Below are 55,636 nucleotides of genomic sequence, written 5' to 3'. Positions count from 1 at the left end.
CGCGCGTCCGGGGCGGGTGACCGGGTTCCTCGGACCGAACGGGGCCGGCAAGTCCACGACCCTGCGCGTGCTGCTCGGCCTGGCCAGAAGCGACGGTGGCCTGGCCACCATCCACGGCCGCCGTTACGCCGGCCTGCGCCATCCATTGCGGACGGTCGGCGCCCTGCTCGACGAGGCGGGCCCGCTGCCCGAACGCCGCGCCGTCGACCACCTGCGGTCGCTGGCCCTGTCCAACGGCATCCCGCGGCGCCGGGTCCGCGAGGTGCTCGAGCTCGCCGGCCTCGCCGCATCCGCCCGGCGGCGGACCGGCCGCTACTCCCTCGGCATGCGCCGCCGGCTCGGCATCGCGGCCGCCCTGCTCGGCGACCCCGAGGTGCTGATCCTCGACGAGCCCGCGAACGGCCTCGACCCGGACGGCATCCGCTGGGTGCGGCGCCTCGCGCGGGAGTCGGCCGCCGAGGGCCGTACGGTCCTGCTGTCGAGCCACGCCATGGCCGACGTGGCCGAGACCGCCGACGACGTCGTGATCATCCATCGTGGACGGATCGCGGCCGACGGTCCATTGGGGATGGTGACGGCGGGCACGGTACCCTCGAGGCCGCCTTCTTCGCACTGACCGGCGAGGCCCGGTGAACAGGCTGCGCGCGGAGTTCCTCAAGCTGCGCGCCTCCCGCACCGCGTGGATCGCGACCGGCGTCCTGCTCGCGCTGCACGTACTGGTGCAGTGGCAGGCGCTCGGCCTGACCCGCGACGCGGTGGACGCGATCGCGCCCGACGGCACCATCGAGGTGTTCATCGGCGAGCGGCAGCCGGCGGCCCGCGCGATCCTCGACCTCACGGCGGGCTCGTCGCTGCAGATGTGCCTGTTCCTGCCCGTGCTGGGCGCGATCCTCGGCGGCCACGAGGCCCGCCGCCTCGGCGCGGCGCTGCTGGCCGTGCCGCGGCGGACCGTGCTGTTCGCGGCCAAAACGGTGGCCGCCGCGGCCTGGCTGCTGTGCACCGGTGCGCTGGTGTCGCTCGGGTCGCTGCTGTTCACCTGGCTGGCGATCCGCGGGTGGAACCCGGGCCTGCTGCGGACGACCGTGGTCCCGCAGCTCCAGTTCGTCGGCTACGCGCTGCTGTACTCGCTCCTCGGCTACGCTTTCGCCCTCGCCGGCCGCGGCGTCCTGGCCGGCCTGCTCGGCATCGTCGCCGTCACCGCCGCGACGATGACCCAGGCCGCGCCGCACTGGCTCGACGCGCTGCTCCCCCTCAGCGCCGGGCGCAACCTGCTGCTGGACCCGCACGTCGACGGCTCGCTGAGCTCCGGCCCGGCCGTGGCCGTGCTCGTCACGGTCGGGTGGGCCGTGCTGACACTCACCGCCGCCGGGCTGGTGCTGCACCGCCGGGACGTGCCGTGACGGCGGAGTTCTACAAGCTCGCGACGCTGCCGGTGACATGGGTGCTGCTCGCCGCGTACGCCGCACTGGAGCTGAAGTCCGCGCCCCTGCTGGCCGCGCACGCGATGGCGACGATCGCCGCGGTGGCGGGCGGGCGCGACAACGTGGCGGCGAGCCTGTGCGCGGTACCGTCGCGGCATCGGCTCATCGCCTTCAAGGTGCTGACCGTGGCGCTGTTGAGCGCGGCGCTGTCGCTGTCGGCCCGGTGCCTGCTGCTCAGCCTGTTCGCGCTGGGCCTGGCCCTGCTGACCCGGGGAGTGGTCTGGCCACTTGCCTTCTTAGCGGGTGTACCGATCCTGCTCACACCCATACTGCGGGCGGTCATACCCAGGGTTGAGCCGTACCTGCCGCACGAGGCCACGACGCCCGTGCTGGCCGGGTGGGCCGCGACCGCCCTCGCCGCCGCGTGGCTGACCCTCGTGCGGCGCGACGCCTGACGCATTCTCAGCGGCACGCTCATGCGCGCACGGCGAGAGGTCTGGCCGATCAGTGCGGCCAGTCCTCGTCGTCGTCGACCGGGTCCGGGCTGCGGCGCCACTCCTCGTGTTCCAGCCACGCCGCCCGCTCCTCGTCCTCGGTGCCGGGGCGCCACTCCTTGCCGTCGCGGACCAGCACCGGTGGGTAGGCGCGGCCCTCCAGCCAAAGGGTGAGCCACTCGGTCACGGTCAGGCCCTGCGGCATCGTTCACGGACGTATGCTGCCACGCCCGGCACGGCCGGCCGGCCCGGTACTACAGGCCGATCACGTCGATGTAGTCGAGCTTGTTGTTGCTGCCGCCCGCGGCGTTGGTAACGGTCAGGCGGCCGTCGGCGACCGTAACGGTCGTGGTGCCCTCGACGAAGTGGTCGGCGGCGGTCGGGGTGCCGCTGATTGTCAGCGCGCCCTCGAACGCGATGCGGTACGTGCTGTCCGTGAATCCGGGATCGCCGGCGGCAATGTGCACGAGGTACCGGCCGTTCGGCACGGCGATCTCCCACGTGTTCGCCGACGTCGGATGCTGGGCGTGGATCAGGGTCCGGTAGCGCAGGTCGGGCGCCCCCGCCTCGGGACGGAGCCGGGTGTATGCGGCGTCGTCGGCGCTCCAGCCGTAGATGGCGCCGCCCGTGCGGGCCGCGTAGACGGCGCCGGTGTCGGCGGTGTAGCCGGTCGGGGTGGTCGACGAGGCCGGCTGGAAGTTCACGTTGGCGTGGAACCGCGGGACCAGCAGGAACGCGTGGGACCTGCCGCCCAGCACGCCGCGGCCCACGATCTCGCCGCGGTCGTTGATGCCGTTGGCCTGCTGCAGCTGCCATCCGGTGCCGGCCGGGATCAGGGTGTCGAGCGCGGCGATGGTGCCGCCGGGCTGCCACACCCAGGCCTTGGGCGCGGCGCACGGCTGGCACATCGGGTCGGCGGTCCCGACCACCTGGCCGGCGGCGTTGACGGCGTTGCCCGTGCTGTACGCGATGCCGTCGACCGTGCCGATGTCCGTGCCGATCGGCGCGCCGTGCTCAATCACGTCGCGGGCGTTCCAGAACACGGCGTGCGAAAGGCCGTCACCGATCGGGGCGGAGCCGGTGACCTGGTCGCGAACGTTGATGGCGTTCACGGTGACGACGTCGCCGTCGAAGTACCGCAGACCGGGCATCTTGAACCGTGCACCATTGTCCCAGATGACATACCCCGGGTTGGCGGTGATGTGGCCGCGCGCGTTGATGCCGGTGGCGGCGTACAGCGCGTCGGGCGGGTCGGCCAGGTACCGGGAGCTGCCGCCGGGCTCGTAGATCGTGGCCAGCGGCGAGCCCTCGGAGCCGGCGGGGCGCTGGCCGCCGGCGATCCGGCCGTGCCGCTCGATGGCGTTGGCGGCGCCGAGCCGGTTCGTCACGGGGCCGCCGAGGTCGGTGATCGCACCGGACGCGCTCCACCTGACCGGGTAGCCGTAGCCACCGGACGAGCGGTCGGCGGTGCCGGCGACCTGTCCGGCGTCGTTTATCGCGTTGGCGACGCTGCTCGCGCCGCCGGGCAGGGTGCCGAGATCGGTCATGACGCCGCCGGCCCAGCGGAACGCGTGGCGGCCCGTCGGGGTGTCGCGGTAGCCGACGACCACGCCCGCGTTGTTGATCCCGTTCGCGCCGCTGTCGGGCGAGCCGAGGTCGACGATCGTGTAGCGGGACGGGGTGGCGGCCGCGACGACCTGCGGAACGGCCACGGCGGCGGCCACCCCGAACACGGTCACGGCGGCGGCGCGGCTGATCAAAAGTCGCACGATGGCCTCTTCCCGGGGCGGCGAGAGAGCGCTTTCATGACCCGGGTCGAGCGTAGGGCAACAACGACGAATGTCAATGCCGAACGGGGCTGGAATTGCGGACTGAAGCTGGCCGCATTACACCGTAGCGTCGCTCGCATGATTCTCGTTGTCGGTGCCACCGCATTCTTCGGCCGCCAGGCGGTCGAGACCCTCGCCGCGCGTCACATCCCCGTCCGCGCCCTCACCCGCGACCCGTCGAACGCCGCGCTGCCCGGCGGCGTCGAGGTGGTACAGGCGGACCTGACTGATCCCGAAAGCCTGCCGGCCGCCGTCGACGGCGTCACCGCCGTGCTGCTCGTGCTGCCGTTCGGGCTCGACCCGGCCCCGCTGCTCGCGCTCGTGCCCGGGCGGCGGATCGTGGTGCTGTCGTCGTCCGCGGTCGACGAGAGCACCGACGTGATCGCGAACTACCACCGCGAGCTCGAGGCGGCCGTGGCCGCGGCGACCGACGACTGGACGGCGCTGCGGATCCTGTTCCCGGCCATCAACTCGCTGACCTTCGCCCAGCAGCTCGCCCACGGGGATGTCATCCGCGTGCCGTACCCGGACTCGAGCACGGCCGCCGTGCACGAGCACGACGTCGCCGAGGCCGCGGTGACCGCCCTGACGCAGGACGGCCACCGCGGGAAGGCCTACGACGTGACCGGGCCGGCCGCGCTGACCCAGGCCGACCAGGTGGCCGTGCTCGGCACGGCGCTCGGCCGGGAACTGCACGTCGAGGGCGTCGACCCCGCCGCGGTCCTCGAACAGCTCGCGCAGTTCATGGACCGCGGCTTCGCCGACGCGCTCCTGAGCACGATGGAGCGCGCCACCAGGGCCCCGGCCCCGGTCACGTCCACAGTGGAGGACCTGACCGGGCACCCGGCCCGCCCCTACGCCGAGTGGGTGCGGGACCGCCTCGACGCCTTCCGGTGATCAGCGGCAGAACGGGGCGGCGCCCATCGCCGAGCGGACGCCGCCCACCAGCAGCTGCTGGAACTGCACGGCACCCGGGAACGCGCTACCGTCGCTGAAGTCGAGCGCGTCATGGCCGAGGGTGGTCAGCCAGGCGCGGCCGCCGTCGTAGTACTGGCACCAGGCGACCGGATGTTCGGCGCCGTGCCCGGGGTGGCCCATCGAGCCGGTGACGCCCTGGGCCAGGCTGTGCTCGTCGACCGTCAGCAGCACCCGCACCCGGCTGGGCGCCGGCACGAGGTTGTACCACTCGTCCTTGAACGACCACGTGGACGGCAGCCCGGCGGTGGAGACGTCACGGCGGTCCACCGTGCGGACCGTGCCGGACTGGGCCGGGCCGTGGTCGTAGTAGTTCGCGCCGCCGAGCAGACCCTCGTACCACGGCCAGTTGTACTCCGTGCCGAACGCGTTGTGCACGCCGACGAAACCACCCCCGCCGCGGATGTACTGCCGCAGCGAGGTCTGCGCTGCGTCGTCGAGCGTGTCCCGCGACGTGCTGTAGAAGATCACCGCGTTGTAGCGGAACAGCTGGTTCGGGGAGGCGAGCTGGGCGACGTCCTCGGTCCAGTCGACGGCGAAGCCGTTCTGCTGACCCAGTGCGACGACACCGTTCTGCACGACGTTCGCGGCGGTCAGCGGCGGGTTGAGCCCGGCGGCCAGGGCGGGGCCGAGGTTGGCGTGGCGCGGGCCGGCCGTGCGTGTGAACAGCAGCACCCGGTAGCCCTTGGCCGGGTCGAAGTTGCCCCAGTCGTGGTAGCAGCGCTCGTCCGGGCCGCGGCACACCCCGTAGTCCGGGCTGCCCAGCTCGCGGGCCCCGGTGTCGCGGTCCTTGGGTTGCTGGGCCGCGCTGGGCAGCACGGCGACGAGTCCGATCACAGTGGTCGCGGCCGCGACGAGCGCGGCGAGCAGAGCGGGACGTTTCAGATGCATGCCGGGCACTCCTTAAGGTCCATCAGGCGGACTTCTTGTACCGACATAAGGTCGGCTCAATATAGGTCGGCACCTCTTGGCGCACAAGGTTGCGACGGCTATGGTCTTCCCATAGATCGGATCGCATGGACCGCCTAGCGGACCGGAATGGAGCCGTCATGCCGAACCCGAAGAGCCGCCGCCCGTGGACCCCGCCCAAGGTCGAATGCCTCGAGACCCGGCCGGAGGTCTCGGCCTACTCGGGCGCGGGCGACCCGTGGCACCGTCAGCCCCGCTGAGCCGGGCGGCGTTCGCCGAGGCCCTGCGGGGCCTCGGCGCACACTACTGGGACCGGCACCCGTTCCATGTGCGCCTGCACGAGGGGCACGGCACACCGCACGACATCGGCCTCTGGGTTGTCAACCGGTGGTACTACCAGCGCACCCTCGCCCAGAAGAACGCCGCGATCGTCGCCGGCTGCCCGCTGCCGGAGGTCCGCCGGGCCTGGCTGCCCCGGGTCACGTTCCACGACGGCACCCACGACGGGGAGGGCGGGCTCGCCGACTGGCTCGTGCTCGCCGAGGCCGTCGGGCTGTCCCGCGACGAGGTCGTCGACGAGCGGCACGTGCTGCGGGGGGTCCGCTTCGCCGTCGACGCGTACCTGCACTTCTGCCGCACCCGCCCGTGGACCGAGGGCATCGCCGCGGCCCTCACCGAGCTGTTCTCGCCGGAGCACATGGCCGACCGGATGCGGGCCTGGCAGCGGCACTACGACTGGATCAAGCCCGACGGCCTCGCCTACTTCGAGACGCGGATCCCGGTCGCCCGGGCCGACAGCGCCGACACCCTCGAGCTGGTGCTCACCCACTGCACGAGCGCCGAGCAGCAGGCCGCCGCCCTGGCGGCGCTGCGCTTCAAGTGCGACGTGCTCGGCGCGATGCTCGACGCGATCGACTACGCGGCGGCCCGGTCATGAGCGCCCCGAGCCTGCGCCCCGGCACCAGACTGATCTTCGACGAGGTCCGGCAGACCCATGCACTGTTGTACCCGGAGGGCGTACTGCTGCTCGACGAGGTCGCCGCGGACGTGGTACGCGCGTGCGACGGACGGCGGGACCTGGCGTCCATCGTGGAGGTGCTCAGCCTCGAGTATGACGGTGTGCAGGTGTCCGATGTGGAGCGCCTGATCGCCCGGGTCACCGGGACGGCCGGCGTGGACCGTGCCGGCGCGGCTTTGTCGCCCGCGCCGGCGAATCCGATCGGGATGGTCGCGGAGCTGACGTACCGGTGCCCGCTGCAGTGTGCGTACTGCTCGAATCCGGTGGAGCTCAGCGCGTACCACCGGGAAATGACGGCCGACGAGTGGCTCGGCGTGCTGAGCCAGGCCCGTGCGGCCGGCGTGCTGCAGGTGCACTTCTCCGGCGGCGAGCCGCTGCTGCGCCGCGACCTGCCCGGGCTGGTCGCGCACGCGCGGGAGCTCGGGATGTACACCAACCTGGTCACCAGCGGCATCCCGCTCACCGGTGACCGCCTCGCCGCGCTCGCCGGGGCCGGCCTCGACCACCTGCAACTGTCCATTCAGGACGCCGGGGCGGCCGACGCGGACCGCGTTGCCGGCGGCGGGTTCCACGAGCGCAAGCTCGCCGTGGCCGCGCTCGTGCGCGAGGCCGGGATCCCGCTCACGATCAATGTGGTGCTGCACGCCGGGAACGTGGACCGGCTGGGCGCGATCGCCGATCTCGCCGCCGGGCTGGGCGCCGACCGGCTCGAGCTGGCGCACACCCAGTACTACGGCTGGGGTCTGCGCAACCGGTCGGCGCTGCTGCCCAGCCCGGACCAGGTCGAGCGGGCCGCGGCCGCCGCCGCGGAGGTCCACGCCCGGCACGGCGACCGCCTCGAGGTCGTGTACGTCGAGCCGGACTACCACACCGGCCGCCCGAAGCCGTGCATGCAGGGCTGGGGCGGGCGCCAGTTCGTCGTCGCCCCGAACGGCGACATGCTGCCGTGCCTGGCCGCCGGGCAGTTGCCCGGATTCACCGTGCCGTCCGTACGGACCGCGGCGCTGACCGACATCTGGACGCATTCGGCATTGTTCAACAGTTTCCGCGGTACCGACTGGATGTCCGACCCGTGCCGCACATGCGCACTGCGCCACGTCGACTTCGGCGGGTGCCGCTGCCAGGCCTTCCAGCTCACCGGCGACCCGGCCGCGACCGACCCGGCGTGCGAACTGTCGCCGCATCACGAACTCGTCCGGTCCGCCGCACGGCTCGGAGCCCGTGCACCTGTGGCACCGCGGCGGTGGCGGTGATCGGCCACGTGCCGAGCAGCACGCCCCGTGACACCGCGGCGGTGGCCGTGACCGGCCGTGTGCTGCACAGCGCGCCCGCGACACCGCGGCGGTGGCGGTGATCGTCCGTGTGCTGGGCAGCGCGGCCGGCGGCGGCGTGCCCCAATGGAACTGCGCCTGCGACGGCTGCACGGCCGCGCGCCGGGCCGGGATCGACCGCACCCAGGACAGTGTCGCGGTCAGCGGGGACGGCGCCGCGTGGTACCTGATCAACGCCTCTCCCGACATCCGCGCCCAGCTGCTCGCCGCCGAGGTGCTCCGCCCGGGCCCGGGCCGCCGGGACACCCCCGTCCGCGGTGTGCTCCTCACGACGGCCGAGGTGGACCACACCGCCGGGCTGCTGAGCCTGCGGGAGGCCGTCCACCTCGAGGTGTACGGCACGGCGACCGTGCTCTCCGCCGTGCCGCTGATCCCGATGCTGGGCCGCTACACGGACCTCCGCCTGGGCGAGCTGCCGGCGACGCTGGAGGGTGGCCTGACCGTGCGATCCCTGACCGTCGGCACGAAGGTACCCCGTTACGCACGGCCGGACTGCGGCACCGACTGGGTCAGCGCACTGCGGATCACCGACGACCGCACGGGCCGTGCGTTCGTGTACGCCACCTGCCTGCCCGGGTGGACAGACCGGTTCGACGCGTTCCTCGAAGGTGCCGACGTGGCCCTGCTCGACGGGACCTTCCTCGACGCGGACGAGCCCGCGCGCGTCGCCGGGCTCGTGCGCACCCCGCGCGAGATGGGCCACCTGCCGATCGCCGACGCGCGCGCGGCGCTGGCCCGCCACCCGGGCACCCGGGCGCTGTTCGGGCACCTCAACAACACCAACCCGCTCGCCGTCACGGCGGCGCCCGGCGTCACGGCCGACGGGTCAGTGCTGCTCGAGGAGTAGGTGCGACACGATCATGTCGCCGAGCAGCCGCCGGTAGTGCTCGCGCCGGCCCGGGTCCACGGGGTCCCGCTCGAAGATGGCGGTGAGGGTGTACCGGTTGGCGATCCGGAAGAAGCAATAAGCACTGATCGCCAGGTGTACGTCGAACGCGTCCACATCCTCGCGGAACAGCCCCTCGGCCCAGCCCCGTTTCAGGATCTGCTCGATCACCTTGATCGCCGGGCTGTTGAGCGCGGACAGGCTCTCCAGCTGCGCGATGTGCTCGCCGCGGTGGATGTTCTCGATGCTCACGAGGCGGATGAAGTCCGGGTTCGCCTCATGGTGGTCGAACGTGATCTCGGCGAGGCGCCGGATCGCGTCGGCCGGTGGCAGGTGGTCGAGGTTGACACCGCGCTCGGCCTCGCGGATCCGTGCGTAGGCCCGCTCGAGCGCCGCGACGTACAGCTGCCGCTTGCCCCCGAAATAGTAGTAGATCATCCGCTTGGTCGTCCGGGTCCGCTCGGCGATCTCGTCGACGCGCGCCCCGTCGTACCCGCGGTCGGCGAATTCCCGCGTGGCGACGTCGAGGATCTCGCGCCGAGTCCGCTCCGCGTCACGCCGGCGGTCGTCTGGCTGGTCCATCCCGTCCCTTCACGTGGCTCACGCTCGCACCCAGTCTGGCACGGGCGCACGCCACCTCGCTGGACGCCGTCAGGCGGTGAGGCCGCGGCGGGTGGACGGCGCCGGGCGGACCACCTCCAAGGACGTCCGCCGGACGACGGCGGGCTCGACCGTCACCGTGAGCTGGAGCCGCCGCCGGATGTCCTCGATGTCGCCCGTCACGTCCGCGATCCGCACGCGGTCCTCCGCCGTGGCCGTACCGCCGGCGCCTTCCCGTTCGCGTACCAGTTGAGCCCGGACACTACCGGCCTCGGTCACGGAGATGTCCACCGTGTGCTCGCCCAGCCAATCGGCACGGGCGGAGTGCAACACCTGGCGGCCGTCGGCGGACTCCAGCTCGCTGACGTCGTATCCGAGGTCCGCAAAGGCACGGGCGACCGCGTTGCGGACCACGAGCACGTCGATGGACTCGGCGGCCGGCCGATGGGGTCGGCCGCGCGGTCGCTTGCGCGGGACGATCACGCCGCGTTCGAAGATCTCTCCGCCCCAGACGCCCCACGGCTCATGCCGCTCGAGGGCACCCGCGAGGCAAGCCGTGCGCAGCGGGCACTCGCGACAGAGGGACTTCGCCAGTTCGAGGTCGGCGGGAGAATCCGCGAACCACAGGTCGGGGTCGAGCGTGCGGCACGGCACGTTCTCGAACGGGCTGCCGACCGACAGGTCGGGTGCGACCGGACCGGTCGCCGGAGCATCCTCCGGGCCGGTGGTCGGGAGGTTGCCGACCTGCACGGCGTGGTACACGCCGCCGACCGCTCGTTCGGCCGGGGTCAGTGACAGGACGCCGAGCAGTCCGGGTGGGGACTCGTCGCCGGTGCGGACCTGCGCCTCCGCGGTGGCGTCGGCCTTCCGGCGCACCTGCTGCATGGTGTTCAGCTCGAGCTCGGCCGGCGGGCGCTGCCACACCGCGGCCGCCCGCGTCCGGGCCGTCGGGAGGCGCGCGCCGACCACGTCGCCGAGCGCATCCAGGTCCGCGTCGATGCGGACCGGATTGAGCCGGAGCGCCTGGCGTTCGGCGAGCGGCGCCAGGTCCGGCGGCAGCTCGGCCGCGGCGGGCAGGTGGGCGCCGGCGAGCAGTACCGGGATCACGGGCAGGCCGAGGTCGAGCGCCACGCGGAGCTCCCGCCGGACGGCGTCGTCCGGCCGGTCGATGGCACGCCGGCCGTCGGGCCCCGGGCGCAGCCATCCCGGGCCGATCACGGCGACGACGACGCTGGCCTTGTGCAGTTCGCGCCACGCCACGGCATCGGACTCGGCGGTGGGCGGCCGGCCGCTCCAGTGCACCCGCGATGCCCCGAACCGCCTGCTCAACGCCTCGCGGACCAGCACGGCGCCGACGTCGTCGTCCCCCGCCCGGGCGCTGACGAAGGCCGCCGTCGCGACCAGCGGGCGTACCCGGGCCGGCGGCTCACCGTCGACGGGTCGGGCGGCCGGCCTGATCGCGGCCATGACCTCTTCGACGGCCGAGACCGGCAGCGCCGTCGAGAGCGCGACGGCCGCGGGATTCCAGGCCGCCGCCACCTCGGCGTCCGCGGTACCGTCGATCGCGGCGACGTCGGCGATGAACCGCCGGACCCGTGTGACGGCCCGGGCGGTCGCACGGCGCCCGGTCACCGCTGCGTCACCGGGCTCCTCGCCCGTTCCGAGCGCCTCGTACTTGAGCCACACGCCCCCGCTGACGAGGTTCCCGGCGATCTGGTACGCGAGTGAATGCTCGACCAGCACGCCGGGCGCGGCGACGTCGGCCGGGACGACGAGGTCGCGGTACGCGGCGTGGATCATCGGTGGCCAGGCCAGGCGCTGCCGTCCGGGCGCGACCGCTCCCTCGCGCCACAGCGACAGGGCCTCGACGTCGGGATGCCCGGGAAGGAGGTCGGTCAGCCGGTCGGCGATCAGGTCGTGGGTCGTGTCGTCCGAGGGCCACTCGGCGCGCAGCGCGTGCGCCGCGAGCACGCCCAGCATCGGGTTGAGGTCGGACCGGTTCGACAGCAACGCGTCGACGACATCGCGGCGGAAGACCGCCCGGCGGCGGAGCAGCGCCGTGCGGGCGACCTCCACCGCGGTGTTCGCGGCGCTGTCGGCCCGCCACGGACGGCCGGCCTCCACCAGGTGCAGCGAGACCTCGAAGCCGTGTGGAGCCTGCCGCAGGAACACGATCGTCTGCCAGCCGGGGGAGAGCCAGAACGGCATATCGGTACCGTGCCGGCGCAGCACGTGTCCGCCGGCCGGCCGTGCGCGGTCCCAGGCGGCGGCACGGTCGCCGATCCATCCGTGCGGCCACGCGTCGACCGGGCGAAGGTCCTCGTCCAGCAACTGCCATTGGCTCAGCACGGTGGCGACCGGTACGTCGGATACCACCACGAGATGAGCCCGTGCCGGGTCCCCGTGCGCCGCGGCCGTGCCGCTGACCGACTCCGCCACCGTGCGGTACTCGTCGTCGGTCTGCCGATCGGCCGCCACGGGCGCGACCGAGCGCAGCGTCAGGTCCACAGCGGCGTCGACGTGGTCCCGGCCGGGTCGCACCGCCACGATCTCGGTCTCGTGGGTGTCGCCGAGCCGGCGTTCCACCTGGTACAGCCCGGGCGCGACGCTGACGTCGAGATGGCCGACGCCGCGGGCGACGACGTCGAACCGGCTGTCCCGCACGGACAGCTCCGTCCCGGGCCACGTTCCGAAGAGCCGGATGCGGCCGGGGCCGGGGTGGTCAGAGTCGGACTTCACGATCGGCTCCCGCCACGACGAACATGCCGAGCCCCGCGGAATCGCCGGCGTCACGCTGCCCCTGGCGGACCACCCAGTACAGCCCGGACGGAAGCTTGGTCGTCAACGGGCCGGCGGCGGAGTCCCAGCGCTCCCGCACGTGGAAGTCGCCGTCGAGCAGCTCCACCGGTCCCGTCGACTCCGGCAGCACGATGTCGACACGGTGCGGTGCGGCCGCTTCGGCGAGCGGCGGGCCGAAGGTCATGTCGGGCACTCCGCTGAACTCGACGCCCTGCCCGCGCCGGCTTTCGGACGCGAGCTGGTGGACGCACGCCTGAACGAATCCGGACAGCCGGGCCGAGGTGACGCGCCCGCCGAACCGCGGGTCGCCGGCCTCGCGGAGCCCGCGCAGCAAGGCTTCGGTGAAGTACCCGCGGCGCTGGTCGGGACGGTCGGCCCGGCTGTTCTCCAGGGCCGTGCGGCCGAACTCGCTGGCGTAGGCGACCGTGACCCGGACCGGCCGGCGGGCGTCGCCGCGCAGGGTGAACGGCGGACCATTGGAGGGCGCGCCCTCGACGAAGCTGCGGCAGCAGTCGGCGAACACGACCAGTTCGTGGAAGGCGCACGAGACCTGATACCAGCGCCGGTACAGCGACAGCTCGATATTGTGGCCGAGCTCCTCCAGGCTCGCGTTGGCGGCCAGCAGCGCCCCGTCGCCGCCGTCCGGCGCGATCCCGTGGCCGGCGACGAAGATGTACAACCGCGTGTCATCCCACCGTGACGGTTCCTGCGTCAGGGCCAGGTTGACCGCGCGGTTCACGCGGCTGAGCGCCAGATTGATCTGGTGTACCGCCGGCTCGGCCGACTCCGCCGGCAGGGAAGCGGCGTCGTCCGCGGAAGCCGGTACCAACTCGATATTGGCCCTTGGCACGGCGCCACCGGCCGGGTCGGCCAGCCACTCGAGGAACCGCGCCGCGTCGCCCACGGCCGCGGTGAGGTCACCGAGCGCCGGATAGCGGTTGATCCCGACGACCACCGCGTAGTGCAGGGCGTTCATCACTGGGAACGCTCTCAGTCTTCGGTGATCTCGCCGGACTTCACCCGTACGGTCTTGATGAGCTTCCCGTCCGGACCGTAGAGCTCCACCACCTGCGGTCGCTGCTGCGGATCGCGTTCCTGGCGGCGCTTCGCCCACGCGGCGACACGGTCGCGCACGGCGCTCACCCCGCTGTCGATGAGACCGCCGGTCACGCCGTCCAGGATCTTGCCGCCGAGGTAGATCATGGTCACCTCGTACCAGGTGACCGCCCGGCTCGTGGCGGCGTCCTCCTCGACCGCGACCTCGATGCCCAGGTCCCGCAGGTCGGCACACAGTTCGGCGATCGCCTCCCGGTGTACGGCCGGCCGATCGCCGTTCTCGACGAGCACCGTGACTTCGGGCACGCTCACCCTTCCCGCCGCATCCGGAACGCATGGTGCACGCATTGTCACCCGTGCATCATCGGTCCGCCAAGGTGAGCCGGTCCAGACAACGTCACCCGATGGATGACCGGCGCTCGGCTGTTCGTCGGCCCGTTCCGTTCAGACCGCCGCGCAGCGGGTGCCGTTGAGCGTGAAGTCGGCCGGGGCCGGGTTCGTGCTCGTCCAGGTGCCGGTGAAGCCGAACGCCGCCGTGCCGCCCGCCGGGATCGTTGCGTTCCAGGTCGCGTTGGTCGCGGTCACCGCCGTGCCGGACTGCGTCGTGGTGGCGTTCCAGGCCTGGGTCACCGTCTGGCCGCCGGCGAACGTCCAGCGCAGCGCCCAGCCGTTCACGGTGCTCGAGGCCTGGTTCGTGATGGTGACGTCGCCCTGGAAGCCGCCCTGCCACGAGTTCGTGATCTTGTATGCGACCGAGCACCCACTGGCCGGCGGCGGCGTCGTTGCGCTCGGGCTCGTGCTGGAACTCGGGCTCGTCGTAGCGCTCGGGCTCGTGGTCGGGGTCAGCCTCGCCGCCACGATCGGGGCCAGCTTCGCCGTGATCGCCTGGTGGCCCTTGTCGTTCGGGTGGACGCTGTCGCTCAGGCCGTCGCTCGGCAGCCAGCCCTCGGTGTTGACGTAGTACACGTTGCGGTCGCCGGCGGTGTTCTGCGTCGCCACCGCGGCCTGCGTCTCGGCCGGGTACCTCTTCGAGAACGTCTCGAGGGCCAGGATCGCGGCGTTCGGGTACTTGCCGCGCACGGTCTTGATGAAGGCGACGTACCCGGCCTGGAAGTCGGCCGACGAGACGCCGTGGCTCTTGTCGTTGGTACCCAGGTTGATGACGACGGCATCGGCGGTGTACCGGCTGAAGTCCCAGTTCGCGCTGGTCGACGAGTAGCCGGTCTTCAGGAACTGCGCGGCCACCGACACACAGCCGTCGGCGGTGGCGACCAGGCAGCCGCCGCCGTAGCCGATCTGCGTGTGCCGCACGCCCAGCTGTTCGCCGGTGAGCCAGCCGTACGCGGTGAGCGCGTTCTTCGACGACGTCGTGCCGACGGTGATCGAGTCGCCCACGAACTCGACCAGTTTCGGCGACACGTTCGCGGGCAGTGTCTTGGCGCCGGAGTCCAGGACGAGGCCCTGGAAGACGGCGTCGCCGGTGTACGAGCCGGCCACGACACGGTAGGAGACCATGAGCGTGTGGTTGCCGGCCGCCAGCTTGGTCGGCGTCAGGTTCACCGTGCCGGACACGTTCTGGGTGTACTGCACGGCGCCGCCGTCGATGCTGAAGTACAGGTCGATGGTCCCGCGCTGCTTGAGTTTCACGGTGGTGCCGGTGAACCCCGTGCGCAGGTAGGCCCCGGCCCAGTTCGGCACATAGGCGCTCGAGTTGGTGCGGTCCCAGCGCCCGACGAACGCGATGTTCGCGTCACCGGGCGAGCCGTCACCGGTCGCGGCCAGCGCAACGGCGGCCCCGGTCCCGGCCAGCACGGCGCCGGTCACGGCGGCGGCGATGCGCAGTGCGGCCCTCACTTGAGGTATCCCATGAGATCCAGCTTCTGGTTGCGCACCGCGGTCGCGACCAGCTTGGCGATCTGCACGGCGCCGGCGGTCTCGAAGTGTGTGTGGTCGTTGCAGAAGAAGGCCCCGACGGCGCCCTGGGTGTAGTCGCCGTTGTTCGGGCACAGCCCCGCGCTGGTGTAGTAGGTGTAGGACAGCTTGTGCAGGTCGATGACCGGCACACCGTTGGCGCTCGCGGCGTCGTTCGTCTCGGTCAGGAAGCCGCGGTTGCCCGTCGCGGTGCTGCCGCTGCACGTGATCGCGGCGACCGCCGTGAGCATGACGACCTTCACCCCGCGTTGTTTCGCGGCGGCGGCCATGACCCCGAGCAGCTGCTTGTACCGTGCCGAGCCCACGTGCCGCGGGCAGGCCGAGTCGCCGTCGTTGATACCGAACTGGATGAACAGGTAGTCGCCGGACTTCATGCCCGTGCTCGCGTCGAGCATGCCCTGCCAGCGGGTCGAATACGTGTTCGGGCTGATGACGCACTCGCCGCTGCCGTCCTTGGTGGACGTGACGTTCGGGTCGTACATCCAGGTCTGGATGCTGCGCCCGGCCACCGCCTGGTTCTTGACGGTCACGTTGGCGTTGAACAGCAGCGCGAACTGGCTTCCCCACCCGACCGGGCACACGCCGCCGGACGGGTTGGCGACGGTGGAGTCCCCCGCGAGCCAGATGGTGATCTTCGGCTGCGTGCTCGAGCCGGCGCTCGGGCTCGGGCTTGCACTTGGGCTCGGGCTTGCACTTGGGCTCGGACTGTGGCCGGCGCTTTGCGACGGCGTGGCACAGGGCGATGCCGTCGGCGATCCCGTGCACGCGACCCCGTTCACCGTGAACGCTCCCGGGACCGGGTTGCTCGTCGTCCAGGCGCCGTTGAAGCCGAAGTTGACGGTACCGCCGGTCGCGATGCTCCCGTTGTAGCTCACGTTCTTCGCGGTGACCGCCGTGCCGGACTGGGTCACGGTGGCGTTCCAGGCCTGGGTGACGCTCTGGCCGCCGGCGAACGTCCAGCCCAGCGTCCACGCGGTGACCGGGTCGCCCAGGTTGGTGACGGTGACGTCGGCGCCGAAGCCACCCTGCCACTGGTTGGTCACCTTGTACGCGACCGAGCACCCGGCCGCGGCCGCGCTCGCCTGGTTCACCACCGCGACCCCGAGCCCGACCATCAGCAGCGTGACGGCGATCAGTGCCCGCATGCCCGCTCCTTCATCGGCTGTGAGCGCTCACAGTCGACCGGGCCACTGATCTACGTCAATGGTTTCGTGCGGTTTCGTGCGTTCGGCGCAGGGTCGCGCGGAAACTTACATGTCAGTCGAGGCAGAACTCGTTGCCCTCCGGGTCGGCCATCACGATGTGCCCGGACGCCAGCGGGGGCCGGGGTTCATGGCGCGCGAGACGCTTCGCGCCGAGGCCGGTCAGCCGGTCGGCCTCCGCCTCCAGCGCGGCCATCCGCTCCTCGCCCTGCAGCCCCGGCGCGGCCCGGACGTCGAGGTGCATGCGGTTCTTGACCTGCTTGCCCTCCGGTACCCGCTGAAAGAACACCCTCGGCCCGAGGCCCTCCGGGTGCAGGATCGCCGAGGCACGGTTGCGGTCCTCCGCCGGGATGTTCATCGCGTCGAGCGCCTCGTCCCAGCTGCCGAAGCCGGGCGGCGGGTCCTGCAGCTTGTAGCCGAGCGCCTCGATCCAGAAGCCGGCCAGCGCGGCCGGGTCGGCACAGTCGATCGCGACTTGCACGGTGCGCGTCTCAGTCATGTCCCACAGTCTGCCCCGAATCGCGGACGGATACGGTCCGCGATTGGTGACATGATCGAGCCCATGACCGCCGAACGGGTGCTGCGACTGCTCGCGCTGCTGCAGCGGCGCGCCTCGTGGACGGCGACGGAACTGGCCGCGGAGCTGCACGTCACCGACCGTTCGATCCGCCGCGACGTGGAGCGGCTGCGCTCGCTGGGCTACCCCGTGCACGCGACCGGCGGGGTCGGCGGCGGCTACCAGCTGGGCGCCGGCACACGGCTGCCGCCCCTGCTGCTGGACGACGAGGAGGCGATCGCGACCGCGGTATCGCTGCGCCTGGCCTCGGCCGGGACGGTGGCCGGCGCGGGCGAGGCCGCACTGCGCGCCCTGGCCAAGCTCGACCAGGTGATGCCGCCGCGGCTGCGGGCCGAGGTGCGTGCGGTGCACGGCGCGACGGAGACGCTGATCGGCCCGGGCGTGGAGATCGACGCCGACGTCCTGATGACGCTGGCCCGCGCGTGCCGCGACGCCGTGCGCGTGCGGTTCCTGTACTCGGACACGGAGCGCACGGTCGAACCGGTCCGGCTGGTGACGACCGGGCGGCGGTGGTACCTGATGGCCTGGGACGCCGACCGTGACGACTGGCGCACGTTCCGCCTCGACCGCATGCGCACGGTGGAGGCCACGACATGGCGCTTCCGCCCGCGCGAGCACCCGGACCCGGCCGCCTTCGTCCAGCGCGCGGTGGCCGAGGCGCCGTACCGGCACGTGGCCCGTGTCCGCCTCCGTGCCGCCGCCCAGGAGGTCCGCGAGCGCGTCCCGCCCCAGGTCGGCCGGGTCGAGGACGACGGCGACGGCTGGTGCGTACTCGTCGCCGCCGCCGACCGCCTGGACGTCATCGCGGTACACGTGGCGCGTCTCGGCTACGAGGCGCAGGTGCTGGACCCGCCCGAACTGCGCACGGCCGCCACCGAGCTCGCGAGCCGCCTGGCCGCGCTCGCCGGCTGACCGCCGGCGTGCATCGTCACTTCGCCACCTCGGTGATCCCGCCCGAGTGGGAGACGCCCGAGTGGGAGAAGTCAGGCCAGCGTGGCCGCCTTGCGCAGCAGCACCGAGCGTTCGCGCTGGTTGGTGCACAGCCGGGCCGCCAGCTCCAGCTCCGCGCGCGCCTCCGGGAGCCGGCCGAGCCGCGCCAGCAGTTCACCGCGCACGGTCGGAACCAGATGCGAACCGGGGAGCCGGTCCGAGGCGATCAGCTCGTCCACGATGGCCAGGGCCTGCGCCGGGCCCGAGGCCATGGCCACGGCGACGGCCCGGTTGAGCTCGACCACCGGCGAGGGCGCGACCCGGCCGAGCGCCTCGTAGAGCACCACGATCCGGTCCCAGTCGGTCGCCTCGACCGCGGGTGCCGACGCGTGGGTGGCGGCGATCGCGGCCTGCAGGCCGTAGGGGCCGAGGCCGCGAGCCGACGCCTTGGTCAGCGCGGCCAGCCCACGGCGGATCGCCGAGATGTCCCACCGCCGCCGGTCCTGGTCCTCCAGCAGGATCGGCGAGCCGTCCGGGGCGGTCCGGGCCGGGAAGCGCGCGGCCGTCAGCTCGCACAGCGCGAGCAGGCCGTGCACCTCAGGCTCGTCCGGCTGCAGTGCGGCAAGCGTGCGGGCCAGCCGGATCGCCTCGTACGCGACGTCGCGGCGCAGCAGCCGCTCACCCGACGTGGCCGTCGACCCCTCGGTGAAGATCACGTAGATGACGCTGAGCACGCCGCCCAGCCGCTCCCGGCGCTCGCCGGCCGGCGGCAGCTCGAACGGCACCCCGGCCGCCGCGATCGTCTTCTTGGCCCGGGTGATGCGGGCCTGCACGGTCGGCACGGGCACGAGGAACGCGCGGGCGATCTCCTCGCTGGACAGGCCGCCGACCACGCGCAGGGTCAGCGCCACCCGGGCCTCCGGGGACAGCACCGGGTGGCAGCTGATGAACATCAGCGCCAGGACGTCGTCGTCGATCCGGTCGGGGTCGACTTCCTCGTCGACAGGCGAGTCGGCCGCCGGGTCCGCCGCCAGCAGGGCGTACCGGTCCTGCAGCGCCGCCCGGCGGCGGATCGCGTCGATCGCCCGCCGCCGGGCCGTCGCCATCAGCCAGCCGGCCGGATTGGCCGGGGCGGCGAGCGGCCACGACACCAGCGCCTCGGCCACGGCCTCCTGCGCCGCGTCCTCGGCCAGCCCGAAATCGCCGGTGAACCGGGTCAGCGCGGCGACGATCCGCGCCGACTCGATCCGCCAGACGGCCTCGACATCGGCCGTACCCATCAGATCCGGCCGTTGCTCTCGTACCCGGCCCAGTCCTCGACGATCATTCGCCGGCCTGCGGGACCTCGTCGCTCTCGGGCACCCGCCGGATCTCAATCTTGGACCCGCGCGCCGCCGGTACCCGCTTGGCCCACTCGACCGCCTCCTGCTTCGAGGCGACGTCGAGCAGGAAGAAGCCCCCGAACAGTTCCTTGGTCTCGCCGTACGGCCCGTCCGTGACCACCGGGGCCTCGCCGCTGAAGTCGACCACGACGCCCTGGCGCGCGTCGTCCAGCCCTTCGGCCGCGAGGAGCACCCCAGCCTTGATCATCTCCTCGATGAACTGGCGGGTCGTGGTCATCATCTCCTCGATGTCGGCCATCATGGCCGCGTTCGACTCGTCGGTGCCCCGCATGATCAGCATGTACTTCGACATCGTGTCCTCCTCGTCAGCGGGCCGCCTCTCGGCTCGCGCACCCTCAGGTCGAACGAGCGGCCCGCGGATCGACACGGGCTCCGGAAAAAATTCGCCTGTCCGACCTGACCCGCAGCGATGGCCGGCGCGGACACCCGGCTGATCAGCAACCCTATCGTCGCCGCCAGGCGGTAGGTTGGCGCGGTGGCCGCGGACGGGGTACGGCTGGGCATCGACTTCGGCACATCGAACACGGTGGCGGTGTTGATGGCGCCCGATGGCCGGATCCGTCCCTTGCTGTTCGACGGGTCGCCCTTGCTGGCGTCGGCGGTCTTCGCGGATCCGGGCTCCGACCTGCTGGTGGGCGCGGACGCGGTCCGAGCCGCGGTCGGGTTCCCCGCCGGTTTCGAACCGAACCCGAAACGTCGCATCGATGACGGCACAGTGTGGCTCGGCGAGGCGGAGCACGCCGTCGTCGAGCTGATCGCGGCGGTACTGGGGCGGGTCGGTGCGGAGGCGTCGCGCGTCGCCGGCCGGGCCGTGGACGACGTGGTCATGACCCATCCGGCATCCTGGGGCCGGGTCCGGCTCGGCGTGCTGGCCGACGCCGCCGGCCGCGCGGGGCTCGGTCCGGTCCGGTTCGTGGCCGAACCGGTCGCGGCGGCCGCGTACTTCGCCACGGCACTGGAGCAGCGAACCTCGGCGAACCGGGCCGTCGTGGTGTACGACCTCGGCGGCGGCACGTTCGACGTCAGTGTGGTCCGCTCGTCGCCGGACGGGTTCGAGATGGTCGCCGCCGACGGGCTCGGCGACGTCGGCGGTCTGGACTTCGACGCCGTCGTGATCGACCAGCCCGAACTCGTCGTCGCCGAAGGCGCCATCCACCACCGCGCCACCACCAGCGGCGGACCGGCCACGACTCCGAGAACCGCAGAGCCATCGTCGGTACCGCCGGCAAGGCCGGACGCTCCCGCCGGACCCCGCGAGACCGGGGCGGCAAGACCGGCGTCGCCCGCCACAGGCCAATCGCCGCAGCAAGTCATCCCGCAGCGTTGCATACGAATTCTCAGCGAGAACGCCGCCAAACCCGTCTCCTCCGTGGCGTTCAGCCCGGACGGGCTCCGCCTCGCCAGCGCCGGCGGCGACAACGCATTGCGCCTGTGGGACCTGGCCAGCGGACGATCCGTCGTCCAGTCCCTCACCGGCGGCACCGACTGGGTGCGGTCGGTGGCGTTCAGCCCGGCCGGGCATCGGCTGGCCAGCGCCGGCTACCGGGCGCGGTTGTGGAACCCGGGCAACGCTCAACCCATCGGCCAGCCCCTCGGCCGCCTGATCTCGAGGTCGGTGGCGTTCAGCCCGGACGGACGCGTGCTCGCCAGCGCCGGCCGCGACGGCACCATCCGGCTCTGGGGTTCGTGACAACAGGTCCAGCAGGCATCTTGCAAAGCTAAGTTAGTCTGCTAAGTTGTTGGCGTGGCGCACAACCTGAGCTTTGCCTTGCACGTGCTCACTGCCCGTCTGGACCGGATGGGCGACCGGCTCCTACGGGCCCAGCACGACATCTCCTACCACCGCTTCCTCGCGCTCGTCTTCGTCGGCGAGCTGGGAGCGTCGACCCAGCGCGCCCTCGCCGACGAGCTCGGCGTGACCGAGCCTTCGGTCAGCCGCATGACCGCCGTCCTGGCCGCCGACGGGCTGCTCAAGGTCGAGCCCGACCCCGCCGGGGGCAACCGCCGGCGGCTGAGCCTCACCGACAAGGGCCAGCGGCTCGTGACCACCGTCCGGCGGGACTTCGAGGATCGGCTGGCCGTTTTCGTCGAGCACAGCGGCGTGCCGTACGCGCAGTACGCCGAGCACACCGAACGTCTGCTCAGCACCCTCGACCGCATGGAACAGGAGCGACCCGCATGAGTGCGACAAACCCCGCACTGCTGGAGCGGCCAGGGACCGTGATCTCCGCCGACGGTACGAAGATCGCCTATCGGACCATCGGCGACGGCCCCGGCGTCATCGTCGTCGGGGGCGCGCTGCGGGCCGCGGAGGACTACCTGCCGCTGGGCCGTGCGCTGGCCCGGTCGTGCACGGTGCACGTCGTCGACCGGCGGGGGCGCGGGGCCAGTGGCCCGCAAGGGCCGGACTACTCGCTGGACCGCGAGGCCGACGACCTGCTCGCCGTGCAGGCCGCGACCGGGGCACGGCTGGTGTTCGGCCACAGCTTCGGAGGGCTCGCCGTCCTCGAGACCGCACGGCGGTCCGCCGTGTTCGACCGCATCGCGCTCTACGAGCCGGGCGTGCCGTGCGAACCGTTCGCCACCGCCTGGATGCAGCCGTACCGCGAGCGGCTGGCGGCCGGAGATCCGTACGGGGCGTTCGTGCACTTCATCCGGGGCTCCGGCGGGGCGCCCGCATTCGTGACCAAGATGCCGTACTGGTACCTGCGCTTCGCGATGCGGGTCGGCTTCCGCGGCGCGACCTGGCAACGCATGCGGCCGCTGCTCGGCGCCAACCTGGCCGAGCACGAGCAGATCGCCGCCCGCATGGGTCGCCTCGCCGACTATGCGGCCGTCACCGTGCCGGTGCTGATTCTTCGGGGCAGCCGCACGGCCGCCGCGATCCTCACCCAGACCGATCGCCTGAAGGACACGCTCGGGGACGCCGCGATCGAGACCATGGCGGGCCTGAACCACTTCGGCCCGGAAGGCAGGACGGCGCCGGTCGTAGCGGAGCGCGTTTCGGCGTTCCTGCGCTGACGGCACGCCGGGCGGCCGACCGGTGGAACGGGGTGGAACGCCGTGTCGGTGTGACGAACGGCGACCGTGTGGCATCGGATGCATGGCTCCTCGAGGGCATCGTCCGCGGCGTGCTCGACCGTGCGGACGCGGCCGCCTGGACGGTCGAGCCCGGTGACTTCTGGTGTGTCGTACGGCCCGCCGCCCAGCCGGCGCGCGAAGAGGGCTGGAAGCTGCACGTGTCCAGCACCGTGCTCGCCGGGCCCGTGGTCCTGGCCCGCGTGGCCGGCGTGCTCGTCGGCGAGGGCTGTGCGTTCAAGTTCGCCCGGGATCTGGATCGCCTCGGGCAGCTGTTGTCGAACCAGTCCGAGCGCGGGTCGGGCGGCAAGTTCGTCACCGTGTACCCCAGGGATGACGAGCAGTTCCGGCGGCTCGCGCTGGAGCTCGACCGGGTGACCGACGGGCTGCCCGGGCCGGCCATCCTCTCCGACCGTGCCGTGCGTCCGGGCAGCGTCGTGCACTACCGGTACGGCGGGTTCCGGGCCCGCCCGGTCCTGTCCAACGACGGCGACTTCCGGTTCGTCGTCACGGGTCCGGACGGGCGCAAGGTGCCCGACGAGCGGCGGGCCTGGTTCAGCCCGCCACCGGGAGCGGTCCCACCGTTGCCGGCGGCGGAAACGCCGCCCAGCCAACCCGGCCGGCCCGGTCCCGTGCTGATCGGTGACCGGTTCGTCGTGCGCGGGGCGATCCGGCACTCGTACAAGGGCGGCATCTACCGCGGCACGGACCGGCGCACCGGCGCCACGGTCGTGCTCAAACGGGCCCGGCCGCACGCCATGAGCGGCTGGACCGGCGAGGACGCGCGGGCGCTGCTGCGGCACGAGGCGGACATGCTCGACGTGCTCGCCCCGCTGCAGGTGGCGCCGGCGAAGGTCGCGCTCGTGACGCATCAGGAGCACCTGTTCCTCGCCGAGGAGTGGATCGACGGCACGACGCTGCGCAAGTGGGTGAACGAGCGGGCCCTGGGCGAATGGGGCGGCCGCGGTGCGCCGCTCGCGGAAGCGGTCGAGCTCGGCATCCGGCTGGTCGATCTCCTGGCGGCGGTACACACGCACGGCATCGTGCTGCGGGACATGACGCCCAGCAACATCATGGTCACCCCGGACGGCCGGCTGCGCCTGGTCGACCTGGAGCACGCCGTGCGCGCCGGGGACCTCGCCGCCCGGGTCTTCACCCCCGGTTACGCCGCGCCGGAGCAGGTCACCGCCCGGCGGTTCGGCGCCGTGCCCGGTCACCGATCGGACCTGTTCAGCCTGGGTGCGACCATCTTCTGGCTGGCCGGCGGGGTACACCCGCTGCTGCCGCCCGACGAGCCCGCCGAACGGTCGTACCACCAGCGGCTGACCGACCTGGTCGAGCGCGCCGGGGCCCACATGCCCACCGTCCGGCGGTTCGCGCCGCTCATCCTCGGACTCACCGAGGACGATCCGGAACGGCGCTGGAGCCTGGCCGACGCCCGAACCTTCCTGGGCACCGACAAGAAGGACGGCGTCCGCGCGCCCGCGTCGAAGATCGACATCGACCGTCTGATCGGCGACGGGCTCAGCCATGTGCACGGCACGGCCACGCCCGGGGCGGAACGGCTCTGGCGCACGGCACACACGGAGTCGGCCTCGGACCCGCTCGCCGTGCAGTACGGTGCCGCCGGCGTCCTGGCCGTGCTCACCCAGGCCGCGCGCACGTTCAAGGACGCGCACCGCGACGGCCTCGCCGTGGCCGCCGAATGGGTCGGGGAACGGCTGTTCACCGTCGACCGGGTACTTCCCGGGCTGTACTTCGGCCGATCCGGCACGGCCTGGGCCCTCCACGACGCGGCCGTCCTCCTGCGGGACGACATCCTCGCCGCGCGCGCCCTCGACCTCGCCAAGCAGGCCCCACTGCACTGGCCCAACGCCGACATCTGCCACGGCGTGGCCGGCGCCGGGATGGCGCAGCTATACCTGTGGCACGCCACCGGCGACGCGGAGCTCCTGCACCGCGCCGCCGAGGCCGCCGACAACGTGCTCGACGCCGCCCGTGAACGCGATGGCCAAGTGGTCTGGCCGATCCCGGCCGACTTCGACTCGAGCCTGGCCGGCATCACGCACTACGGCTTCGCGCACGGGGTCGCCGGCATCGGCGCCTTCCTGCTCTACGCCGGCCTGGCCACCGGCCGGAAAGAGTACCTCGACACCGCACGGCGAGCCGGCGAGACCCTGGCGCGCGCCGCCATCCGCAGCGGCGCGGGCGCGTGGTGGTCCACCGGCGAGGACGGCGCGCCCGACGTACCCCGGCAGCACTGGTGCAGCGGATCGTCCGGGGTGGGAACGTTCCTGATCCGGCTCTGGGCCGCGACCGGCGAGCGGCAGTTCCGCGACCTCGCCGAGGCGGCGGCCGCCGCGGTCCACCGCGACAGCTGGTACTCGTCCCTCGCCACCTGCCACGGGCTGCCCGGCGACGGCCAGTTCCTGCTCGACCTGGCCGATTTCACCGGCGAGCAGCGGTTCCGCGACCAGGCCGCCGACCTCGCCGGCCTGATGGCGGTCCGCAACACGATCCGGGACGGGCTCATGCTCCTGCCCGACGACACCTGGACCGATACCACGGTCGGATACGCCACGGGACTGAGTGGCGGCCTGGCCTTCCTGCTCCGGCTGCGGCACGGCGGCGCACGCTGGGGCATGCCCGACCGGATTCTTCACGACGCGGGAGGGAGGTGAATGTGGTGAGCACCGATGTCGACGCGCTGGAGCTGCTTCCGGCGGAGGAGAGTGACGAGACGCAGGTGGGCTTCGTCACGGGTTGTGACGTCTTCACCTACTGCTTCGACACCTGCACGCGCAACTGATGCCACCGTGGGCGCCCGGGTCCCCGTTCGGGCGCCCACGGTCTCAGTCGTAGTTGGTCAGCGACGCCGCGCCACCACCCTCACAGGCCCAGGTACACCTTCCGTACCCGGGTGTCGTGGCGCAGCTCGGACGAGGAGCCGGTCATCGCCACGGTGCCGTTCTCCATCACCAGGCAGCGGTCGGTCGCCTCGAAGGTGAGCTTCGCGTTCTGCTCGACCAGCAGCATGCTCAGCCCGTCGGCGGCCAGGCGCTGCAGCGCGGCCAGGATCTCCTCCACCAGCTTCGGCGACAGCCCCATCGACGGCTCGTCGAGCAGCAGCAGCTTCGGGCGGGACATGAGCGCGCGGCCGATGGCGAGCATCTGCTGCTGGCCGCCGGACAGCGCTCCGGCCAGCCGCGCCCGCATCTCCCCCAGCACCGGGAACAGCGCGAACACCTCGTCGAGCTGCGTTCGGACCGAAGCGTTCCAGCGCTGGGCGTACGCGCCCAGCATCAGGTTCTTCTCCACGCTCAGACCCGGGAACACATGCCGGCCCTCGGGCACGTAGCCGACGCCGTGGCGGACCATGTCGCGGGCCTTCACGCGCGAGACGTCCTCGCCGTTCAGGCGCAGGCCGCCGACCGTGCGCGGCACGAGGCCCAGGACCGCCTTGAGCGTCGAGGTCTTCCCGGCGCCGTTGGCGCCGATGATGCCGACGCACCCGCCGGCCGGGACGGTGAAGGAGACCTGCTCGACCGCGCAGACGCCGCCGTACCGCACGGTCAGGTCCTCGACCGCCAGCGCATCCGGGCTCATCGGCCGACCTCCTCGATGACGACCTGCTCGACGGTGTCGGCCATCGAGTCGCCGAGGTACGCCTCCACGACCGCCGGGGCGATCGCGACCTCGGCCGGGGTGCCGTCGGCGATGATCCGGCCGCTGGCCAGGACGGTCACCCGCTCGCACAGCGACATGACCAGGCCCATGTTGTGCTCGATGAGCACGACGGTGACGCCGCTGTCGCGGATCGAGCGGACGATCTCGCTGAGCTGGCGGACCTCCTCGCCGTTGAGGCCGGCCGCCGGCTCGTCGAGCAGCAGCAGCCGCGGCTGCTGGGCCATCGCGCGGGCGATCTCGACGCGGCGCTGGATGCCGTACGGCAGGGCGCCCGGCCGGGCATCGGCGAAGTCGGCGAGCCCGAAGCGGCCGAGCAGCTCGTCACCGGCGGCGCGCAGGGCCCGGTCCTGCCGCCACACGCCCAGCGGCCACAGCGGGTACCGCCAGATGGAACGGGTCCGGGTCCGATCGAGGGCGACGAGGACGTTCTCGCGCACGGTGAGCGCGCCGAACAGCCGCAGGTTCTGGAAGGTGCGGGCCATGCCGGCCCGGGCCAGCCGGTAGGGCGCCGCGCCGGTAACCTGCGCGCCGGCGAACGAGACCGAGCCCGCGGTGGGCTTGTAGAGGCCGGTGATGACGTTGAACAGCGTCGTCTTGCCGGAGCCGTTGGGCCCGACGATGCCGCGGATCTCGCCGGCCCGGACGGTCAGGGAAACCTCGTCGAGCGCGCGCAGGCCGCGGAACTGCTTGCTGATGTCAGAAAGCTCCAGCAGCGGCCGAGAGTCCTCTGTGGACACCAGATCGAACGGCGTGAACGGCCGCAGCTCCTGCCGCGGGCCCGCCCGGCGACGGCGGAACCGGGAAGGCAGCCCGGCCAGGCCCGTCGGGGCGAAGACGACCACGAGCACGACGATGCTGCCGTAGACGACCTGGGCGTACGTCGGGTAGTCGGACAGCAGCTCGCGCAGCAGGGACAGCGTCACGGCGCCGGCGACGCAGCCGAGCAGGCTCTGCCGCCCGCCAATGATGACCATCGCGAGGAGCAGGAACATGTTGGCGATGCTGAACGACTCGGGCGCGACGTAGCGCACGAGCCCGGCGTAGAGCACGCCGGCGGTGCCGCCGTAGACGCTGGCGAGCGCGAAGGCGGTCATACGCAGCATCGGTACCTCGACCCCGACCGCCCCCGCCGCCAGCGGGTCGTCGCGCATGGCCCGCATGCGCCGGCCCAGCGGCGTGCGGACCACGAACAGGCCGAAGGCCAGCGCGATCGCGAACACGATGAGCTCGAGGTAGTAGAAGAGGTACTCGCTGGAGAGGTCGACGCCGGGGAACTGCGGCACCGGGATGGCGTTGATGCCCTCGGCGCCGCCCGCGACCGCGGCGTTGGTGACCCAGTTGGTGAAGGCCAGCGCGAGGCCGAGCGTGACGATGCCGAGGTAGTGCGACTGGACCCGCAGCGCCGGGGTACCGACGAACAGGCCGGTGACGGCGGTGGCGACCAGGGCCAGCAGCGCCGCGGTCCAGAAGCCGAAGCCGTTGTGCGTCGTCAGGATCGCCACCGTGTAGGCGCCCACGCCGAAGAACGCGACCTGGGCCAGGTTGACCTGCCCGGCGATGCCCATGGCGAGGCCGAGGCCGATGGCGAGCAGGGCGAAGATGAGCGTGACGTCCACGACGTGGATGGCGTAGGAGTCCAGCGCGTACGGCAGCATCCACAGGGCGGCCGCGACCACGGCCAGGACGGCGAGGCGCCGTTTCATGCCGTCACCTCCGCTCCGCTCCGGCGCCGGCATGACGAATGCTGAGCCTCATGATGAGCGGCCACTTCGCTTCGCTTCGTACCGCTCATGCCCGGTTCACCGTCCGCTCGCCGAAGATGCCGGTGGGCCGGATCATGATGATGGCGGTGAAGACGAGGAACGTCACGAGCTCGGAGTAGCCCTGGAAGTGCCCGGCGGCGAACGCGTCGAGCACGCCGATGGCCAGGCCGCCGACGATGGCGCCGGGGATGCTGCCGAACCCGCCGAGGATCGCCCCCGCGAAGCCCTTGATGCCGAGGGCGCCGCCCATCGTGGGGCTGACGTACAGCAGCGGCCCGACGAGCCCGCCGGCGAGGGCGGCGAGGCCGGCGCCGATGACGAACGCGAGGGAGTTGCTGCGCCCGACGTGGATGCCGACGGCGGTGGCGGCCTCGTGGTCCATCGCGACCGCCTGCATCGCCGTGCCGCGCTTGGTGCGCTGCAGGAACAGCATGAGCAGCAGCATCGCGACGGCGGCGATGAGCAGCACCACCAGGTCGTACGTGCGGATGCGCAGGCCGAACAGGTCCAGCGGCGCGCCGGGCACGGGCGAGCGCACGGCCCGGCCGGTGGCGCCCCAGATGATGATGGCGAGGGCGTCGAGCACGATGCCGAAGCCGATCGTGCCGATCAGCATCAGGTCGAAGTCCTTGTTCTCCAGCGGCCGCAGGACGAACTCGATGACGAGGCCGACCAGCCCGGTGACGACGATCGCGACGACCATCGCCAGCGCGAAGGGCAGCTTCGCGGACATGTAGAACGTCGACGCGACATAGGCGCCGAGCGTCACCACGTTGCCGTGGGCGAAGTTGACGAGGCCCATCGTGCGGTACACCAGCGAAAAGCCCATGGCGACAAGGGCGTAGACGGCGCCGAGACTCAGCCCGCCGATAAGCGTTTGCAGTGTGACTTGCATGGCTCTCCCGAGGCCGGACCGGGGCGCCGTCGCGACGGCGCCCCGGTGAAGAGGGGAACGGCTCAGCCCTTGGCGGCCTGGAGCTTACCGCCGGTGATGACCCCGATCGACGTGGCGAAGATGCCGACCCCCGTGTCGTCGTAGGCGAAGTCGCCGAGCAGGCCCTTGTACTTCGTGCCCCGGATCGCGTCGGCGAGCGGCTTGCCTGTCGCCGCGTTGCTCGTCTTCAGCGCGGTGAGCACGATCTGGGTGCCGTCGTAGGCCTTGGCGCCGTGCAGCTCCGCGTCCTCGTTGTAGGCGGCCTTGTACGCCGCCGCGAACTTCTTCGCCGCGTCGCTGACGTCGTTGGACAGGTACGGGGAGCTCACGATGGTGCCCTCGACGTTTGCCGCGCCCGCGGTGTTGAGGAACACCGGCGTGCCCTGCGGCGCGGCGCCGGCGAACGGCACGGTGATGCCGAGGTCGCGGGCCTGCTTGACGATGAGCCCGGACTCGACCTCCTCCGCGCCGAGGAAGATCAGCTGCGGGTTCTTGCTGCGGATGGTGGACAGGGCGGCGCTGAAGTCCTTCTGGTCGGTGGTGACGACCTGGTCCGCGACCGGGGTGACGCCGCGGGACTGCAGGGCCTTGAGGAACGCGTCGTGCTCGCCCTTGCCGTACGAGCCGTTGTTCGTGATCAGCGCGATCGACTTGATGCCCTTGGTGTCCACGATGTACTTCGCGAGGGTCTCGTCGTAGGTGGTGCTGGTCGGGCCGTTGAGGAACAGGAACGGGCTCTTGACGGCCACGAGGCCGGTCGACTGGCCCGAGGTGATGTTCGGGATCTGGGCCTGTTGCAGGATCGGGGCCATCGCGATCGTCACGGCACTCTCGGCGGTGCCGATCATCGCGACGTACCCCTCCGAGGCGATCTTCCGCGCCAGGTTGGTGCCGACCGTCGGGTCGCCCTGGTCGTCGAACACGTCGAGCTGGATCTGCCGGCCGTTGACGCCGCCGGCCTTGTTCCACTCCTCGACCGCGAGCTTGGCCCCCTTGAGCTCCCAGGCGCCCAGCGAGGACAGCTGGCCGCTCTGGGCGTCGACGAGGGCGAGCTTGATCGGCCCGGCGGCGTTCTGGGTGTCGTTCTTCTTCTCCCCCGGCGCGCTGCAGGCGGTCAGCGCGAGGGCGAGCAGGGTGGTGCCGGCAAGGATGCGGAAGCGTTGCGTGGACATGATGCGCATCACCTCTCAGTCAAAAAGACCTTGGTAGATGTCCTTGATGTTCCAGTGCCCAGGGGTTGGCACCGGCTCGTTGACCATCGCGACGTCGAGCACCGCCGGGCGGCGGCGGCGTTCGGCGGTTCGCAGCGCGCCGCGCAGGTCCTCGACGCGCTCGATCTGGTACCCGTCGGCGCCGCAGGCCCGGCCCAGCGCGGCGAAGTCCGGGCTGTACGGGCGGCCGTCGGGGTCGGTGAACTCGCAGCCGTACTGCCGGCCGAAGTTCGCGGCCTGCAGGTCGGCAATGGTGCCGTGGGCCCGGTTGTTCATGACCACGAACAGCACCGGCAGCCCCCGCTCGACCGCCATGGGCAGGGCCGGCAGCGCAGCGCTCATGCCGCCGTCGCCGACCAGCGCGACGACGACCCGGTCGGGCTCGGCGATCTGCACGCCGAGCGCCGCGGCGGGGCCGAAGCCCATGGTGGACGCGCCGCCGGGGGTGATGAAGCGGCCCTCGGGCGGCAGCGGGTAGCACTGCGCCACGCCGTTCTTGTTCCAGCCGACGTCGGTGACGAGGATCGTGTCCGGCGGCAGGGTCTCGCGGAGGTCGAGCAGGATGCGCTCGGGGCGTAGCGGGAAGTCCTCGCTGCGGCCGCGCCCGGTGCTGCCCTCGAACAGGGCGGTGCGGGCGGCGTGGATCTGCTCGCGCAGGCCCGGGCGGCGCACCGGCTCGGGCACGGCCCGGCGCACCGCGGTGTCGATGGCCCGCACGGCCTGGGTGGCGTCGGCGACCACGCCGATCTCGACGGGGTAGTTGCGGCCGATCTCGGCCGGGTCGATGTCGATCTGGATCAGCCGGGTCGGCGGGATCCGCCAGGTGTAGGCGGGGTTCCAGGAGCTGGCGTCGGTCTCGGCGAACCGGGTGCCGATGGCCAGCACGACGTCGGCCTCCAGGGCGTAGGTGTTTGTCACCTCGAGGCCCCAGAAGCCGGTCATGCCCATCACGAGCGGGTGGCGGTCGGGCAGCGCGCCCTTGGCCATGAGCGAGTGCGCGACCGGGATGTCGAGGTGCTCGGCCAGGGACAGCAGCGCCTGGCGGCCTTCGCCGCGGCCGAGGCCGCCGCCGAGGTACACCAGCGGCCGCTCGGCCTCGGCCAGCAGCTCGGCGATGCGGGAGGCGTCGGCGAGGGCGGGCACGGTGACGGCGGCCGGCAACGGGTGGTCCTCGAAGTCCAGCGGCCGGGAGAACAGGTCCATCGGGACGTTGAGCAGCACCGCGCCGGGGCGGCCGGAGGTTGCGGTCCAGAAGGCCCGCTCCAGGAAGCGCGGCAGGTCCTCGACCCGGTGCGCGTGCCAGGCGCGTTTGACGAACGGGCGGTAGATGGCGGTCTGGTCGGCGTCGGCGTGGAGGTTGACCTCCTGGTGCGGGTGCCGGCCGTGCATGTAGGACGGCACGTCGCCGGCGATGACGACCATCGGCACCGAGTCCAGCGCCGCGGTGGCCACGCCGGTGACCGCGTTCATCATCCCGGGCCCGACGTGCAGCAGGACGACGCCGGGCTTGCCGGAGGCGCGGGCGTAGCCGTCGGCGGCGTGGGCCGCGGCCTGCTCGTGGCGGGCGATGACGAACTCGATCGAGCTGCGGCCGATGGCGTCGAGCAGCGCGATGTTCGTGTGCCCGCAGGTGCCGAAGACGTACCGCACCCCGTACGCCTCCAGCTGAGTGACGAGCGCATCGGCGGCGGTCGTCTTCGTCTCGGCGCTCATCGCGGCGGTTCCTCCAACGTGATCCAGGTCTTGCCGGGCAGCTCCCGTGCCCGGGCGAACGCGTCGGCCACCCCGGCGAGCGGGTACCGGCCGCGCAGGATGCGGCCCGGGCGCAGCTCCGCGGCCCGCTCGACGGCGGCCGCGAAGTCGCGAGGGTGGTCGTAGATGAGGCAGCCCCGCAGCGTCAGCCGCCGCTGGACGACGGTGAACGTGGACAGCCGGGCCGGGGTGCCGCTCTGTCCGATGAGAACGATCCGGCCGTCGGGCGCGGCCCGCTCGACGGCGGTCTCCAGGGCCGGCGGGGCACCGGAGGTCTCGAACACCACCGGGAACAGCCCGTCGTCCGGGGCCGCCGCGGCGCCGAGCTCCAGTGCGGTGGCGAGCCGGCCGGCGTGCGGGTCGATGACGAACGGCACCGCGCCGAGCGCCCGCGCGGCCAGGCACACCAGCAGGCCCTGCGCACCGGCACCGACCACGAGGCAGCGCTCCCCGGCGGTGAGGCTGGCGCGGGCCAGCGCGGCGAGCGCGACGGCGAGCGGCTCGACGCAGACCAGGTCCTCGTCGGCGAGGCCGGGCGGGGCGGGCCAGGCGAACCGGGCCGGCACGGTGACCCGCTCGCGCAGCGCGCCGGGCTCGTTGATGCCGAGGATGCGCCGGTCCGGGCAGACCGCGGTGCGCCCGTCCGCGCAGGCCGGGCAGCGCAGGCACGGGAAGTTGGGCTCGACGGCGACCCGTTGCCCGACCCGGCCGGGCGCCACGCCGGCGCCGACCCGCACGATGTCGCCGATGGCCTCGTGCCCCAGCGCCCAGGGCAGGTGGGGCACGGCCCGGCGGCCGTCGACGACGGCGAGGTCGGACCCGCACATGCCGACGGCCCGCACGGCGACGACGACGTCGCCGGGGCCGCACTCGGCCTCGGGCCAGTCGCCGGTGACCTCGACGGCCCCGGGCGCGGTGAGCACGGCCGCCCTCATGCCTGGGTGCCCCAGATCGACAGGCCGCGCAGCAGCAGGGTTTTGACGACGGTGTAGTCCTCGATCATGCAGGCGGGCGACTCGCGGCCGAAGCCGGAGTCCTTGACCCCGCCGAAGGGCACGTGGTCGAGGCGGAAGTTGGACGAGCCGTTGACGACGAGCCCGCCGACCTCCAGCTCCCGCCAGGCGGTGACGATCCGGCCGATGTCGCGGGTGAACAGGCCCGCCTGCAGGCCGTACCGGCTGCCGTTGCACGCGGCGAGAACCTCGTCGAAGTCGTCGTAGGGCAGCACCGCCACGAGCGCGCCGAAGACCTCGCGGGCGACCACGTCGGCGCCGGCGGGCGGGTCGAGCACGACGGTCGGGCTGAGCGTCGCGCCCGTGCGGGTGCCGCCGAGCGCGATCGTCGCACCGTCGGCGGCGGCCTGCGCGGCCCAGGCCGCGACCCGCTCGGCGGCCGCGTCGTCGACCATCGAGCCGACGTCGGTCTCCGGGTCGAGCGGGTCGCCGACCTTCAGCGCCGCGACCTCCTTGCCGAACGCGACGGCGAACTCGGCATAGCGGACGCGCTGGACGTACACCCGCTGCACCGAAATGCAACTCTGCCCGGAGTTGGTGTAGCCGGTGCGGGCGCACACGGCGGCGGCCTGCGCGATGTCGGCGTCCTCGCACACGATCGTGGCCGCGTTGCCGCCGAGCTCGAGCACGAGGCGCTTGGCCCCGGCGGCGCGGGCCACGGCCGCGCCGGTCTCGACGCTGCCGGTGAAGCTGATGACGGCGACCTCCGGCGCGGCGCACAGCGCGGCCCCGACGTCGCCGCCGCCGTGCAGCAGCTGCACCGCCTCCATCGGGGCGCCCGCCTCCAGCAGGAGGGCGACGACGGCCGCGGAGACGGCCGGGGCCTGCGGCGGGGCCTTGACGATCGTGGTGTTGCCGGCCGCGAACGAGGCGCCGAGCTTGTGGGCGAGCAGGTTGGCCGGGGCGTTGAACGGCGTGATGGCCAGGGCGACGCCGGCGGGGGCGCGGTAGGTCAGGGCGGTGTTGCCGACGCCCCGGGCCCAGCCGGCGACCGGCAGCAGCTCGCCGCCGATGCGGCGGGTCTCCGCGGCGCAGACGGCGAAGGTGTCGGCGACGCGGTCGAGCTCGCCGCGGCCGTCCTTGAGCGGCTTGCCGAGCTCGAGGGCGATGAGCCGGGCGATCGCGTCGCGGTGGCGTACGGCGAGTTCGGCGGCGCGTTCGAGCACCTCGGCCCGGGCCGCGGGGGCGAGCGCGGCCATCCGCCGGGCCGATTGGTGGGCGTACTGAACCGTGGTGCGGACCGCCTGATCGTCGGCGAGCACGGCCCGGCTGACCACCCGGCGCACGTACGGCCCGACCCGCTCGGCCTGCACACCGTCCGCCCGCCACTCCCCCGCAAGCAGGGCCGGGGCCACGACCGGGGGCTCCGATCCGAGGATCGCATTCAGCATGGCGCTCCCTCGCTGCAAACCGCTCGGCGGTACATCTGGACCGCTATGCGGACTGGGTGTAACGTACGGGCGGCCGACAGCCGCTGGCAAGAGCCCGAGTCGAGAAAGTTGCGACAATCGGCGTCCAGGGCGCGACGAGCGATGGAGACACGAACATGGTGAAGACGGCAGGCCGCGACGGCGTCGAGCATCAGGAGGCCGAGGCCGACGCGCCGGGGGTCCGCAGCGTCCAGCGCGCGCTGGACATCCTGACGCTGCTCACGGAGGATCGGCCGCTGGTCTCGATCCGCGACATCGTCGAGGGCACGGGGCTGGCCAAGACGACGGTGATCCGGCTCGTGCAGACGCTGGAGCAGTGCGGCCTGCTGTGGGGCACCACCGCCGGCTACATGGCCGGCCCGGGCCTGTGGCGCTGGGCGCACCTGGCCCGGCGCAGCTGGGAGCTGCCGCCGGAGACGCAGCGGATGATGCGCGACCTCGCCGCCCGGCGGCGTGAGACGGTAAACGTCTACGTCGCCCGGGACATCTACCGGGTCTGCGTCGCCCAGCAGGAGAGCCCGCAGCCGCTGCGGCACGTCGTGCACATCGGCGACGAGCTGCCGCTGTGGGCCGGCGCCTCGTCGAAGGTCCTGCTGCGCAACGCGACCCCGGCCCGCCTGCTGCGCGTGGCGCGCAGCTCCCCCTACGGCGACCAGCACATCAGGCGGCTGCAGGAGTGGATCGACGAGGCGGCGCACCAGGGCTACGCCGTCAGCCACGGCGAGCGCGAGGAGGGCCTCTCGGCCGTCGCCGTGCCGATCTTCTCGCGCGCGGGCGCGGTCGTCGCGGTGCTGTCGCTCAGCGGCCCGACGCTGCGCTTCCCGGAGGAGCGGGTGACCGAGTTCGCCGCCGACCTCAAGGACGTCGCCCAGCGGATGTCCGAGCGGGGCTTCGACCACCCGCTGGGCAGTTCGCTCTGAAGGAACCTCCGAAGGAAGCTCTGAGAGCAGCGCTGAAGGAGACAGGTGCATGCAGCCGCGACCACTAGACGGCATCCGCGTCCTCGATCTCACGAACGTCCTCGCCGGCCCGTACTGCAGCTACCAGCTCATGCTCCTGGGCGCCGACGTCGTCAAGGTCGAGGTGCCGGGCCGCGGCGACCTCGCCCGGCAGCTCGGCCCGGACGCGGAGCTCAACGAGCGGTACCTCGGCACGTCCTTCCTCGCCCAGAACGCGGGCAAGAAGTCCGTCGAGCTCGACCTCAAGGACCCGGCCGGGCGCGAAACCTTCGAGGAGCTCGTCGGCGCGGCCGACGTGCTCCTGGAGAACTTCCGCGCCGGGGTCCTGGCCCGGCTCGGGTACGACTGGCAACGCCTGCAGGCCTTGAACCCGCGCCTGATCGCGTGCTCCATCACCGGCTTCGGCCAGACCGGCCCGATGAGCCAGGCGCCCGCCTACGACCAGATCATCCAGGGCCTCTCCGGCATGATGAGCGTGACCGGGACCCGTGACACCGCGCCGCTGCGGGTCGGATTCCCGGTCTGCGACAGCATCGGCGGCCTCGCCGCGGCGCTCGCGATCGTCGCCGCCGTCGCGGCCCGCCACCACAGCGGCGCCGGCTGCCAGCTCGACGTGTCGATGCTGGAGGCGTCCATCTCCGCGATGGGCTGGACCGTCTCCAACTACCTCCTCGCCGGCGTGCCGCCCGAGCCGACCGGCGACCAGAACGCCACCGCCGCCCCGTCGGGCACGTTCGACGCCGCCGACGGCCCGCTCAACATCTCCGCGAACCGGCAGGAGCAGTACGAGACGCTGTGCCGGCTCGTCGGGCGCCCCGAGCTGCTGACCGACCCGCGCTTCGCCGCGCCCGAGGCTCGCAAGGAGCACCGGGCGGCGCTCAACGACGAGCTGAACCCGGCCCTGCGCCGCCGGCCGGCCGCCGAGTGGGAGCGGGAGCTCAACGCGGCCGGCGTGCCCGCCGCGCGCATCCTGACCGTCCCGCAGGCGCTGGAGTCCGAGCAGCTGGCTCATCGCGGCTTCATCACCGAGCTGCCGTTCCCGGACGGCTCCGCGCGGCGGCTGGACGTGGTGGGCAGCGGGGTGCTCTTCGACGGGGTACCGCTGACCCCGCCGGCCCCGCCGCCGATGCTGGGCGAGCACACCGCCGTCGTCTCCGATCTCATCGCCGCATGGCGTCTCAAGGAAGGTGTCGCCGAATGAGCACCGACGTCCAGGCGGTGGCCGACTGGTGGGCCACCTCCGTCTCCCGGATCGAGCCCGGCGTCATCGAGTTCCGTGGCCGCCCCGTCCAGGATCTGCTCGGCGCGACCACGCTGACCGACGCGATCTGGCTGATGCTGCGCGGCGACCTGCCGGACGCGCGCCAGGCCGAGCTGCTCGACGCCGCCCTGGTCGCCTCGGTGGACCACGGCCCGCACGCGCCGTCGATCGCCGTCGCCCGGATCTCGGCGACGTGCGGGATCGGGCTGAACAACGCCATCGCCAACGGGGTAAACGTGATGGGCGACGTGCACGGTGGTGCCGGACAGCAGTGCCTGGAGTTGTACACCGAGATCCGCGACCTCGCCGCGCAGGGCACGGACCTGGCCGAGGCCGCGGCGCAGACGGTCGCGCGCTGGCGGGCGCGCAGCAAGTACCTGCCCGGCTTCGGGCACCGCTTCCACCCCCGCGACCCGCGCCGCGACCCGCTCGTCGGGCTCGTGCAGCGGGCGGTCGACGACGGCGTGGTGGCCGGCGACTTCCTCGCCGCGGGGCTCGCCGTCGAGGCGGTCATCGACCCGGTGCCGATGAACATCGACGGCTCCACCGCCATCATCTACGGCGAGCTGGGCTTCCCGCCGCCGCTGGCCCGCGGCCTGTTCGTGCTCGGCCGCAGCGTCGGCATCCTCGCCCACGCGTGGGAGGAGACGCAGGGCGGCCGGCGCATCAAGGGGCCCATCCCGCCGGGCATCACGCCGACGTACCGACCCTGAGGACGTCATCGCACCGCGGCGAGGTCGAGGTGGTCACGGGCCGCGCTGAGGGCCCGGCGGGCGTGCTCCTTGGCGCCGATCTGGGCCACCAGCATGGCCCGCGGGATCTCCAGCGCGTAGGGCAGCCCCGGCGGCAGCGCGTCGAGAATGCCGCGCACGTCGATGCCGCCCTCGCCCGGGAACAGCCGCTCGAACCGGGCGGTGTGGATCAGACCCTCGTTCGTCGGCGGTACCCCGGCCGGCGCATCACAGACGTGCGCGAAGTGGAACCAGTGCGGGGGCAGCTGGCGCAGGTCCGCGGTGCTCGAGCCGGACCGGGCGAAGTGCAGCAGGTCCACCAGGATGCCCGCGTTCGGCTGGTCCGCGGCGCGCAGGACCCGGACCGCCTCGCGCAGGTCGGGCGTCTCCGTCCAGGACGGGAACTCCAGGTCGACGGTGAGCCCGAGCGGGCGGGCCAGCTCGCACAGCTCGGCGTACCGGTCGATCTTGCGGGCCCGGTCCGGGTCGGGCAGCTGGGTGATGACGTGCCGGGCGCCCAGCTCGGCCCCGGCCTCCAGGAAGCGCACGTAGTCGCGGGGCGAACGCTCCGGGCTCATCCGGGCCAGCTCGATGTCGAGCACCTCGATGCCGGTCGCGGCGAGGCGGACCTTCGTGCGGTGCATGAGGGCCGGGTCGGTCGCGAGCGGGTAGTGCGGCTCCTGCGGGGTGACCCGGGTCAGGCGCAGCCCGACGTACCGGTAGCCGGCGTCCGCGGCCGCGTCGACGAGCTCGGGCGGGGAGAGGCTCAGCGCGGTCAGGTGGGCCAGCGAGTAGTCGTGCCGGTCGCCCGGCTCGCGCGCCGAGACCAGCCGCCGCGCGCGGTGGGCGGCCATCCGCACCGGGATGCTGCCGGGGTCGCCGTAGCCCTCGTAGCGGCCCAGGCGCTGCACGACGGCGAAGAAGATCCGGGAGCCCAGCATCTCCGTGTAGAAGTGCAGGTACTCGCCGTCCGCGTCGCGGTCGTACAGGATCGAGTGCTCGCGCAGCTCGGCCAGGCGCTCGGCCGGTAGCGCGAGGCGGGCGTCGAGGTCCGCGTAGTAGTTCGCGGGGATCGGCAGCACCGCGGCGCCGAGCGCGCGCATCGCCCGGGCGCTGGCGATGATGTCGTCGGTGGCGAACGCGATGTGCTGCGGGTCGGGCACCGACGGGGCCCAGTCGCCGCGGCGCATCGGCGCGGTGTTGAGCGCTATGCGCAGCCGGCGGGCCGGGTCGGTGGCGACGCGGCTGCGGATCAGGCCGAACGGCGCGGCGATGTCGGTCGTCTCCTGGGTACCGAGGCCGAGCACCGTGCGGTAGAAGACGGCGGCCTCGTCGAAGTCGTCGAGCGACTCGGTCAGCGAGACGTGGTCGATGCCGGTCACGTGCCCGTCGGCGGGGGCCTGCGTGCCGGTGGCGGCGAAGTCGTCGAGCCAGCCGCCCGGCGTGGTCTGCACGAGGAACACGGCGGTCCCGTCGGGCGCGGCCACCGAGGTCAGGTCGGCCTCGCCGATGTCGTGCAGCCGGGGCAGTACCGGGGCCAGCAATGCCTCGGCGCGCTGGGCCCCCTGCGCCGGGTCGGCGCTCTCCACGCCGAGCGCGCAGATGGCCGCGGTGCCCGGCTCGACGGTGCGCTGGGCGCCGAAGTTGAGCAGCACCCGGGCCCGGCCCTGCTGCCAGAGCCGGACGGGCTTGGAGCGGTGCCGCCCGGCCTCCGCGAAGCCGAGCGCCGCGAGGGCCCCCGCGATCGCCGGGCCGGACACGTCGTCGACGGCGAGCTCGGTGAACGCGTGCCCGCCGAGCCCCGGCACCGCGGGCAGCCCGCTCCCGCGCAGGGTCAGCAGGGTCCGCATCCCGTCGATGGCGGCGTAGCGGGGGTCGGCCTGGCGGTACACGTCGTTGAAGACCTCGAGCGAGAGCGGCCCGTCGTAGCCGGTACTCAGCACGTGCGCGACGAGGCCGGCCAGGTCGAACGAGCCCATCCCGGGGAACAGCCGGTGGTGGCGGCTCCACTCGACGATGTCCATGCGCACCCGCGGGGCGTCGGCCAGCTGCAGGTGGAAGATCTTCGCGCCCGGTACCACCCGCAGGGCCGCCGGGTTCTCGCCCCGGGAGAGCACGTGGAAGCTGTCCACGCACAGCCCGAGCGCGGGATGCCCGGCGCGGCGCACGATCCGCCAGGCGTGCGCGGTGGTGTTGACGAACCGGCCCCACGCCAGGGCCTCATAGGCGATGCGCAGGCCGCGGGCGGCGGCCCGCTCCGCCAGCGCGTGCAGCTGCTCCGCGGCGAGGTCGTCGTCGTCGACCGCGTCCGGCGACACCGACGAGGTGACCAGCAGCGTGCCGGCGCCCAGCGCCTCGACCACGTCCAGGACGCGCTCGGCCCGGCGCAGGTTGGCCGCGAACACGTCCGGCGGGACGGCCTCGAGGTCGCGGAACGGCTGGTACAGATCGATGGTCAGGCCGCGCCGCTCGCACTCCTGCCGCACGCGGGCGGGCGACCAGGGCGAGGCGACGAGGTCGCTCTCGAAGATCTCGACGCCGTTGAAGCGGGCGGCGGCCGCGGCGGCGAGCTTGTCCTCCAGCGCGCCCGACAGGCAGACCGTGGCGATGCACAGACGCATGCGGCGCTCCTACGTCGACTGTGAACGTACTGGATAGTTACTTATACCGCCGCGATGATGACCACGGAAGATGCGAACCACCAGGCGGTCCGATCCTTGCTCATCAATGCCGCCGAGTCCTACATTCATTGCTGTCATTCGTGGACCAATTGGTCCGCCTAGCGGACCTAGGAGGCGGCATGGATCGTCGGCAAGTACTCAAGGGCGCCGCGGCGTCCGCGGTCGGCGCGGCAGGAGTCCCGCTCGGCACCGCCACGCCACCGCCGTGCACCACCCCGCCGGCCCACGACTTCCCGAAGGTCGGCGGCAACTACGGCAACCAGAACTTCTCGGCGCTCACCCGCATCAACCGCGGCTCGCTGCGCCGGCTCGGCGGCGCGTGGGTGAACCGCATCGAGGGCGGCCTGACCACCGGCACCAACCAGAGCACCGCCATCGCCGTCGACGGGGTGCTGTACATCGAGTCCGCGCTCGGCAACGTGCACGCTGTCGACGGCGCCACCGGCGTGACCAAGTGGACGTACCACCAGACCCGCGGCACCGTCACCCGCCGCGGCGTGGCCGTGGGCCAGGGCCGCGTCTACACGCACGGCAAGGACAACTGGGTCATCGCGCTCGACCAGCAGACCGGCGCGGTCGTGTGGGAGAAGCAGATCACCGGGTACGGCAACATGGAGAAGGTCGCCGTCACGTACCACGACGGCCTGCTGCACATCGGCACCCACGACGGCGACCGCGGCGCCGCCCTCGCCGTGAACGCCGCCGACGGCGAGCTCGTCTGGCACTTCTGGGGCGCGCCCGGCCCCGGCGAGCTCGGCAACGACACGTGGGAGGGCGACTCCTACCTGACCGGCGGGGCCACCCCGTGGATCCACCCGGCGCTCGACCCGGAGCTCGGGCTCGTCTACTGGACCTTCGGCAACGCCCGCGGCAACCGCTCGTCGCAGGACGGCTCGCAGCGCGGCGGGGCCAACCTGTTCTCCAGCTCGATCGTCGCGATGGACATCAGGACGGGGCAGTACCGCTGGCACTTCCAGTCCATCCACCACGGCATCTGGGACATGGACAACGTCATGGCGCCGGTGCTCGCGGATGTGCGCATCCACGGCCGGATGCGCAAGGTCGTCGTGTACGGCAGCAAGTCCGGCATGTACTTCATCCTCGACCGCACCGACGGCTCGGCGCCGCTGGGCATCGACGAGCGGCCGGTGCCGCAGGACGCGCGGCAGAAGACGTGGCCGACCCAGCCGTTCCCGCGCCAGGGCGGCTGGACCGAGCAGCGCGTCGTCGACCAGCCGCTCGGCACCTCGGTGCCCGGCGACCCCAACCGCGCGGTGCCCAACTACGTGCCGGGCGCCCTCTACGACCCGCACTGGGACGTGCCGGTGCTCTCGATCCCGGGCCACGGCGGCGGCGCCTGCTGGAACCACCAGTCCTTCAGCCACAGCACGGGCCTGGTGTACACCGGCTTCGGCTACGTCGCCGCGGCGCACTCGTTGACCGAGTCGAGCAACGGGCTGCGGCCCCCCGGGGAGTACCAGACCGGTGGCGTCGTCGCCGTGGACGTCAGCACGAACCGGGTCAAGTGGAAGCGCCGGATGCCGTACTCGCTCGCGCACGGCAACGGCATCCTGACCACGGCGGCCAACCTGGCCTTCATCGGCCAGCCGGACGGCAACCTGCTGTGCCTCGATGCCGAGAACGGCCGGGAGCTGTGGCGCTTCCAGTGCGGCGCCGCGATCAGCAGCAGCCCGCTCATGTACGAGGTGGCCGGCGAGCAGTACCTCGCCGTCTACGCCGGCGGCACGGGCATCCCCTACGGCGACTCGGCGCCCCGCGGCGACTTCCTCTGGTCGTTCAAGCTCGGCGGCGCGGTGCCCGCCGCGGCGACCCCGCCCCCGCCGGTGGTGCGCCGCCCCGTCTCCGGCGGCCCCGTCGAGGGCAGCACGGTCGGCAACAAGGTCGTCCTGGCCCGCACCTACAACGCGACCACCGGGCAGGTCGGCACCGTGGAGTCGACGGCCGTGAACGGGATGGCCCCGACCCACCTGCGCGTACCGGTCGGCACCACTGTCACGTTCGTGAACCCGGTCGACAACGTCAACGAGCACAGCGCGACGCAGTTCTTCGAGGGGCTCTTCGACTTCCGCCTGCAGCCGGGGCAGTCCGCCACCTACACGTTCACACACCGCGGCGAGTACTTCTTCAACGACAGCCACAGCCCGCGGCCGACGGGCAAGATCGAGGTGTACTGAGTTTTTCGGTTTCGGCGTTTTTTGAGGCCGGCGCCCTGGTTCGGGCGCCGGCCTCGGCGATCACGTTCGGGATCGATCAGGTGTTGCTCAGTTCCTTCGCGGTCGTCTCCGGCACCGCGAAGCCCTGGTTGCGCGGGGTGCGGGCGGCGTGGACGAGACCGGCGGCGCCGAGCAGGAGCAGCAGCCCGGAGGCGAGGTAGGCGACCAGCGCGGCCTGGGCGGCCTTGGCCCCGAACTCGCTGAAGCCGTACGAGGTCAGCAGCAGCCCGCGCAGCGTCTCACCCTTGAACACGGTCTCCCGCGCGGTGTTGGTGTCGGTGAGCTGCTTCTGCAGGTCGGTGGCGGCCGTGGTGTCGTTCGCCTTCTGCGCGTCGGCGATCTTGGCCTTCAGATCGTTCTGCACGTCGCCGAGCTGGGCGTAGGTCTTGCCACCGGCGATGGACTTGAGGTGCAGGCCGATGAATTCGTTGGCGTAGCATTCGGCCTGCTTGCCGGAGTTGAGCGGCTGCCCGGCGTACTGCACCAGGCATGCCGACTGCTTCTCTTCGGCGGTGAGCGTGTCGGCGGTCTTGAAGGTGATCTGCTGCTGGCTGAGCTGCGTCTTGACATAGTCGTTGGCGAAGTTGGCGTTGCTGGTGAGCACGAGTCCGGCCACCAGCAGCAGACCGGCCAGGACGACCAGTCCGGCGCCGACGATGAGATCGAGGGTCTTGCGCTTCATGGTGCCCTCCTGGGCCGTGGGGTGAGGTCTTCGCTGTGCTGCCAACAGCGTGCGGCCCGCCGCCGGTCCCGGTGCAGAGGAGAATCACCCTTGTCGACGGGACCTCCGGCCTGTCCGTCTCGGGACCGCCGGCGACCCACCGGCCAACCGGCCCCACACCATCGGCGACCCACCGGCCGACCGACCCGACACCATCGGCGACCCGTCGGCCTAGCGGTCGGCGACCCCGAACCGGACGACGGCCGCGGGATGCCCGGCGCCGGGCGGCAGCAGGCGCGTCAGGGCCGTGGGGACTCGCGCCGACAGCGCCGTCACGGGCCCGGTGGCCAGCCCCTCGGCGGCGGCGCTGAGCAGCACCGCGGACATCGCCTCGCCGGTAGCCAGCCAATCGCGGGGCCCGACACCGACGGTGGCGATGACGGCGAGGCCCGTTCGGTCCGTGGCCTGCGCGGGCAGTGGGTAGAGGCTCGCCCCGGCCGCGGCGGCCGCGCGGCGCAGGAGCCGGAGCTGCGCCCCGGGCACCGGCTCGGCCCCGACGGGCCGGCGGTCGCGGGAGCGCCGGCCGATGGCCTGACGCAGCCGTTGCGCCCGCGGGTCCGGTTCGGCCGGGCCGGTGTACCGCAGCACCGCGATGCGGCCGGGCAGAACCAGGCTCGGAAGCCGGACGACCTTCACCCCCACGCCGTCGGCGGCCAGCGCGACCGTCGCGTAGTGCAGGGCCGCGCCGCAGCTGATCGTCAGGAGCCGGTCGTCGGGGTCGCGGCCCGGCCGGCCGCCGCGGTCGGCGTCGAGATGTGCCCCGTCGGGGCCGATCCACCACCGGCAGGGTTGCGTCGCGACCACCGACGGTGCCTCCCGCGCGGCGGCGGCCGCGTGCGCCAGGGCCGCGCTGACGTCGTCGGGCGAACAACCGGCCCGGCCCGCGCGGGCGCGGCGGGCCGCGAGGATGACGGACATGTACCCACGCTGCCCCATGCCGCCCGGGCCGGTCAGAGGCGAAAGTCCCGCCCTGCGGACCGACTCCCGGCCGGTTCGCAGGCGTGATCCCGCATTGAGCGGGTAGGCACAGGCCCGCAGCGACGGGGCGGAGGTGCGCGATGGCGGCAGTCCACCTTGTGGCGCTCGCCTGTGCCGTCGCCGCAGCGCTCGGGTACGGCCTCAGCTCACTGCTGCAGGCCTCGGGCGCCCGCCGGGCAACGAGCACGCTGCGGGTGCTGCGCCAGCCGTCCTACGTGGCCGGGGTCGGCCTGGACCTGCTGGCCTGGCTCGTGTCGCTTGTCGCGTTGCGGACGCTGCCGGTGTACCAGGTGCAGGCCGTGCTGGCCGGCTCGCTCGCCGTGACCGTGATCGCCGCGCGCCTGTTCATGCGTGTGCGGCTGCGCCCGGTCGACGGCCCGGCCATCGTGGCGATCGTCATCGCGCTGGTCGTGCTCGCGATGAGCTCGGGCCCGATGCCGCCCGTGCACGCCTCCACCGCCGAGCGGATGGGGCTGCTGGTCGCGGCCGGCGCGGTCGCGGCGCTGGGTTTCGCCACGGCCCGGGCCGGTCGCGCCGCGGTGTGCGCGGCGGCGGCCGGGCTGGGCTTCGGCGGGGCCGCCCTGGCCGTGCAGGCCGTAACCCTGCCGTCCGGTTCGTGGCGGCGCCCGCTGGCGACGGTGGGCGGGTTCGGCGCGGACCCGGCGGTGTGGGCGCTCGCGGTGTTCGCGACCGCCGGGATGCTGCTGTACGCCCGTGCGCTGGAGGACGGCGACCCGGCCCGCGTGACCGCCGTGCTCTGGGTGGTCGAGGTCGTCGTGCCGTCGATCGTGGGCGTGGCCCTGTTCGGCGAGACCGTCCGGGCCGGCTGGGAGCCCGCCGCGGCGCTGGCGCTACTGGTCTCCGTGGGCGCGGCGGCCGTGCTGGGCACGGCCTCGGCACAGCGCGTACTCACCGCGCCCGCCCCCATCCAGGAGGCAAACCAATGACCGACAACCGCCGCGGCCCGGCCCCAGCCCCCGCACACGACACAGCCTCAGCCCCCGTGCACAGCACGGCCCCAGCCCCCGTGCACAGCACAGCAAACCCTGCACGCAGCACGGTCCCGGACTCCGCACACAGCACGACCGCCAACCCCGCACGCAGCACCGTCCCGGACTCCGCACACAGCACGACCGCCAACCCCGCACGCAGCACCGCCCCAGACTCCGCACACAGCACAACCGCCAACCCCGCACGCAGCACCGTCCCGGACTCCGCACACAGCACGGCCGCCAGCCCAGCACGCCGCACAGTCCCGGACACCGCACGGAGCACGGACTCAGACCCCGTGCGCGGCACGGACTCAGACCCCGTGCACGACACAGGCCCGGCACAGCGAGTGCTCACCGTGCCGGTCCCACGCAGGAGGCGAACCGATGAGCGATGACGTGCCCGACCGGACCGTCCTGCGCCTCGGCGCCGACGCGACCGTGCTCGTGTGCAGCGACCTCCACCTCGAGGCGGCGCCGACCGCGGCCACGGCGCTGATGGAGGCCGACCTCGCCGAACGCCTCGAGCACTGGGACGGGCCCGGGGCGATCCTGTTCAACGGGGACACGTTCGAGCTTTGGGGCGACCCCGGCGGTACCGTCGCCGCCACCCTCGACGCCCACCCCCGCCTCGCCGCCGCCGTGCGGCGATTCGCGGATGAGCCCGGCCGCGCGGTCGTGCTCCTGGTCGGCAACCACGACGGGCCGATCGCCTGGGACGGGGTCTCCCCCGGCGTGCTCGCGGACCGGCTCGGCGCCCGCTGCGCCCTCGCGGCCGATCTGGTGCTCGCCACCCCGGCGGGTGAGCGGGTGGTGCGTGTCGAGCACGGGCACGGGTACGACCCCGCGAACCGGTTCGCCGATCCCCGCAACCCGCTGGACTCGCCGCTGGGCCAGCACGTCGTGCAGGAGGTACTGCCCGAGGCGCGGCGCACGCCCCTGCTGACCGACCTCGGGTCGCTGGCCGATCCGAACGCGATCGGGCGGTTCGTCGCCTCGCGGCTGGTGTACCGCCGCCTCGGCCCGCACGCGTGGTGGCTGCTCGCGCCGATCCTGCTCGCGGCCGCGCTGCACATGCCGACCGTCGCGCATCTGCTCGGGGAGCATCAGACCGGGCCGCGCATCGCCCGCTGGGTCGCGTTCACCGGGTTCGGTGTGCTGGCCGAGGCCGTGCTGCTGCTCGGGCTGGCCCTGCTCGTGGCCCGGGCCGTGTACGCGGCCATGGCGGGCAGCCGGTTCGGCCCCCGCGGTACCAGACTCAACGCCATTCCCAAGTCGGCCGCCGAGGCCATGTGCGGCGACGGGCGCATGGCCGGGCTCGTCACGGGACACACGCACCAGCCGGAACTCGCCGCCGTCGAGGGCGGCTTCTACGCCAACACCGGCTCCGGCACCCGCCAGGTCGAGCAGCGCCGCGCCCGCGGGCCGCTCCCGCCGGTGTTCGAGACGGTGCTGCGCCGCTGCTGGGTCGAGCTCGACGTCGACCGGGACGTGCGGGTGCGGCTGATCGTCGCGGAGTCCCCCGCCGGCGACGCGACCGGGCTGGAGCGGCTCGCGCTGCACCGCGGGCCCGCCCTTCCCCGCACGCCGGAGGTCGTGGCGACGCTACCCGGTAATGTGGCCTGGCCACTTGACCGCCACCTGCTCGCGGCCCGGGCGCGGACGGCTCGGGTGCGGGCGGTCGCGGCCGCGCTCGTGGCCTTCGTGGCGCTGCTCGGCGTCGTCTCGGCCGTCACCACCCCGCTGCGCGGCCGGCTCGCGGCGCTGCTCGACGTGCTGCCGATCGCGGCACCACAGGCCGCCGGTACCGCGGTCGTCTTCGTCAGCGCCTTCCTGCTGCTCGTCGCCTGGGGGCTGCGCCGGGGCCGCCGCCTCGCGTGGATCGTCGCGGTCGCCCTGCTCAGCGCCTCCGCGCTGCTGCACCTGATAAAGGGGCTCGACGTCGAGGAGGCCGTCGTCGCGCTGGCCGTCGCCGCCTGGCTGGCCGGCCACCGCGCCGCCTTCCCGGTGCACCCCGACCACCGGCAGGCCCGGCGCGCGTCGGTGGTGCTCGCCGCGGGTGGCCTGGCCACCGCCGCGCTGACCGCGGTCCTGGTCGCCGGCGCCGGTGTGCGCGGCACGGACGGGCGCACGGCCGAGGCCGTCGCGGAGCGGCTCGCCGGGCGCACCTCGGTGCCGCTGCCGGCCGCGTCCCCGCTGATCGCGCCGATGCTGTTCGCCACCGGGCTGAGCCTGCTGCTGGTCGTGGGCTGGCTGCTGCTGCGCCCGCGCCTGCTCGGCTCGCCCAGCGCCGCCGACCGCCGGGCCGACCGGGAGCGTGCACGGCAGATCGTGGCCGCGCACGGCGGTGACACGCTCGGGTACTTCGCCCTGCGCGCCGACAAGTCGTGGTTCTTCAGCGGCGACTGCGTGGTGGCGTACGACGTGCGCGAAGGCATCTGCCTCGTCTCGCCCGACCCGATCGGCCCGCCCGAGCAGCACGAGCAGGCCTGGGCGCAGTTCACCGCCTTCGCCGACCGCGGCGGGCGGCCGGTCACCGTGGTCGGCGCGGCCGAGCCCTGGCTGCCGATCTACCAGGCGGCCGGGATGCACGCCATGTACCTCGGCGACGAGGCCATCGTCGACTGCACCGCGTTCAGCCTGGACGGACGGGCGATGAAGTCGCTGCGCGGCTCCTACAACCGGGTGCGCAAGGCCGGGTACAGCGTCCGGTTCCACGACCCGGCCGCGCTGCCCGCGGATCTCGTCGCCGAGCTGCGTGCGCTGGCGACCCAGAGCCGGCAGGGCGAGACCGAGCGCGGCTTCTCCATGACCCTCTCCCGGCTGTTCGACCCGGCTGACACCGGGCTGCTACTTGCCGTCGCTTACGCTGCGAACGGGCAGGCGGCCGGTTTCTGCCAGTGGATCCCGGCCGCGGACATCGGTGGCTGGTCGTTGGACGTGATGCGGCGCAGCACCGCCGACGATGTGCCAAACGGCCTGACCGACTTCATCATCATCGAGACCATCCGGCACCTCCAGACCCGCGGCGACTGGGGTCTCGGGCTCAACTTCGCGGTCATGCGCGGCGTCCTGGCCGGCGTGCGTGGCCACGGGCGGCTCAGCGAGCTGCAGCGGCGGATCCTGCGCCGGGTCGGCGGCAGCAGTCAGATGGAGACGCTGTGGCACTTCAACGACAAGTACCAGCCGCTGTGGCGGCCCCGCTACGTCGTGCTGGACACCCTGGCCGACGCGCCGCAGGAGGCGGTGGCGGTCGCGGCCGCGGAGGGCGTCACCGAGGTGCCGGTGGTGGGCCGGCTGCTGGGTTCGGGGGCTCCCGGGGCAGGAGCGGGCCGAGCGGGCCCAGATCGAGGTTGAGGTCCTCGGCGGCCAGCCCGAAGTGCTCGCGCAGCTCGGTCATGCGCTCCTCGAGGGCCATGAGCGTGGCGCCGATCTCCTCCACCTGGTCGTCGGTGAGGTCGCCGACGTCGACGCGGCGCAGTGCCTGGCGCTCCATGAGCTGGCGCAGCAGTTCCACGACGGTGAGCACCAGGCTGGCGAAGCCGCGCTCGACCTGCTCGCGATCGACCTCGAGCCGGCTCATGCCGGCCCCGGCTCGGCGGCGCCGACGATCGACACGCTTTCTTCCCAAGGCCCGTCTTCTTGCCACCGTCCGGCGGCGCTGATCGACCCGCTTCTTTCCCAAGGCCCGGCGCTGCCGATCGACCCGCCTTCTCCCCCCGGCTCGGCGGCGCCGATCGACCCGGCTTCCTCGCACGGCCCGGCGATGGTGCCCGCCGACGCGACGAGCGCACGCAGCGACACGTGCACGAGGTCGACGCCCGCGATGGAAAGTGTCACCTCGCCGGCGATGACGACGCCGGTCGAGAGGACCCGGTCGAGCAGGTCGACGAGGGCAACCTGGTCGGTGCGGATCATGGCGGTGTCTCCTGCGCGGCCACGAACGAGTACGGCGGCCACGGTCCGGTCAGCTCCAGGTGCAGTTCCGGGTGGCGGGCGGCCTCGGCGGCGACGAGCCCCGCGAAGCCGTCCGAGCCGGCCCGGTCGACGAGGAAGGCGCCGTTGAGCACCATCGGCTCGGTACGGCCGGTCAGCCGCGGGTCCTGGGGCGGGTGCCGGCGGGCCTCGGCGGCGCCCGCGGCCAGTGCCGTGTAGGTGGCCTCGGCACCGTCGGCCGCCCGCTGCCGCCAAACCTCCCCGGCGGACAGCCGAGCCCGGCGCCGGCTCAGGTAGGCCGTGCCCGGGCGGTCAGCCAAGTCGCCCGCGCCGTGCCGGTCGCCGGAGGGCCCGGCTGAGGTGGCGGCAGGGGCCTCGGTTTCGGGGGCGGCGTACGCCTTCACCCCCCACTCGGCCCGGTCGCCGACCCGGTCCAGCACCGCGTCGAGGTCGCCGCGGCGCTGTTCGAGCATTGTGCGGAGGCCGGCGTCATCGCGGTACACGGTGGCGAGGCCCGCCGGGACCACCGCATGCTCCCGGGCCAGCGCGGCCACGACGGAGTGATGGGCCCGGGCGATGCGGTCAAGCCAGGCGAGGTCCTCCAGGTTGCGGCGCAGGGCGTCCTCGCCGAACTCGTCGAGGTCCACGGGGCTGACCACGGCCACCAGGTCGGCGCCGCCCACGGTCCGCAGGTCGCCACCGGCGACGGCCTCGCAGTCGTCGATCGCGCCGGGCGTGAGGTCGCGGGCCACGGCGTGCAGCCAGATGCCGTCGCTCATCGTCCGCCCCCGGAGCCGCCGCCGCGAGAGCCGGACTCCCGCGAGGCAGAGGACCGCGCCGCGGACGAAGACGACCGCCCTGCGGACGAGGACGAAGGCACCGCGGAAGAAGAAGGAGAGGAAGACTCCAGCGCCGCGGGTTGGGACCCCGGCGGCAGCGGCTCCTGGGCCTTCGACGTGAGCCACGGATCGTGCTCCCACCAGTCGATACCCATCTGCCGGGCCGTGTCCACCGAGGCCACCACCAGCCGCAGTTTGATCGTGAGCAGCTCGATGTCGAGCAGGCTCACCCGGATGTCCCCGACGATGACGATCCCGCGGTCGAGGACGCGTTCGAGAATGTCGCCGAGGTTCGCCGGCTCGTGCCCGGTGGTCGCCGTCCGGGACGCGCCCGAACCGAACCCCGAATCCGCGGAAGGCCTCATGTCAGGTCACCCCTCCGGGTCGCCCTTGCCGCGCTGGTACCGTCGCAGCCGCCGCAGCTCCGCGAGCTCCCCGTCCGCCGTGACCTGCGCCCGGTAGATGGCGAGCAGGTCGCCGGAGGACGGGATGCGCGTCTCCTCGACGACCTCGACCTCGACCAGCCAGCCGCCGTCGTCGGCGTGTTCCAGGGCCGTGATGCCCGAAGGCGCGCGGCCGGTCATCTCGGCGATGTCGCGCAGGGCCACCTTCGCCACCGTCCCGGGCGCCAGTGGCTCCAGGGTGTCGTCGTCGTAGTCGTCATGTTGGCGAGGCACGGCTCACACCTCCTGCCGGTCGGGCCGGATCAGCCGGCCGATCAGTTCCCGCTGCCGGCGGTCGGCCTCGGCGGGGTCGATCCGCCCGGCAGCGCGGTCCTCGTCGACCTCGCCGAGCTGGCGCCGGATCACGGTGGGGTCGTACAGCTGCCGGTCGACCTCGTCGCGGATCAGCTCGCCGACCCAGACGGCCACGCGTACCGGGGCGAGCGGGGCGGTCAGGATTGCGCTGACGAGTCCCACTTCACATCTCCGACGAAATCGTAGGCGGCCAGCGGGCCGAGCAGCCGCACCTGGAGACGCTCGGCCAGGCCCCCGAGCGCCCGTTCGAGGTCGCCCTCGCGGTCGAGGTCGGCGAGCACGGACACGTACGCGGCGTCGTACTCGCCGGCCGGCTCGTGGGTCACGACCTCGTCGGCCACCGGGGCGACGGCCTCGGCGACCGCGCGGGTGTCCGCCTGGCGGCGGGCCTCGATCGCCCCGTTGACGGCCTCGCCGAGCGCGATCCGCTCGGTGCGGGTGGCGTCCTCGGGCCGGTCGCGGATGGCCTCGCGCAGCCGCTCGATCCGAGGGTCCCCCGCGATAACGTCCTGGAGCAGGGTGTCGGGCACGTAGCGGGCGTTGATGACGTACTGCGCCTTGCCGTCGAGCTCGTGCAGCGCCTCGTCGAACTCGTCCTCGTGCTCGGCGAGCAGCTCCTCGGCGACGGCCCCGCGGTCGGTGAGCACCGCACCGAAACGCACCGGCAGCACCGGTACCGCGGCGGCGGTTGCATCCAGCAGCGCCCCGTGGGCGACCAGGTCCTCGGGGGTGCCGAGCGGCCGGTCGAGGTCGAGGTCGCTCACCAGCGCCGCGATCCCCTCCTGGCGCACGATCGCGACGGGGGCCTCGCCGATCCCGCGCGCCTCGTCGTCGATGTCCACGTCGGCCGGGACGATGCCGTACACGTACACGCCCGCCATGTCAGTCCTCCTCCCGGCGCCGGCGCCGGGGCACGCGCTCCGGCTCCTCATCGGCGTCGAACACATCACGTACCTTTTCCCCGGCCGCCTCGAGCACGCCCTTGGTCTTGTGCTTGGCCCCGCCCTGCTGCATGTCCTGCACGAGCTCGGGCAGGCCGGCCTTCTCCTCGGAGATGTCGAGACGGTTGACCGCCTCGGCGAAGCGCAGGTAGGTGTCGACGCTGGCGACCACGATGCGGGCGTCGATGGTGAGCAGCTCGATGCCGACGAGCGAGACCCGCACGTACGCGTCGATCACGAGCCCCTTGTCGAGGATGGTGTCGACCACCTCGGCCAGCGACGTGGAGCTGGGGCGGTCAACAACCCCGGTGGGCGAGCTCATCGCCGCCGCCTCCCTTCGTTGCGCCCGGCCCGGACCGGCTCGGGCTCGTCCTCGTCCTCCGGCTCGGACTCATCGTCGAACTCGTCGTCGGACTCATCGTCGAACTCCTCGTCGGACTCCTCGTCGGGCTCCTCCGAGTCGACCTCCGACTCCTCAGGCTTCTCGGCGGAGGACTCGGAAGAAGAGGCCTCTTGCTCCTCCTGAACCGCGGTCTCGTGGTCCTTCACCACCTCGCCGTCGCGGATCTCGCCGCGCCACCCCTCGATCCCGTCCGGGTTGAGAATCGACTGGGTCATGACGTGCCGCCGGAAGTGCTTGAATTCCAGGCGCGCCCGCCGGCCCTGCGCCCGCCACAGGTTCCCGGTGCGTTCGAAGAGACCCTGGGGGTGGTACTCCATCGCCAGCATGACCCGGGTCAGTCTCGGCCCCAGCTCGTGGAACGTGACGGAGCCGTCCACGTGGCCCTTCGCGCCCTTGGAGTTCCAGACGATGTTGTAGTCCGGGATCTGCTGGACGATCGTCGCCTCCCAGGTGCGGTGCGACCAGAAGACCTGCGCCTTCCAGTTGAGCTTCTCGTCCGACTCCTGCTCGACGCTCTCGACCTTCTTCATGAAGCTCGGGAAGTCGGAGAACTGCGTCCACTGGTTGTAGGCGACGCGTACCGGCACGCCGACGTCCAGCGCCTCCTCGATGTTGGTCAGCTTGAGCTTCTTGGGCTTGGACTTGCCGCCGCCGCCGAAGAAGCCCTTGACCTTCTCCTTGAGCCCGGTGAGGCCGCCGGAGAAGGCGGCCCGGGCGGGCGACTTGCCCTCGGCGATCTTCCCCGCGCCGGCCGCGGCGGCCTTGAGCCCGGAGCTGCCCTGCTGGTCGGCGTACTCGGTCAGGCGATCGGTCAGCGAGCCGACCTTCTTGCCGGCCGCGTCGGCCGCCCGGCGGCCGACCACCGACAGCAGCTCGCCGACGACGCCGCTCGACTGTCCAGCCATCGTCAGTCCTCCCTGCGCCGCCGTACCGGTGGCCGGCCACGCGACCGGCCGGTGCTCGCGGTGACCAGGCCCTCGTCGTCTTCCTCGTCTTCGTCCTCGTCCGCCTCGTCGTCGGGCTCGTCCGGCTCCTCCACGGCCGATCGCTGGCGGCGGTTGGCGACGCGCGTCCGGCGGGGCCGCCGCGGCTCGCGCTCCTCGTCGGGCTCTTCCTCGGCCGTCGGCGGCGCCTCGGTACCGCCGCGCAGCTTGTCGGTCAACGAGCCGATCCGGCCCGACACGACGCTGCGCGCGGCGTCCTTCGTGGCGGCGACGAGCGGTGCGCCCAGCTCGCCGATCTTGCCGAGCTCCGGCGTCGACTTGAGCGCCCGCAGGCCGTGGTCGAGCACGGAGCCGGGCCGGCTGAACCGTCCGCTCGCGGCCGCGGCGGCGAGCAGCAGGGCCCAGCGGAGCTTGCGCTGCCGCCCGAGCAGATAGCCGGTGCCGGCCGCCAGAACGACCTGTGTCTTACAGTTCATTGGCCTCTCCCTCGGCTTGGAGGCCGACCGGCACTGGGCTGTGAGGCGCGGCGTTCGGGGTGCGGCCGGCCGGGGATTCCGGAACCCACCCGCTACCCCCGCCCGTCGGGGTGAAACCGCAGCGCAGCTCGGGGAAAGCTTCTCGTACCGCCGCCGCGCGCCGATCTTCCGGAGGACGACGCAGCAACCTTCGCAGAGGAGGACGCCGCGGCCGAAAGTCGAGGGGCGCGGCGCTGCTCACACCGGCGCGGCGCTGGTCAGGCCGGCGCGGCGCTCAGCGACTGCGAGCCACTGGCCAGGATGGTCGCGATCAGGGCCCGCACGGCCGGCCGCTCCTCGGCGCGCGGGCTGGCCAGCAGCACGAGGTCGATGTGGCCGAGCTCGGGCAGGCGGTGGGCCGGCCCCAGGGTGGTGAGCTGGGGCGGCACCAGGCTGGCGGCCAGGGCGGAGATGCCGATGCCGGCCGCGACCCCCGCGATGAGGCCGTTGACCCCGCGGCAGACACAGGCGCTGCGGTACGGCAGCCGCGCCCGGTTGAGCGCCTTGCGCATCTCGTCGCGGGAGATGCTCGGCGCCGCGTACACGACCAGGGGCACCGGCCGGCTCAGGTCGAGCCGCGTGGCGGGCGTGCCGACCCAGACGAGCCGGTCGCGCTTGACGAGCTGGCCGCGCTCGTCGCCGGGCGGGCGCTTGCCGACGAGCACGTCGAGCTTGTCGTTGACCATCCACTCGTGCAGTACCCGGCTCTGCTCGACGGTCAGGTAGAAGTCCACCATCGGGTTCTCCCGGCGGAACTCGCGCAGGATCTGCGGCAGCCGGGTCAGGGCGAGATCGTCCGACATCCCGATGCGCAGGCGGCCCCGCGGGCGCGGGCCGCTGAAGTACGCGGCGGCCTGCTCGTGCGCGGCCAGGATCGTGCGCGCGAAGCCGATCATCGCCTCGCCGTCCGGGGTGAGCGCCAGGCTGTGCGTGGTGCGGTGCACGAGGGGCCGGCCGACCTGCTGCTCCAGCCGGCGGATGTGCTGGCTCACCGTCGGCTGGCGGATTCGCAGCCGGGCCGCGGCCTGCGTGAAGCTGCCGGTCTGCTCCACCGCCAGCAGGGTCGCGAGCAGCTGCGGGTCATAGGCGGTCATAGCAGAACCCTATAACTGTACGTCGAGTTATCGGTCTTCTCTATGTCCGGCGGTTCCGCAAGGGTTAGGACCGTGACCGCGTTCGAAGTACTCCGACATCGCGGCTACCGCGTCTACCTCATCGGCCAGAGCCTCGCCAGCACCGGCACCTGGATGGGCAGCATCGCCGTCGACTGGCTGGCCCTGCAGCTGACCCGCAGCCCGACCGCCGTCGGCGTCACGATGGCCCTGCAGTTCCTGCCGATCCTGTTCCTGGGCGTCCACGGCGGTCAGCTGGCCGACCGGTACCCGAAACGCTCGCTCCTGCTCGCCACCCAGACCGTCAGCGCGGCCCTGACCGGCACCCTCGCCGTGCTCACCGTCACCGGCGTCGTCCGCATCCAGCACGTGTTCGTGTTCGCGCTGCTCACCGGGCTCGTCTTCGCCGTCGACGCCCCCACCCGCCAGGTGTTCGCGGCCGAGGTCGTGCCGGAGCGCCACCTGCGGCAGGCGGTCTCCCTCAACGCGACCGTCTTCCAGGCCACGCGGCTCGTCGGCCCGGCGGTGGCGGCGGCGCTCATCGGTACCGCGGGCATCGGCTGGGCCTTCGCCGGCAACGCGCTGTGCTTTCTCGGCCCGACGGTCGCGCTGCTGCGGCTGCGGCCGGACGACCTGAGCCCGGCGCCGCCCGCGGCCCGTGCGCCCCGGGCGTTCCGCACCGCCGGCCGGTACGTGTGGCGCCGGCCGCGGGTCTTCTGGACGATCCTGCTGGTCGGCGTCATCGGCACGTTCGGCCTCAACTTCCCGATCGTGCTGACCGCGATCGCGACGGAGTCCTTCCGCGGTACCGCCGACCTGTACGGCCTGTTCAACATCGTGCTCGCCGTCGGCTCGGCCGCGGGCGCGCTCCTGGCCGGCTCGGTCACGTCCACCCGGCTGCGGCGCATCGTGCTGTTCGGCGGCCTCTTCGGCTCGGTCCAGGCGCTGGCCGCGCTCGCCCCGAACCTGCCGACGTTCCTGCCGCTGCTGGGGGCGCTGGGCTTCGTGAACCTCGCGTTCCAGTCGCTGGCGAACTCCTCGGTCCAGCTGTGGATCGACCCGGAGATGCGCGGCCGCGTGATGGGCCTGTACATGCTGGTGTTCACCGGCGGCACCCCGCTCGGCGCCCCGATCATCGGGGCGCTCACCAGCGGCTACGGCGCCCGGTTCGGGATGGCCGTCTGCGGCGTGGTCCCGGCCGCCGCGGCGGTGGCGATCGTGCTGATCCATATCCGGACGGCCGGAGTCGCGAGCGCCTCGACAGGACTTTCGTCCCGCGGCATTCGGGCGCTCCGGCACGGGCGCAGTGCCCCTCCCGGGGACGACGATGAATGCGTCAGGGAGACAACGGCATCGGGAGGCCGACAATGAGCACCGCGAACATCCACCGGGCACACCAGCTCG

51 protein-coding genes and 2 pseudogenes (1 of these 53 cut by a window edge) are annotated in these 55,636 nt (G+C 72.9%); 20 read left to right on the top strand and 33 right to left on the bottom strand.

Annotated features, from left to right (window positions below; translation table 11 throughout):
* The 3 genes in view from AB0B76_RS33825 to AB0B76_RS33815 are tightly spaced (at most 13 nt apart) and all read left to right on the top strand, a layout consistent with a single transcriptional unit that may run on beyond the window.
* A protein-coding gene (locus tag AB0B76_RS33825; protein WP_360382989.1) for an ATP-binding cassette domain-containing protein crosses the window boundary here: on the top strand, positions 1–616 show its 3' portion. It extends 50 nt beyond the left edge of the window; 616 of the gene's 666 nt are visible here — the last part of the coding sequence; its start codon lies off the left edge, out of view; its stop codon occupies positions 614–616.
* Between the two features lie 13 nt (positions 617–629).
* Positions 630–1,400 carry a hypothetical protein gene (locus tag AB0B76_RS33820; protein ID WP_360382988.1) on the top strand — a complete coding sequence of 257 codons (771 nt, stop codon included), beginning with the start codon at positions 630–632 and terminating at the stop codon, positions 1,398–1,400.
* Entirely contained in the window at positions 1,397–1,876 is a 480-nt protein-coding gene (locus AB0B76_RS33815; protein WP_360382987.1) for a hypothetical protein, read from the top strand. The genes AB0B76_RS33820 and AB0B76_RS33815 overlap by 4 nt, the downstream gene beginning before the upstream one ends.
* 49 nt (positions 1,877–1,925) lie before the next feature.
* On the opposite strand, the gene AB0B76_RS33810 is transcribed toward AB0B76_RS33815, so the two are convergent.
* Together AB0B76_RS33810 and AB0B76_RS33805 are read right to left on the bottom strand one after the other, a co-directional pair.
* Positions 1,926–2,120 carry a hypothetical protein gene (locus AB0B76_RS33810; protein ID WP_360382986.1) on the bottom strand — a complete coding sequence of 65 codons (195 nt, stop codon included), beginning with the start codon at positions 2,118–2,120 and terminating at the stop codon, positions 1,926–1,928.
* A gap of 49 nt (positions 2,121–2,169) precedes the next feature.
* Positions 2,170–3,684: a hypothetical protein gene (locus tag AB0B76_RS33805; RefSeq protein WP_360382984.1), complete on the bottom strand. Its 1,515-nt coding sequence runs from the start codon at positions 3,682–3,684 to the stop codon at positions 2,170–2,172.
* Between the two features lie 138 nt (positions 3,685–3,822).
* On the opposite strand from AB0B76_RS33805, the gene AB0B76_RS33800 reads away from it, so the two are divergent.
* Positions 3,823–4,641 carry an NAD(P)H-binding protein gene (locus AB0B76_RS33800; RefSeq protein ID WP_360382982.1) on the top strand — a complete coding sequence of 273 codons (819 nt, stop codon included), beginning with the start codon at positions 3,823–3,825 and terminating at the stop codon, positions 4,639–4,641.
* Here AB0B76_RS33800 and AB0B76_RS33795 read toward each other — a convergent pair whose 3' ends face one another.
* Positions 4,642–5,610 carry a ThuA domain-containing protein gene (locus tag AB0B76_RS33795; protein WP_360382981.1) on the bottom strand — a complete coding sequence of 323 codons (969 nt, stop codon included), beginning with the start codon at positions 5,608–5,610 and terminating at the stop codon, positions 4,642–4,644.
* Between the two features lie 256 nt (positions 5,611–5,866).
* On the opposite strand from AB0B76_RS33795, the gene pqqC reads away from it, so the two are divergent.
* The 3 genes from pqqC to AB0B76_RS33780 all read left to right on the top strand — a co-directional run bounded on the left by pqqC (position 5,867) and on the right by AB0B76_RS33780 (position 8,824).
* A complete protein-coding gene (pqqC, locus tag AB0B76_RS33790; RefSeq protein ID WP_360382980.1) occupies positions 5,867–6,565 on the top strand; it encodes a pyrroloquinoline-quinone synthase PqqC in 699 nt (232 codons plus the stop codon).
* The gene (gene pqqE, locus AB0B76_RS33785) at positions 6,562–7,899 is read left to right on the top strand and encodes a pyrroloquinoline quinone biosynthesis protein PqqE (protein ID WP_360382979.1); all 1,338 of its coding nucleotides are present in this window, start codon (positions 6,562–6,564) and stop codon (positions 7,897–7,899) included. Before pqqC ends, pqqE begins: the two co-directional genes overlap by 4 nt.
* A gap of 91 nt (positions 7,900–7,990) precedes the next feature.
* On the top strand, positions 7,991–8,824 hold the full coding sequence (locus AB0B76_RS33780) for an MBL fold metallo-hydrolase (protein WP_360382977.1): 834 nt from the start codon (positions 7,991–7,993) through the stop codon (positions 8,822–8,824).
* On the opposite strand, the gene AB0B76_RS33775 is transcribed toward AB0B76_RS33780, so the two are convergent.
* The 7 genes and pseudogenes from AB0B76_RS33775 to AB0B76_RS33745 all read right to left on the bottom strand — a co-directional run bounded on the left by AB0B76_RS33775 (position 8,804) and on the right by AB0B76_RS33745 (position 16,951).
* Positions 8,804–9,445 (bottom strand): TetR/AcrR family transcriptional regulator, encoded by a 642-nt coding sequence (locus tag AB0B76_RS33775; RefSeq protein ID WP_360382975.1) that lies wholly within the window; start codon positions 9,443–9,445, stop codon positions 8,804–8,806. The two genes, AB0B76_RS33780 and AB0B76_RS33775, sit on opposite strands and share 21 nt — an antisense overlap.
* A 465-nt stretch (positions 9,446–9,910) precedes the next feature.
* Positions 9,911–10,144: pseudogene (locus AB0B76_RS33770) on the bottom strand (WhiB family transcriptional regulator); the annotation flags it as partial.
* 2,041 nt (positions 10,145–12,185) lie between these two features.
* On the bottom strand, positions 12,186–13,238 hold the full coding sequence (locus AB0B76_RS33765; protein WP_360382973.1) for a caspase family protein: 1,053 nt from the start codon (positions 13,236–13,238) through the stop codon (positions 12,186–12,188).
* A 14-nt stretch (positions 13,239–13,252) separates the two neighbouring features.
* Positions 13,253–13,624 carry a hypothetical protein gene (locus AB0B76_RS33760; protein ID WP_360382972.1) on the bottom strand — a complete coding sequence of 124 codons (372 nt, stop codon included), beginning with the start codon at positions 13,622–13,624 and terminating at the stop codon, positions 13,253–13,255.
* 138 nt (positions 13,625–13,762) lie between these two features.
* Positions 13,763–15,172 (bottom strand): cellulose binding domain-containing protein, encoded by a 1,410-nt coding sequence (locus tag AB0B76_RS33755; RefSeq protein ID WP_360382970.1) that lies wholly within the window; start codon positions 15,170–15,172, stop codon positions 13,763–13,765.
* Positions 15,169–16,395, bottom strand: coding sequence for a cellulose binding domain-containing protein (locus tag AB0B76_RS33750; protein WP_360382969.1), 1,227 nt, complete (start codon positions 16,393–16,395; stop codon positions 15,169–15,171). The genes AB0B76_RS33755 and AB0B76_RS33750 overlap by 4 nt, the downstream gene beginning before the upstream one ends.
* Before the next feature lie 112 nt (positions 16,396–16,507).
* Positions 16,508–16,951 (bottom strand): VOC family protein, encoded by a 444-nt coding sequence (locus AB0B76_RS33745; protein WP_360382967.1) that lies wholly within the window; start codon positions 16,949–16,951, stop codon positions 16,508–16,510.
* Positions 16,952–17,014: 63 nt separating this feature from the next.
* Between AB0B76_RS33745 and AB0B76_RS33740 the strand changes: the two genes are divergently transcribed.
* Positions 17,015–17,941 (top strand): transcriptional regulator, encoded by a 927-nt coding sequence (locus tag AB0B76_RS33740; RefSeq protein ID WP_360382966.1) that lies wholly within the window; start codon positions 17,015–17,017, stop codon positions 17,939–17,941.
* Between the two features lie 71 nt (positions 17,942–18,012).
* Here the strand turns inward: AB0B76_RS33740 and AB0B76_RS33735 are convergent, their stop codons facing one another.
* Both AB0B76_RS33735 and AB0B76_RS33730 read right to left on the bottom strand, forming a co-directional pair.
* Entirely contained in the window at positions 18,013–19,239 is a 1,227-nt protein-coding gene (locus AB0B76_RS33735; RefSeq protein WP_360382964.1) for a sigma-70 family RNA polymerase sigma factor, read from the bottom strand.
* Positions 19,240–19,282: 43 nt separating this feature from the next.
* Positions 19,283–19,654: a YciI family protein gene (locus AB0B76_RS33730; RefSeq protein ID WP_360382963.1), complete on the bottom strand. Its 372-nt coding sequence runs from the start codon at positions 19,652–19,654 to the stop codon at positions 19,283–19,285.
* A gap of 183 nt (positions 19,655–19,837) precedes the next feature.
* Between AB0B76_RS33730 and AB0B76_RS33725 the strand changes: the two genes are divergently transcribed.
* The 5 genes from AB0B76_RS33725 to AB0B76_RS33705 all read left to right on the top strand — a co-directional run bounded on the left by AB0B76_RS33725 (position 19,838) and on the right by AB0B76_RS33705 (position 25,249).
* Entirely contained in the window at positions 19,838–21,052 is a 1,215-nt protein-coding gene (locus tag AB0B76_RS33725; protein ID WP_360382961.1) for an Hsp70 family protein, read from the top strand.
* A gap of 54 nt (positions 21,053–21,106) precedes the next feature.
* On the top strand, positions 21,107–21,544 hold the full coding sequence (locus AB0B76_RS33720; protein ID WP_360382959.1) for a MarR family winged helix-turn-helix transcriptional regulator: 438 nt from the start codon (positions 21,107–21,109) through the stop codon (positions 21,542–21,544).
* Entirely contained in the window at positions 21,541–22,383 is an 843-nt protein-coding gene (locus tag AB0B76_RS33715; protein ID WP_360382957.1) for an alpha/beta hydrolase, read from the top strand. The genes AB0B76_RS33720 and AB0B76_RS33715 overlap by 4 nt, the downstream gene beginning before the upstream one ends.
* Positions 22,384–22,451: 68 nt before the next feature.
* Positions 22,452–25,121, top strand: coding sequence for a class IV lanthionine synthetase LanL (gene lanL, locus AB0B76_RS33710; protein ID WP_360382956.1), 2,670 nt, complete (start codon positions 22,452–22,454; stop codon positions 25,119–25,121).
* Between the two features lie 5 nt (positions 25,122–25,126).
* The gene (locus tag AB0B76_RS33705; protein ID WP_360382955.1) at positions 25,127–25,249 is read left to right on the top strand and encodes an ALQxL family class IV lanthipeptide; all 123 of its coding nucleotides are present in this window, start codon (positions 25,127–25,129) and stop codon (positions 25,247–25,249) included.
* An 80-nt stretch (positions 25,250–25,329) separates the two neighbouring features.
* Here AB0B76_RS33705 and AB0B76_RS33700 read toward each other — a convergent pair whose 3' ends face one another.
* The 7 genes from AB0B76_RS33700 to AB0B76_RS33670 all read right to left on the bottom strand — a co-directional run bounded on the left by AB0B76_RS33700 (position 25,330) and on the right by AB0B76_RS33670 (position 34,191).
* Positions 25,330–26,046, bottom strand: a complete 717-nt coding sequence (locus AB0B76_RS33700) for an ABC transporter ATP-binding protein (protein WP_360382954.1) — start codon at positions 26,044–26,046, stop codon at positions 25,330–25,332.
* Positions 26,043–27,830 (bottom strand): branched-chain amino acid ABC transporter ATP-binding protein/permease, encoded by a 1,788-nt coding sequence (locus AB0B76_RS33695; protein ID WP_360382953.1) that lies wholly within the window; start codon positions 27,828–27,830, stop codon positions 26,043–26,045. Before AB0B76_RS33695 ends, AB0B76_RS33700 begins: the two co-directional genes overlap by 4 nt.
* A gap of 85 nt (positions 27,831–27,915) precedes the next feature.
* The gene (locus AB0B76_RS33690) at positions 27,916–28,785 is read right to left on the bottom strand and encodes a branched-chain amino acid ABC transporter permease (protein ID WP_360382951.1); all 870 of its coding nucleotides are present in this window, start codon (positions 28,783–28,785) and stop codon (positions 27,916–27,918) included.
* Positions 28,786–28,847: 62 nt separating this feature from the next.
* A complete protein-coding gene (locus tag AB0B76_RS33685) occupies positions 28,848–29,996 on the bottom strand; it encodes an ABC transporter substrate-binding protein (protein ID WP_360382950.1) in 1,149 nt (382 codons plus the stop codon).
* A 15-nt stretch (positions 29,997–30,011) separates the two neighbouring features.
* Positions 30,012–31,748, bottom strand: a complete 1,737-nt coding sequence (locus AB0B76_RS33680) for a thiamine pyrophosphate-binding protein (protein WP_360382949.1) — start codon at positions 31,746–31,748, stop codon at positions 30,012–30,014.
* Positions 31,745–32,722, bottom strand: a complete 978-nt coding sequence (locus AB0B76_RS33675; protein ID WP_360382948.1) for an alcohol dehydrogenase catalytic domain-containing protein — start codon at positions 32,720–32,722, stop codon at positions 31,745–31,747. The genes AB0B76_RS33680 and AB0B76_RS33675 overlap by 4 nt, the downstream gene beginning before the upstream one ends.
* Positions 32,719–34,191 carry an aldehyde dehydrogenase family protein gene (locus tag AB0B76_RS33670; protein ID WP_360382946.1) on the bottom strand — a complete coding sequence of 491 codons (1,473 nt, stop codon included), beginning with the start codon at positions 34,189–34,191 and terminating at the stop codon, positions 32,719–32,721. The genes AB0B76_RS33675 and AB0B76_RS33670 overlap by 4 nt, the downstream gene beginning before the upstream one ends.
* A gap of 155 nt (positions 34,192–34,346) precedes the next feature.
* Between AB0B76_RS33670 and AB0B76_RS33665 the strand changes: the two genes are divergently transcribed.
* The 3 genes from AB0B76_RS33665 to AB0B76_RS33655 are packed head-to-tail and all read left to right on the top strand — an operon-like array spanning position 34,347 to position 37,163.
* Positions 34,347–35,150, top strand: coding sequence for an IclR family transcriptional regulator (locus tag AB0B76_RS33665; RefSeq protein ID WP_360382945.1), 804 nt, complete (start codon positions 34,347–34,349; stop codon positions 35,148–35,150).
* Between the two features lie 49 nt (positions 35,151–35,199).
* Positions 35,200–36,390 carry a CoA transferase gene (locus AB0B76_RS33660; RefSeq protein ID WP_360382944.1) on the top strand — a complete coding sequence of 397 codons (1,191 nt, stop codon included), beginning with the start codon at positions 35,200–35,202 and terminating at the stop codon, positions 36,388–36,390.
* Complete coding sequence (locus AB0B76_RS33655; protein ID WP_360382942.1) at positions 36,387–37,163, top strand: citryl-CoA lyase; 777 nt, start codon at positions 36,387–36,389, stop codon at positions 37,161–37,163. Before AB0B76_RS33660 ends, AB0B76_RS33655 begins: the two co-directional genes overlap by 4 nt.
* Positions 37,164–37,168: 5 nt before the next feature.
* On the opposite strand, the gene AB0B76_RS33650 is transcribed toward AB0B76_RS33655, so the two are convergent.
* Entirely contained in the window at positions 37,169–39,802 is a 2,634-nt protein-coding gene (locus AB0B76_RS33650; RefSeq protein WP_360382941.1) for a TIM barrel protein, read from the bottom strand.
* A 179-nt stretch (positions 39,803–39,981) separates the two neighbouring features.
* On the opposite strand from AB0B76_RS33650, the gene AB0B76_RS33645 reads away from it, so the two are divergent.
* Complete coding sequence (locus tag AB0B76_RS33645) at positions 39,982–42,057, top strand: PQQ-binding-like beta-propeller repeat protein (protein ID WP_360382939.1); 2,076 nt, start codon at positions 39,982–39,984, stop codon at positions 42,055–42,057.
* A 76-nt stretch (positions 42,058–42,133) separates the two neighbouring features.
* On the opposite strand, the gene AB0B76_RS33640 is transcribed toward AB0B76_RS33645, so the two are convergent.
* Positions 42,134–42,778: a hypothetical protein gene (locus tag AB0B76_RS33640; RefSeq protein WP_360382937.1), complete on the bottom strand. Its 645-nt coding sequence runs from the start codon at positions 42,776–42,778 to the stop codon at positions 42,134–42,136.
* A gap of 210 nt (positions 42,779–42,988) precedes the next feature.
* Entirely contained in the window at positions 42,989–43,735 is a 747-nt protein-coding gene (locus AB0B76_RS33635; RefSeq protein WP_360382936.1) for a hypothetical protein, read from the bottom strand.
* A gap of 140 nt (positions 43,736–43,875) precedes the next feature.
* On the opposite strand from AB0B76_RS33635, the gene AB0B76_RS33630 reads away from it, so the two are divergent.
* Both AB0B76_RS33630 and AB0B76_RS33625 read left to right on the top strand, forming a co-directional pair.
* Positions 43,876–44,742 carry a hypothetical protein gene (locus tag AB0B76_RS33630; protein WP_360382935.1) on the top strand — a complete coding sequence of 289 codons (867 nt, stop codon included), beginning with the start codon at positions 43,876–43,878 and terminating at the stop codon, positions 44,740–44,742.
* A 429-nt stretch (positions 44,743–45,171) separates the two neighbouring features.
* On the top strand, positions 45,172–48,141 hold the full coding sequence (locus AB0B76_RS33625; RefSeq protein WP_360382933.1) for a phosphatidylglycerol lysyltransferase domain-containing protein: 2,970 nt from the start codon (positions 45,172–45,174) through the stop codon (positions 48,139–48,141).
* Here the strand turns inward: AB0B76_RS33625 and AB0B76_RS33620 are convergent.
* From AB0B76_RS33620 to AB0B76_RS33570, 11 genes and pseudogenes are all read right to left on the bottom strand, one after another.
* Positions 48,056–48,367 (bottom strand): gas vesicle protein K, encoded by a 312-nt coding sequence (locus tag AB0B76_RS33620; RefSeq protein ID WP_360382932.1) that lies wholly within the window; start codon positions 48,365–48,367, stop codon positions 48,056–48,058. The two genes, AB0B76_RS33625 and AB0B76_RS33620, sit on opposite strands and share 86 nt — an antisense overlap.
* Entirely contained in the window at positions 48,364–48,702 is a 339-nt protein-coding gene (locus AB0B76_RS33615; protein WP_360382930.1) for a gas vesicle protein, read from the bottom strand. Before AB0B76_RS33615 ends, AB0B76_RS33620 begins: the two co-directional genes overlap by 4 nt.
* On the bottom strand, positions 48,699–49,499 hold the full coding sequence (locus AB0B76_RS33610; protein WP_360382928.1) for a GvpL/GvpF family gas vesicle protein: 801 nt from the start codon (positions 49,497–49,499) through the stop codon (positions 48,699–48,701). Before AB0B76_RS33610 ends, AB0B76_RS33615 begins: the two co-directional genes overlap by 4 nt.
* Positions 49,500–49,723: 224 nt before the next feature.
* Positions 49,724–49,840, bottom strand: a pseudogene (gene gvpJ, locus AB0B76_RS33605) (gas vesicle protein GvpJ); the annotation flags it as partial.
* Between the two features lie 90 nt (positions 49,841–49,930).
* Positions 49,931–50,236 (bottom strand): gas vesicle protein GvpO, encoded by a 306-nt coding sequence (gvpO, locus tag AB0B76_RS33600; protein ID WP_360382926.1) that lies wholly within the window; start codon positions 50,234–50,236, stop codon positions 49,931–49,933.
* Between the two features lie 3 nt (positions 50,237–50,239).
* The gene (gene ccmI, locus AB0B76_RS33595) at positions 50,240–50,479 is read right to left on the bottom strand and encodes a c-type cytochrome biogenesis protein CcmI (RefSeq protein ID WP_360382925.1); all 240 of its coding nucleotides are present in this window, start codon (positions 50,477–50,479) and stop codon (positions 50,240–50,242) included.
* The gene (locus AB0B76_RS33590; RefSeq protein ID WP_360382924.1) at positions 50,455–51,198 is read right to left on the bottom strand and encodes a GvpL/GvpF family gas vesicle protein; all 744 of its coding nucleotides are present in this window, start codon (positions 51,196–51,198) and stop codon (positions 50,455–50,457) included. Before AB0B76_RS33590 ends, ccmI begins: the two co-directional genes overlap by 25 nt.
* 1 nt (position 51,199) lies before the next feature.
* The gene (gene gvpJ / locus AB0B76_RS33585) at positions 51,200–51,580 is read right to left on the bottom strand and encodes a gas vesicle protein GvpJ (protein WP_360382922.1); all 381 of its coding nucleotides are present in this window, start codon (positions 51,578–51,580) and stop codon (positions 51,200–51,202) included.
* Positions 51,577–52,566 (bottom strand): SRPBCC family protein, encoded by a 990-nt coding sequence (locus tag AB0B76_RS33580; RefSeq protein ID WP_360382920.1) that lies wholly within the window; start codon positions 52,564–52,566, stop codon positions 51,577–51,579. The genes gvpJ (AB0B76_RS33585) and AB0B76_RS33580 overlap by 4 nt, the downstream gene beginning before the upstream one ends.
* Before the next feature lie 2 nt (positions 52,567–52,568).
* On the bottom strand, positions 52,569–53,081 hold the full coding sequence (locus tag AB0B76_RS33575) for a hypothetical protein (protein WP_360382919.1): 513 nt from the start codon (positions 53,079–53,081) through the stop codon (positions 52,569–52,571).
* A 257-nt stretch (positions 53,082–53,338) separates the two neighbouring features.
* Positions 53,339–54,214, bottom strand: coding sequence for a LysR family transcriptional regulator (locus tag AB0B76_RS33570; RefSeq protein WP_360382918.1), 876 nt, complete (start codon positions 54,212–54,214; stop codon positions 53,339–53,341).
* A 72-nt stretch (positions 54,215–54,286) separates the two neighbouring features.
* Here AB0B76_RS33570 and AB0B76_RS33565 point away from each other — a divergent pair, with 72 nt between their 5' ends.
* On the top strand, positions 54,287–55,603 hold the full coding sequence (locus AB0B76_RS33565) for an MFS transporter (protein WP_360382916.1): 1,317 nt from the start codon (positions 54,287–54,289) through the stop codon (positions 55,601–55,603).
* The last annotated feature ends 33 nt before the right edge of the window (positions 55,604–55,636 follow it).

The organism is Dactylosporangium sp. NPDC049140 (assembly GCF_040648435.1).
This window is presented reverse-complemented; position numbering and strand designations above follow the sequence as displayed.

What these genes read in the sequence shown, in the direction of transcription:
- AB0B76_RS33810 (WP_360382986.1), bottom strand. Translation starts at nt 2,120, where the DNA reads ATGCCGCAGGGCCTGACCGTGACCGAGTGGCTCACCCTTTGGCTGGAG.
- AB0B76_RS33800 (WP_360382982.1), top strand. Translation starts at nt 3,823, where the DNA reads ATGATTCTCGTTGTCGGTGCCACCGCATTCTTCGGCCGCCAGGCGGTC.
- AB0B76_RS33795 (WP_360382981.1), bottom strand. Translation starts at nt 5,610, where the DNA reads ATGCATCTGAAACGTCCCGCTCTGCTCGCCGCGCTCGTCGCGGCCGCG.
- pqqE (WP_360382979.1), top strand. Translation starts at nt 6,562, where the DNA reads ATGAGCGCCCCGAGCCTGCGCCCCGGCACCAGACTGATCTTCGACGAG.
- AB0B76_RS33775 (WP_360382975.1), bottom strand. Translation starts at nt 9,445, where the DNA reads ATGGACCAGCCAGACGACCGCCGGCGTGACGCGGAGCGGACTCGGCGC.
- AB0B76_RS33765 (WP_360382973.1), bottom strand. Translation starts at nt 13,238, where the DNA reads ATGAACGCCCTGCACTACGCGGTGGTCGTCGGGATCAACCGCTATCCG.
- AB0B76_RS33750 (WP_360382969.1), bottom strand. Translation starts at nt 16,395, where the DNA reads ATGCGGGCACTGATCGCCGTCACGCTGCTGATGGTCGGGCTCGGGGTC.
- AB0B76_RS33745 (WP_360382967.1), bottom strand. Translation starts at nt 16,951, where the DNA reads ATGACTGAGACGCGCACCGTGCAAGTCGCGATCGACTGTGCCGACCCG.
- AB0B76_RS33740 (WP_360382966.1), top strand. Translation starts at nt 17,015, where the DNA reads ATGACCGCCGAACGGGTGCTGCGACTGCTCGCGCTGCTGCAGCGGCGC.
- AB0B76_RS33735 (WP_360382964.1), bottom strand. Translation starts at nt 19,239, where the DNA reads ATGGGTACGGCCGATGTCGAGGCCGTCTGGCGGATCGAGTCGGCGCGG.
- AB0B76_RS33730 (WP_360382963.1), bottom strand. Translation starts at nt 19,654, where the DNA reads ATGTCGAAGTACATGCTGATCATGCGGGGCACCGACGAGTCGAACGCG.
- AB0B76_RS33715 (WP_360382957.1), top strand. Translation starts at nt 21,541, where the DNA reads ATGAGTGCGACAAACCCCGCACTGCTGGAGCGGCCAGGGACCGTGATC.
- AB0B76_RS33700 (WP_360382954.1), bottom strand. Translation starts at nt 26,046, where the DNA reads ATGAGCCCGGATGCGCTGGCGGTCGAGGACCTGACCGTGCGGTACGGC.
- AB0B76_RS33695 (WP_360382953.1), bottom strand. Translation starts at nt 27,830, where the DNA reads ATGAAACGGCGCCTCGCCGTCCTGGCCGTGGTCGCGGCCGCCCTGTGG.
- AB0B76_RS33690 (WP_360382951.1), bottom strand. Translation starts at nt 28,785, where the DNA reads ATGCAAGTCACACTGCAAACGCTTATCGGCGGGCTGAGTCTCGGCGCC.
- AB0B76_RS33685 (WP_360382950.1), bottom strand. Translation starts at nt 29,996, where the DNA reads ATGTCCACGCAACGCTTCCGCATCCTTGCCGGCACCACCCTGCTCGCC.
- AB0B76_RS33680 (WP_360382949.1), bottom strand. Translation starts at nt 31,748, where the DNA reads ATGAGCGCCGAGACGAAGACGACCGCCGCCGATGCGCTCGTCACTCAG.
- AB0B76_RS33675 (WP_360382948.1), bottom strand. Translation starts at nt 32,722, where the DNA reads ATGAGGGCGGCCGTGCTCACCGCGCCCGGGGCCGTCGAGGTCACCGGC.
- AB0B76_RS33670 (WP_360382946.1), bottom strand. Translation starts at nt 34,191, where the DNA reads ATGCTGAATGCGATCCTCGGATCGGAGCCCCCGGTCGTGGCCCCGGCC.
- AB0B76_RS33665 (WP_360382945.1), top strand. Translation starts at nt 34,347, where the DNA reads ATGGTGAAGACGGCAGGCCGCGACGGCGTCGAGCATCAGGAGGCCGAG.
- AB0B76_RS33660 (WP_360382944.1), top strand. Translation starts at nt 35,200, where the DNA reads ATGCAGCCGCGACCACTAGACGGCATCCGCGTCCTCGATCTCACGAAC.
- AB0B76_RS33655 (WP_360382942.1), top strand. Translation starts at nt 36,387, where the DNA reads ATGAGCACCGACGTCCAGGCGGTGGCCGACTGGTGGGCCACCTCCGTC.
- AB0B76_RS33650 (WP_360382941.1), bottom strand. Translation starts at nt 39,802, where the DNA reads ATGCGTCTGTGCATCGCCACGGTCTGCCTGTCGGGCGCGCTGGAGGAC.
- AB0B76_RS33645 (WP_360382939.1), top strand. Translation starts at nt 39,982, where the DNA reads ATGGATCGTCGGCAAGTACTCAAGGGCGCCGCGGCGTCCGCGGTCGGC.
- AB0B76_RS33640 (WP_360382937.1), bottom strand. Translation starts at nt 42,778, where the DNA reads ATGAAGCGCAAGACCCTCGATCTCATCGTCGGCGCCGGACTGGTCGTC.
- AB0B76_RS33635 (WP_360382936.1), bottom strand. Translation starts at nt 43,735, where the DNA reads ATGTCCGTCATCCTCGCGGCCCGCCGCGCCCGCGCGGGCCGGGCCGGT.
- AB0B76_RS33630 (WP_360382935.1), top strand. Translation starts at nt 43,876, where the DNA reads ATGGCGGCAGTCCACCTTGTGGCGCTCGCCTGTGCCGTCGCCGCAGCG.
- AB0B76_RS33625 (WP_360382933.1), top strand. Translation starts at nt 45,172, where the DNA reads ATGAGCGATGACGTGCCCGACCGGACCGTCCTGCGCCTCGGCGCCGAC.
- AB0B76_RS33620 (WP_360382932.1), bottom strand. Translation starts at nt 48,367, where the DNA reads ATGAGCCGGCTCGAGGTCGATCGCGAGCAGGTCGAGCGCGGCTTCGCC.
- AB0B76_RS33615 (WP_360382930.1), bottom strand. Translation starts at nt 48,702, where the DNA reads ATGATCCGCACCGACCAGGTTGCCCTCGTCGACCTGCTCGACCGGGTC.
- AB0B76_RS33610 (WP_360382928.1), bottom strand. Translation starts at nt 49,499, where the DNA reads ATGAGCGACGGCATCTGGCTGCACGCCGTGGCCCGCGACCTCACGCCC.
- AB0B76_RS33590 (WP_360382924.1), bottom strand. Translation starts at nt 51,198, where the DNA reads ATGGCGGGCGTGTACGTGTACGGCATCGTCCCGGCCGACGTGGACATC.
- gvpJ (WP_360382922.1), bottom strand. Translation starts at nt 51,580, where the DNA reads ATGAGCTCGCCCACCGGGGTTGTTGACCGCCCCAGCTCCACGTCGCTG.
- AB0B76_RS33580 (WP_360382920.1), bottom strand. Translation starts at nt 52,566, where the DNA reads ATGGCTGGACAGTCGAGCGGCGTCGTCGGCGAGCTGCTGTCGGTGGTC.
- AB0B76_RS33575 (WP_360382919.1), bottom strand. Translation starts at nt 53,081, where the DNA reads ATGAACTGTAAGACACAGGTCGTTCTGGCGGCCGGCACCGGCTATCTG.
- AB0B76_RS33570 (WP_360382918.1), bottom strand. Translation starts at nt 54,214, where the DNA reads ATGACCGCCTATGACCCGCAGCTGCTCGCGACCCTGCTGGCGGTGGAG.